Origin of the sequence: Pseudoduganella danionis (assembly GCF_009720775.1) — a bacterium.
Taxonomy (GTDB): domain Bacteria; phylum Pseudomonadota; class Gammaproteobacteria; order Burkholderiales; family Burkholderiaceae_D; genus Rugamonas; species Rugamonas danionis.
The window spans coordinates 171,218-228,624 of sequence record NZ_WNKW01000001.1 but is presented as its reverse complement, the minus strand read 5'-3'; the positions used below and the strand labels follow the sequence as shown (position 1 = coordinate 228,624).

Below are 57,407 nucleotides of genomic sequence, written 5' to 3'. Positions count from 1 at the left end.
CATCATCGCCACCGCGCTGATCGAAACCGGTTCGCGTATGGATGACGTGATCTACGAAGAATTCAAGGGTACCGGCAATATGGAGGTGCACCTCGAGCGCCGTCTGGCCGAGAAACGCGTGTATCCGGCCATCAACCTGAACAAATCGGGTACGCGCCGCGAAGAACTGCTGATCAAGCCTGACCAGTTGCAGAAGATCTGGATTCTGCGCAAGTTGCTGTACTCGATGGACGAGATCGAAGCGATGGAGTTCATCCTCGACAAGATGAAGGCCACCAAGAACAACGGTGAGTTCTTCGACATGATGCGTCGCGGCGGCTAAAGCCGCAATGCCGCCAAGGAACCTTGCCCTGCAGGGCAAGGCCGTTCCGCAGGCGCACGGCGATGCCGCGCGAAACCCCTGCTACACCGGCGCGACGGCTAACTAGCCCCTCCCATCATGCCCGTCGGCCCCTTGCCACGCAAACCGTGGCAAGGGGCCGATTTTCTTGTATAATACGCGACCGTATTATTTTTTAAATCAGGCAAGTGAGCGGCAATCGGGTCAAGAAGCAGTAGCGACCGACGAAGTGCTGTTTGGCTACCTACTCTATCGAGAGCAATTATGAAACCAGAAGGCCACCCAGAGTACCGCGAAGTTGTGTTCCACGACCTGTCGTGCGATTTCAAATTCGTTACCCGTTCGACCATCCAGACCCGTGAAACCATTGAGCACAACGGCAAAGAATACCCACTGGTAAAGATCGAGGTTTCGGCTGAATCGCACCCGTTCTACACCGGTAAGCACAAGATCGTCGACACCGCTGGTCGCGTGGAAAAATTCCGTCAGAAATTTGGTTCCGTTGGTTCCAAAACTGCCGTCGCAGCAGGCTAATCCAGCCGCTACGTCAGAAAAAGCAGCCTCTGGCTGCTTTTTTTGTTTCTAGCCTCCGGCGTTTCCTTCATACTCGCATACTATCTCACTCGACTACTGATCAATGAAGCCAGTCCGTCTTCCTGCCGCCGCCACGCTGGCCCTGCCGCGCTGGGCCCTGTTTGCCCTCGGCCTGCTCTACATTCTGCCCGGCCTGATCGGACGCGAACCGTGGAAGAACGACGACGCTGCCAGCTTCGGCATCATGTGGACCATGGCGCACGGTAGCTGGCAGGACTGGCTGTGGCCGAATATCGCCGGCCTGTCCATGCCGGAAGAAGGCCCGCTGGCCTTCTGGCTGGGTGCACTCGGTATCAAGCTGTTCGGGCCGCTGCTGGGCGACGTGCTCGCGGCACGCGTCGGCACCATCGCCATCTTCCTGCTCGGTGTACTGTCACTGTGGTACGCCACCTTCAATCTGGGCCGCCGCCAGGACGCCCAGCCGCTGCGACTGGCGTTTGGCGGCCAGCCCGAACCGAATGACTTCGGCCGCACGCTGGCCGATGCGGCCGTACTGATCTATCTTGGCTGTCTGGGCCTGCTGCTGCACAGCCATGAAACCACTGCGGAAGCACTGCAGGTATCGCTGGTCGCCCTGCTGCTGTACCGCACCGTACGCTATGCGGAAGCGCCTTCGCTGCGCAATGCCGCCCTGAGCGGGCTGGCGGTCGGCCTGCTCACGTTGACGCGCGGCTGGATCACGCCCGTGTTCCTCATGCTGGCCCTGTTTGCCTGCACCCGCTGGCTCGACCAGCCCGCCATCCGCGCCGTGCGCGATCTGGCCGTGACGCTGGCCGTGGGCGCCGCCGTGGCCGCCGTGTGGCTGCTGCCGGCACAATTGCTGCAACCGTATGACCAGCAGCCGCTGCTGGCCTGGCTGGGCTGGAATCTGCTCCAGCTAGACCTGCCAAGTGTGTTATCGGTCAAATTCTTCCTGCGCGTGGGCACCTGGTTCTACTGGCCAGCCTGGCCGTTTGCCGGCTGGGCCGTGTGGGCCTGGCGGCGCCAGCGCCGCGCCCTGCACATCGTCGTGCCGCTGGCCTTCGTCACCATGGGCATGCTGTTGACCCTGTTCCACCCGCTGCCCGAACAGAGCCAGCTGCTGGTGCTGCTGCCGCCGCTGGCCATCATGGCTGCGTTCGGCCTGCTGACCATGAAACGGGGCGCCATCAACGCGATCGACTGGTTCTCGGTAATGGCGCTGACGCTGTGCGCCGCCATCATCTGGATTTTCTGGTTTGCCAAGCTGACGGGCTGGCCGCCGAAAGCGGCCAAGAACGCGCTGAAACTGGTGCCCGGCTTTACGCCAGAACTGGGCTGGATCGCCCTGCTGGTCGCGCTGGCCGCTACCGCTGGCTGGTTCGTACTGGTGCACTGGCGCATTTCGCGCCAGCCGGCCGTGCTGTGGCGCGCCGTCGTGCTATCGTCGGGCGGCCTGATCCTGATCTGGATACTGCTGATGACGCTGTTCCTGCCGGACGTCAACTACTCGAAGAGCTACGCGACGGTGGCGCGCCAGATCGCGCAAAAAATCCCCGCTGGCGCAGGCTGCATTGCCACCAACGTGGGGCCGGCCCAGCGCGCCTCGTTTGCCTATTACGCGGCATTGCCGTTTGAAAGCGTGCGCGAACAGCGCTGCGATCTGCTGCTGTTACAGGACAGCGTACGGGTCAAGGACGAGCATGAGATTCTGCCGCAGTACCGGGGCAAGCAGTGGCAATTACTGTGGGAAGGACGGCGCGCAGCGGATCGCGAAGAGCGCTTCCGCCTGTACCGCCGGGCCGACTAGGCCGTACTCTGAAGAGAACAGGATGGCGCGCCCAGTGGACGCGCCTGCCCCTCGTGGTACTTAGCGGCGTGCCAGCACCATGGCCTTGGCGGGTGCTTCCGCCATCGGCAGCAGGCCGAAGTTAGCGACTGCCACGGTTTCATTATCGTCACGGAATTCGAACTCCGTGCCGGCATCGCTCTTGAAACGGTCTTTGGCCACAGGGAAGATTTCTACTCGCGAGCCACGGTCCACCTGCACGAAGATACGCGTCAAATTGGTGGTAAATTTCATGGTCTGTCCGTTACTCAGGGCGAAGGACTGTTCCAGGTCATACAGTTCCTGCTGGTTCAGGTGGTAGCCGGGGGTAGGTTTCACCTGCACCATCACATCGGCGGCGTGGGCGGCGCCCAGAGTAAGCGTGGCGACTAGGGCGGCAATCAGGGTTTTCATGGTGTGCTCCGTAAATAGGTAGGGAAGTTTTTCACTAGCTGGAGTCACCGCTGCTGTTGGTTTTCAGCGGTCGACGTAAGCAGAATAGCAAGGAAAACTGCCACTATCCGGTCCATGCGACGAGCCGCAGATAAACTGGCACGAACGGCAGCCTGGCGCGATAAACCGCCGCTCGCGTTCTATTTCGCAAAATTCAGGGTCAGGTCTGTCATTCGGACATACAGCGCGCACCCTTGAGAAAAATCACAACTCCAGAAAATCACAGAGACGGTTTCACACCACTTTATTGGTCTGTCTAAAAGAGCGACATCTGATGCCGGTGCTGATCTGGCGCAAAAGTGCATGAGCGATGTCCGAATGACAGACCTGACCCCGAACTTGCAGCATTGGGGCAAATCAGTGATAATGGCGCTCGCGTCGCCCGAGTGATGGAATTGGTAGACGTAGCGGACTCAAAATCCGCCGCCGCAAGGCGTGCCGGTTCAAGTCCGGCCTCGGGCACCAGAGATACAAAAAAAGCACTGATTACTCAGTGCTTTTTTTTCGTCCGATTTGCGCGCTTAGAAATAGTGCGTGTAGGAAACCGTCACCGTTGTTACTCCGCGCCGGCCATAGTGCACCGACGGCAGCGCGGCCCGCTCAGGCCCCGGCAAACTCAGGTAGCTGGCCTGCAAGGCCACCGCATCAGCATCCGCGGGCTGATAGGCAATCCCCAGCCTGCCCTGATACACGGCACCACGCCGCGAGGCATCGCCCAGACAGGCGCAGCCACTGCTGAACTGCAGCCCCGGCAAATCAACCTTGCCCCAGCCTAGGCCAAGAGCAGCAAATGCGCGCCAGTCGCGACTCAGGGCGTCATGCCGGTACAGGTTGGCCAGCACAGCCTGATATTTGCCATGAGCAGATACCGCTTCGCTGACGTCCGCCAGTTCCATGCGCTCGATACGGAAACGCCCCTGCGTCAGTTCCAGCTCGAGCCGCGCATGTTCGCTCTGCCGTCCCAGCATCAGGCCCGCATGGCTACCACGCGATAGGGCCAGATGCCCCGTGGCGCCGACGCCGCCAAAATCCACCGCAGCGGGCCAGCTGCTCAGGTGATTGACACCCAGATGCCCGGCCAGATACCAGTCCGGGTTTTCTTCTGCCAGCACGACGTTGCTCAAACCCAAGGACAACAACAGACCTACGATAGTTTTCATATGCATTCCTCTGCTCCTCAGGCGCCAAAACTGGTGCCAAATACGCTATTCACCTCTGCTGCCGTGGCGAGCCCGCCATGGGCTATCCCTACCAGCGCCACCTGCGTCAGATAATGCTGCTCCACAGCCTCAATGAATCCTGCATCGGAAGTGCTATGGTAGCCCGACGCGAGCGACTTCACCAGCGCCTGCACAGCCGTATTGTCGCGGTTTGCCACCAGATAGCCTTCGACATCGAACGTGAATGCGCTATCTGTGGTGGTGCTGAACTTCGCGCCCAGATCACGGAAGCCGTGGCTGGTCAGGCCCAGCTTCTGCGCATCCGTCGCCGATAGCAACTGGGTTTGCCCCTGAGCATTCTGATACAGGTGGATATCCACCCCGACCCCGGAACCTGCCGCCGCCGCACTGAAGCCCGCGCCCGCAGCAGACTGGTAACAGGCATAAGGCATGCTGTCACCGCTGGCGGCGTAGTACCAGTCCTTGGTATAGGGCTGGAAATACGCGTTCAGCTGGTGACCGCCCAGGGCCGTTTCAAGCGCATCAAAGCGGGCGCCTTCCAGCACATTGCCCTTGCCCAGCGCCAGCTTGGCCGCCTCTTGGGCACTGGTGGTATAGCAGCGGTCCCCATTGCCCAACAATACACTGAACACCGGCGTTGCCACTCGCACATGCTCTACCAGCATGCCGGGATCGACGATGACGCCGTTGGCTATGCCATCCTCATCGCCCCAGCCGCCATCGGTCAGCGTGACCACGATACGGTCCACCTTGCCGTCGCCATTAAAATCGATCAGCGTCGCGCCATTGTCATAGGTATCGAGCCGGCCATCATCCAGGAAGCTGTACCAGCGCTGGTTCACCTTGTCCCACTTGAGGAAGTCGTTAGCCACTACGCCACCGGGCGCCAGATCGATCACCACGCGGCTTTGCAGCCCAGGCATGGCGCTCGACAAATCGACCAGTTGCTCGCCATCCTGCGCCTTGAGCGAGAAGTTGAACATCGGCGTAGCCGCCTGCGTATTCGCAGCCAGCGGTGCCGGCGCTGCACTCACGCTCAAGTCCAGCAACTGGGCACCGTCGCTCAGCTTGACCGTGCCGGCCGGACTAGTCGCATCAGGCGTGCCTGCCAATATCGCGCCGAAGGCCGTTTGCGGTGCGTTCTTGCCCAACGCATAATCGGCCAACGAGGCCAAAGGCATTTGTGCCACGGCGTGCTGCTGCCAGTCCGGAATGCCATCGTGGTTGAAATCGCCGCCATTCGCAGCCAGTTCCACCGACGGTGCCACGCCATCGACATCCGTGACAATGGTCACGCTGACCGGTGCTTGCACCACCAGCTTGCCTTGCGGGTCCAGTACCTGCGACATAAAGGTGTACACACCATCGTCCAGCACTGTCGTCGCCAGATTCAACTGGCCAACCCCGACCGTCGCAGCAGTCAGTACCTGCGAAGCGATCACGGTGCCATCCAGTGTGGTCAGACGGGCCGTTCCGCCCTCCGCAAAATAACCGGCAGAAGACAGGGTGAACTGCGGAGCCACCACGCTGGTGACGGCATCGGTATTGCTCTTGCCATCATCTGTGCGCGGATCTAGCACTGCATGATATTCGGCGGGGACCGGCTGCGGGCTAGGCGTGGTCTCCACAACAGGCGGTGGGCTAGCTGGGGTCTCGACTACAGGCGGCGGACTAGGCGGAGTCACCACCACAGGCACCGGGCCAGGCGTGATCTCAGGCTGCACATCGTTGCTGTCGACTGAACCGGTAGCGCTGGCGCCGCCGAGCTGCAGCACCAGCGACTCAGTCGCTTCGACCAGCTTATCATCGACAGTCACAACGCCCACCACGAAACTGCCGACGCCTGCAGGTACCACTACCTTCGCCGTTGCCGGGTCACCGTTTAGCCATGCCACGCCATTGCTGAATACCAGCGTCTGATAATCACTGGCATCGGCCGTACCGCTCAGGGACAGCGCATATTCCGTCGCGACATTGCTGACCGCATTCAGCGTCACGGCGTAATTCAGGGTTTCCCCTTCCATAACCTTGGCCCCAGCCACCACACTGCTGACCACCTGCACGTCATTGTCGGTAATCGTGCCCGTGGCGGCCACGCCGCCTACCGTCAGTACCAGCGTTTCGCTCGCTTCCAGCAGCACATCGTCAATCGTAGCGATGGTGACATGGAAACTCGTCACATTCGCTGGTACGACCAGCACGCCTTTACTCGCGTCACCATTGCGCCAGGCCACGCCATCGCTGAAGCTGATATTGCCCAGGTCGGCCGCGGTCGCCGTGCCGTCCAGCGCCAGCGTGTACTCCGTGGAACTGGCCGACGCTACGCTCAGCGTCACCGTATATTGCAGGCTATTGCCTTCCACCACACTGCGATCAGCCGGGGTGGCTCCCGTATGCGCCGCATCTTCGGCCAGCACACGGCTGACCACCTGCACGTCATTGTCGGTAATCGTGCCCGTGGCGGCCACGCCGCCTACCGTCAGCACCAGCGTTTCGCTCGCTTCCAGCAGCGCATCATCGATCGTAGCGATGGTGACATGGAAACTCGTCACATTGGCTGGTACGACCAGCACGCCTTTACTCGCGTCGCCATTGCGCCAGGCTACGCCATCGCTGAAGCTGATATTGCCCAGGTCGGCCGCAGTTGCCGTGCCGTCCAGCGCCAGTGTGTACTCCGTGGTACTGGCTGACGCTGCGCTCAGCGTCACCGTATATTGCAGGCTATTGCCTTCCACCACACTGCGATCAGCCGGGGTGGCTCCCGTATGCGCCGCATCTTCGGCCAGCACACGGCTAACCACCTGCACATCATTGTCGGTAATCGTGCCCGTGGCAGCCACGCCGCCTAGCGTCAGCACCAGCGTTTCGCTCGCCTCCACCAGCGCATCATCCACCGTTGCAACGGTGATGCGGAAGCTCGTCACATTGGCAGGGACTATTACCATGCCCGTGGCCGGATCACCGCCGTACCAGGCCACACCGTCGCTAAAGCTAATACTGCTCAAGTCGGCGGAAGCAGCCGTTCCGCCCAGTGTCAATGGGTACTCGCTGGCGCTGTCCGAGGCAGCATTTAACTTCACCGAGTACAACAGGTAGTTGCCTTCCACCACACTGCGGTCTATCGGGCTAGCCCCCGTGTGGGCGGCATCTTCCGCCACCACGCTGCTCACTGCCTGGATATCGTTATCCGTGATCGTGCCGGTGGCAGCCACTCCCCCCAGAGTCAGGGTGAGCGTCTCGCGCGCTTCCACCAATGTGTCATCGATCGTACTGATCAGGACATGGAAGCTCTTTACCGTTGCAGGAACCACTACGATGCCGCTGGCCGGGTCGCCATTGCGCCACGCCACGCCATCGCTGAAACTGATGCTGCCCAAATCAGCGGCATTGGCGCTACCGCTCAGCTTCAGCGCATACTCGCTGGCGCTGGCCGAGGCAGCGCTCAGCGTCACCGAGTACTGCAGGCTCTTGCCCTCTACCACACTGCGATCAATTGGCGAGGCGCCCATATGTGCGGCATCTTCGGCCGATACGCTGCTGACCACTTGCACATCGTTATCGGTAATCGTGCCAGTCGCGGCCACCCCGCCCACGCTCAAGGTCAGCGTCTCGCTCGCCTCAACCAGCACGTCATCCAGCGTTGCGATGATGGCATGGAAGCTCGTTACACCAGCCGGCACCACGACCACGCCGGTGCTCGGGTCACCATTACGCCAGACCACACCATCGCTAAAGCTGATGCTGCCAAGGTCGGAGGCAGCGGCCGTGCCGTCCAATGTCAGCATATACTCGATAGCGACATCTGACGGCGCACTCAGCGTCACTGAGTACTGCAGGCTATTGCCCTCCACCACACTACGATCGGCCGGTGCGGCCCCCATATGTGCGGCATCTTCGGCCACCACACTGCTCACCACCTGAATATCGTTATCAGTAATCGTACCAGTTGCGGCCACCCCGCCCAAAGTCAGCGTCAGCGTTTCACTGGATTCCACCAGCACGTCATCCACGGTCGCTATGGTGACATGAAAACTCGTCACATTCGCCGGCACCACGACCACGCCCGTCGTTGCATCGCCGTTGCGCCAGGCTACACCATTGCTGAAAGTTATGCTGCCAAGGTCAGACGCAGCGGCGATGCCACTCCATGCCAGTGTGTATTCGCTGGTGCTGGCCGACGCCGCGCTCAGCGTCACGGCATACTGCAGGCTGTTGCCTTCCACCACAACGCTATCGACTGGCGTCGCGCCCGTATGCGCCGCATCTTCGGCCGCCACGCTGCTGACCACCTGCACATCGTTATCGGTAATCGTGCCCGTCGCTGCGACGCCGCCCAGCGTCACGATCAGCGTCTCGCTGGACTCCACCAGCGCATCATCCACCGTTGCGACCGTCACATGGAAACTCGTCACATTGGCCGGCACCACCACCACGCCCGTGGTCGGGTCACCATTGCGCCAGGCCACGCCATCGCTGAAGCTGATGGTGCCCAGGTCGCCAGCGGCCGCCGTGCCGCTCAGTGCCAGCGTGTATTCGGTGGCACTGGCCGAGGCCGCACTCAGTGTTACCGTGTACTGCAGGCTGTTGCCTTCCACCACAGTGCTATCGACTGGCGTCGCGCCCGTATGCGCCGCATCTTCGGCCACCACGCTGCTGACCACCTGCACATCGTTATCAGTAATCGTGCCCGTCGCAGCGACGCCGCCCAGCGTCACGATCAGCGTCTCGCTGGACTCCACCAGCGCATCATCCACCGTTGCGACCGTCACATGGAAACTCGTCACATTGGCCGGCACCACCACCACGCCCGTGGTCGGGTCGCCATTGCGCCAGGCCACGCCGTCGCTGAAGCTGATGCTGCCTCGGTCGCCAGCGGCCGCCGTGCCGCTCAGTGCCAGCGTGTATTCGGTGGCACTGGCCGAGGCCGCACTCAGTGTTACCGTGTACTGCAGGCTGTTACCTTCCACCACAGTACTATCGACTGGCGTCGCGCCCGTATGCGCCGCATCTTCGGCCACCACGCTGCTGACCACCTGCACATCGTTATCAGTAATCGTGCCCGTCGCAGCGACGCCGCCCAGCGTCACGATCAGCGTCTCGCTGGACTCCACCAGCGCATCATCCACCGTTGCGACCGTCACATGGAAACTCGTCACATTGGCCGGCACCACCACCACGCCCGTGGTCGGGTCGCCATTGCGCCAGGCCACGCCGTCGCTGAAGCTGATGCTGCCTCGGTCGCCAGCGGCCGCCGTGCCGCTCAGTGCCAGCGTGTACTCGGTGGCACTGGCCGACGCCGCACTCAGTGTTACCGTGTACTGCAGGCTGTTGCCTTCCATCACAGTGCTATCGACTGGTGTCGCGCCCGTATGCGCCACATCTTCGGCCACTACACTGCTGACCACCTGCACATCATTATCAGTAATCGTGCCCGTCGCTGCGACACCGCCCAGCGTCACGATCAGCGTCTCGCTGGACTCCACCAGTGCATCATCCACCGTTGCGACCGTCACATGGAAACTCGTCACATTGGCCGGCACCACCACCACGCCCGTCGTGGCATCGCCATTGCGCCAGTTAACGCCATTGTTAAAGCTGATTGCTGCGCGATCTGCAGCACTGGCAGTACCGCTCAGCGCCAGCGTGTATTCCTGCGCGCTACCGACTGCGCTACTCAGCGTCACTGTGTACCGCAGGCTAGTGCCTTCGACTACGGAACTATCGACCGGCACCGCGCCCGTATGCGTCGCATCTTCGGCGACAACCGTGCTCACCGTCTGGGCGGCGACCTCGTTATCCGTAATCGTCACCAGCGCGGTATTGTCGGTGATCGCGGCCAGCGAACTATTGCTCAGCAACACATTAAAATTGCGCGAGCCGTCTATCACCGCATTGTCCGTAATGCTGACCTGGAAGGTCACGCTGGTCTGACCCGGCGCAAAAGTGAGCTGGCCATTGGTGGCGACATAGTCGCTGCCCGCATGGCCGCTGCCATCACTGGTGCTGTAATCGACCGTAATCGTATCGCTGCTCGCCACGCTGAGCGCCACCGTGATGGTCGCCGTGCCCGCCGCCTCATTGACCGTCACATCGGCCACCGTAATATGCGGCTGGCTAGCCAGATAGGCATTCAGCGTCGTCAGCAAGCCTGCCGTTGCGGCATTCCCCGTCACCGAGCCGCCCCCGATCACCAGAGCGTCGCCATTGAAAGTCAGACCAATGAAGGTATGCGGATCACCATTCTGCTCCGTGAACGGATCGATCACATAGTTGCCATTGGTGGTGGCCAGCGTATGGGAGTTCCCCGTTGCATAAAACACGATGGTGGAAACGGCTCCGCTAGGCGCCCGCCAGTTGATCACACCATCAATCGCATGCTGTATGCCGGCAGCATCCGTCACCAATATGGTGCCGGTATAGTCATTGCCCTGAGTCCCGCCAAACTGGCCATTATTCGTACTCTGCATGAACTGCAGATTGGTCCAGCCTAAATTACTCAGATAGGACGAATTGACCGCCTCATTATTGCGCCAATAGTCGCCAACGAAACCGTCCGAAAACGATACAGAAATAGTTGTAGTAGTCACTGCGCCGCCAGAAAAGAGGAGTAATGAGCTGGCGGAGCAGGGCCGGCAAAAGGTGTCGGCAGCGGTAATTAGGCGGCCTTTTCTGTCGCCTCAACATGGGAGACTACAGGTATGGCCTCAATTGTAGCAAAAAATTTCCCAAAGAAACTATTTATTGCTCAAATTAAACATATAAATGCTGGATATTTGGTAAAAATAATAAATTCAACCAGGTCATGTAGTCAAAGTACAATGCCAGCCGCGCTTAATCCCGCCCAGGCACCATGCGTTCGAATACCCCATCGCGGTCGATGAAGCGGTGTTTAAGCGCGCCGGCGATATGCACACACACCAGCAGCACCAGCAGCCAGACCAGCGCACCGTGTATGTCAAAATAGGTTTCGGCCAGGTCGTGATTGGGCGCCGCCAGCCGTGGCAAGCTATAGCCGAAAAATACCAAACCTGATTTGCTATGAATGGCACCGGCGATCCCCGCCAGCGGCAGCACCAGCATGCATAGGTATAGCCCCACTTGCACCAATTGCGCGGCACGCAATTGCCACGCGGGCATTTTGGATGGCAGTTGCGGCACCGGATGGCGACTCCGCCACCACAGGCGCCACAGCACCAACGCCAGCACGATCAGCCCCACAGACTTATGCACGATGAAATACGGCTTGGCCGCGGGAGTGTGCTCAATTTCCATCATGTACCAGCCCAGCCCCGTCATCAACACCAGCAAGAGCGCGCTGATCCAGTGCAAGGCCAGTGCCATACGATCATAGTGCCAGCCTATGGTGGGCACTGCCTGGGGGCGAAAGTCGTTCATATCATCCTCGTCACTGGTAATTGCTCCACTTGAATTTTATCGCACAAACACTATATTTTTCAATATAATATAAAACCACAAAATGAAGGATGAGCCGTGCCCGATACCCTTACCCTACCGTTAGACGCCATGCATGCCGCCGCCGAACAGGCTTGTGGCCTGCTACGCGTACTCTCCAACCCTGACCGCTTGCTACTCATGTGCCAACTGTCGCAGGGCGAACATTCGGTGGGCGAACTGGAAACCCTGCTCTCGATTCACCAGCCCACTTTGTCGCAACAGCTAGGCGTGTTGCGCAGCAATGGCCTGGTGCACACGCGGCGCGAGGGCAAGAATATCTATTACTCCGTGGCTAGCACGCAGGCGCTGGCCGTGATGCAAGTGCTGTATCAGCAATTCTGTCCCCAACCGGTAAAGGTTTAAGCGATGGCAATCGACCTCACCCATTTCACCCCCGGCCTGTCGCTCGCGGGAGGCCTGATCATCGGCATCGCGGCCAGCGTGCTCATCTTGTTCAATGGCCGTATCGCCGGCATCAGCGGCATTCTGGGCGGCCTGCTTAGCTGGCCCCGTAATGACCGCCACTGGCGCCTGGCTTTTCTGGCTGGCCTGATCGGCTCGCCCTTGCTGGCCGGCCTGCTCGGCTATGCCACCGCACCGGAAATCCACGCGAGCTGGGAGCTGGTACTGCTGGCCGGCTTCATCGTCGGCCTCGGCACCCGCTATGCGGGTGGCTGCACCAGCGGCCATGGCGTATGCGGCATGTCGCGCGGCGCCGTGCGCTCCATCGTCGCCACCCTCACCTTTATGGCCGCCGGTTTCATCACCGTGTACATCCAACGTCATCTGCTGGGAGCCTGATATGCTGGTACTGACTTCTTTATTGGCCGGACTGCTGTTCGGCCTCGGCCTGATCATTTCGGGCATGGCCAATCCTGTCAAAGTACAGGGCTTCCTCGATCTGGCTGGCAACTGGGACCCCTCGCTGGCCATGGTAATGGCGGGTGCCATCGGCATAGGCGGCTTCACCTTCCTGCTGGCACGCCGGCGCCAGCTCTCCCTGCTGGGGCTGCCCATGCAGCTGCCTGCCAACAACACCATTACCGCCCGGTTGGTACTCGGCAGCGCGGCTTTCGGCATAGGTTGGGGCATGGCCGGCTTCTGCCCTGGTCCGGCGCTGGTGGCCATGGGCGCCGGCGTTCCCAAGGCGGCCGGCTTCGTGGCAGCCATGGTGGCCGGCATGGCCGTGTTCGAACTGGTCGAACGCCGGCGACAATCCGCCAGCCAAGCCGGGCCAACTGGTGGCCAGTAGCCGCTTTTATTCAGACTTTTATGCTGCAAACTAGTGGCAGAATAGTTTCCTCGAAGGAAAATATGTCATAATTCGAACTACCTTTTTGTTTTGTACAAGTTTGATTTACAGCCATGCCGCGCGACACGTCTTCTGATTCCTTAACCTACTGGGATGAACGAGTAACAGCCAGCCGCTGGCTGATCGCCAAGACCGCCGCATGGGGCGTACTGGCCGGCTTTTTCGCGGTGCTGGGCCAGGGCTGGCTGGAAGATGCCCAGCCGATATTCCCGTTTATCCAGCAAAACTTCAGCCTGTGGCAAATCATCTACCTGCTGGCTCTGGTACTGGTATTCGTGCTGTGGGCCGCCGCCATGCAGCAGAAAATCACCATACTGCACAACAGTAAAGTGGGCCGCGCGGCCCAGCAGCGCGTCGTCGATTTCAACGCGCGTCAAGCCCAGCGCAAGCAGGAAGCCCTGCAGCGGCGCGAGCAGGCGCTGCGCGAGAAGCAGGCCGAAGCTGCCAACAAAGCCCCGCAAGGGGGCCGTAGCAACAAGTTCGATTTCTAAGCGCGCCGCCTATTCGTAGCGCAGGCAATCGACCGGCAGCAACTTGGACGCGCGCCGGGCCGGATAGAAGCCGAAGAACACTCCCACCAGACTGGAAAAGCCGCAGGCCACCAGCACCGCCTGCAGCGTGATAAACACATCGAACTTGCCGGTAGCCGTAATGGCCGCAGCGGCACCGCTGGCCAGCACGATGCCGAACAGGCCGCCCACCAGACAGATCACCACGGCTTCGGTCAGGAACTGCCACAATACATCACGCGGTTTGGCGCCTATGGCCATGCGGATGCCGATCTCGCGCGTGCGCTCAGTCACCGAAACCAGCATGATGTTCATGATGCCTATGCCGCCCACGATCAGCGAGATGGCGCCGATCAGGCCCAGCAGAGCAGCCAGACCGGTGCTGATCTTCTGTGCCGTTTCCGCAAACGAAGCCAGATTATCGATGCGGAAGTCATCCGGCTGTTCGTACTTGATGTGGTGGCGGTCGCGCAGCGTCTCGTTGATATCCTGGATCGCATCCTGCAGGTTGCCGCCCGATTTACCTTGCGCCACCACATAGTGCACATTGCCGGGGAAAGGCAGGCGCACCAGATTGGCTGCGGCCGCCGTTATCGGTACCAGCACATAGTCGGCCAGATCGCCGCCATCAACCTGCTTGCCTTCGCCATACAGCACGCCCACCACCTGGAACGAGACGTTCTCGATGCGGATGTATTTGCCCAACGGGTCGGTCTTGTAGAAGAACTGGTCGGCGATCTTGTGGCCTATCACCACCATGCGCGCCGCTGCACGCACATCGGCATCGCTGAACACATTGCCCTGATCGATTTTCCAGCCGCGTATCTTGAACATGGCAGTGGAGACCCCGTGCACGGTCTTGGAAGCGCTCTCGTTACCGACCGCCAGATTGAAGCCGCCCTGCAGCACGGGCGCGGCACCGGCCAGCGATGGCAGCTCATTGAGCGCGGCCGCATCGGCCATGGTCAGTGCCGGCGCGGCACCGGTGCGCATGCGCTGCTGCTGGGCGCGGTCGCCGCCGGGCGAAATGAACAACATATTCGTCCCCAGTTGCTCCAGCTCCTTGGCGATGAAGCGCTTCATGCTGTCGCCTACGGCCAGCAACAGCACCACCGAGGTAATCCCGATGATAATGCCCAGCATGGTCAACAGCGTACGCAGCCGGTTGGCCATCATGGAGCGGAAAGCTTCCACCGCGATCTGTAAAGGATTCATAAGATTTATACCGTTATGGCTTCGTGGCTGGCGGCTAGCTGACGCAGGCCTTCCGCGGCCGGCCCGTCGTACAGCACACGGCCGTCTTTGAGGCGCATCAGGCGCTTGGCGTAGGCGGCAATGTCCGGCTCGTGCGTCACCAGCAGGATGGTAATGCCGCGCTGTTCATTCAGCTGCTGGAACGAGCGCATGATGTCTATGCTGGTCTGGGTATCGAGGTTGCCGGTCGGCTCGTCCGCCAGGATCAGCGGCGGATCGCCCACCAGCGCGCGCGCAATCGCCACGCGCTGCTGCTGGCCGCCCGATAACTGGTTGGGTGTGCGTTTGGCGTAATCCTTCAGCCCTACGCGCTCCAGTTCCAGCAACGCCTTGGCATGCGCTTTGGAGCGCGACACGCCGGCATAGATCAGCGGCAGCGCCACGTTCTCGGCCACGCTCATGCGCTTGATCAGATTAAAGCTCTGGAACACGAAACCGATGGTGCGGTTACGGATGGTGGCCAGCTCGGCACGCGACAGCGTCAGCGTATCCACGCCATCGAGGCAATAGCTGCCGCCGCTGGCCTGATCGAGGCAGCCGAAAATATTCATCAGCGTCGATTTGCCGGAACCGGACTGCCCCATCACGGCGACGAAATCGCCGCGCGGCACGGCCAGATCTATCCCGAACAGCACCTGCGTTTCAACGTTGCCCGAGTGGTAGCTCTTGGTGACCTGACGGATGTCGATCAGCAGCGGCGCTGTCACAGCTCACCCGATTTCTCGTTGATGGCGCGGGTGACCACCTTGTCGCCCTGCTTGAGTTCACCGCCCACCACTTCGGTATAGCGGAAATTGGACAGGCCGATACGGATATCTTTCGCCACCGGCTGGTTCTTGTCGTCCAGCGTATAAATCTTGAAGGTGCGCGAGAGTTCGCCCTTGCTGCGGAAGGCGGCATCATCTTCCTGCGCTGCCACGCTCTCGCCAGCCTTGCCGGCCGCCGCAGAAGCCGAAGCTGCAGCGCTGGCCGAAGCACTCGCGCTGGCCTGCGCCTTGGCTTTCTGCTTCTGCTTTTCGATTTCCTCGTCGCTCAGGCGGAAGCGCAGCGCGGCCGTCGGTATGCGCAGCACCTGCTGGCGGTTGCCCACCAGCAGCCGCACCTGCGCCGTCATGCCGGGCTTGAGCAGCTCTTCATTATTGTCCACGTCCAGCACCACGTTGTAGGTCACCACGTTCTGCACCACATTGGCGGCCAGACGGAACTGGCGCATGCGCGCGTCGAACTCCTTGTCCGGATAGGCGTCCACCACGAAGCGGGCCTGCTGGCCCTCCTTCAGCGCGCCCACATCGGCTTCGGAGACGCTGGTGTCGATCTGCATCTTGGTCAGATCGCGCGCGATCTGGAACAACGTCGGCGTGGTGAACGATGCTGCCACAGTCTGGCCCAGATCGACGGTACGCTTGATGATTACGCCGTCGATCGGTGAGCGGATCACCGAGTTATTCAGATCGGCCTGCGCCCTTGCCAGTTGGGCCTGCGCTAGCTGCACATTGGCCTGCGCCACATCCACTTCGCGGCGCGACTGGTCCAGCGTCAGCGAGGACATAAAGCTTTGCGCTACCAGCGTCTGGTTACGCTGGAAGGTAGCCTGCGCCAGCCGCAGATTGGCCCGTGCCGATGCCAGTTGCGCTTCGCTCTGGGCGATCACGGCGTTGAAAATGGTCGGGTCCAGTTTCAGCAGCACCTGACCTTTTTTCACGTGGTCGTTGAAATCCGCCTTCAGTTCACTCACCGTGCCCGATACCTGCGAGCCGATATTAATCAGCGCCACCGGATTGATGGTGCCGGTGGCTGTCACAGTCTGGGTGATGGTGCCACGGTCGACAGGCGCGGTGCGGAAGCGCGGCGCCTCGACGACAGCAGGTTTGGAGCGGGCATACCAGGCCGACGTTGCGCCGGCCACGATCAGCAGGCCGACGGCCAGCACGATCTTTTTCTTGGTCAGAAAAGCCATCGTTGCATTTATCCCTGAGCGAGATCCGTCGATATGCGGATCAACAGCCAGAGTATTCATGAATTTTGCCATAAATGCAATCCACCAGAATGGCCGTCATGCGGCCGCACCGGCAGGCATTAGCAGACCAACTTCGGCGGGCGAACGTCGCAGCTGTGCCTCAGCGCGCCGCCAGCGCCACCGTCGCCAGCGGCAGCAGGATGCGCGCCACCAGCCCCGGCGCGCCATCTTCCAGCTGCAGCTCGCCGCCATGCGACAGCGCCGTGGCTGAAACGATGGCCAGCCCCAGACCATTGCCGGGCAGGTGGCGGCTGGCGTCCACGCGGTAGAAGCGCTGCGTTACCTTGCCCAGTTCTGCAGCCGGAATGCCGGGCCCTGTATCGGCCACCACGATGGCAGCGCGGCCCTGATACAGTTGCACGCCGAGGCGTACTTCGGCTCCGGCACCGGCATATTTGATGGCGTTATCGAGCAGGCTGGCCACGGCACTGGCCAGCAGATTGCGGTCGCCATCGACCTGCACGTTATCGTCGAGTTCCAGCGTCAGCGTCACGCCACGGTCCTCGGCACTGGCTTCGTACATCTCGCCCATGTCGCGCGCAATCTGCGCCAGCGCCAGCCGCTCGAACAAACGGGTACGCACGCCCGACTCCGCTTCTGCAATCTGCAGCAGACGTTCGAACAGCCGGATCAGGTCATCAATATGCTCGATCGCATCATGTGCAGCCCCTGTCAGGCGCGGCACGCTCGGTTCATGACGCAGCGCTTCATCGAGCTTGCTGCGGATACGCCCCAGCGGCGTGCGCAGGTCGTGAGCAATCGCGTTGGAGACATGGCGGATACCATCCATCAGCCGTTCGATGCGGTCCAGCATGCGGTTGATATCGCTGCCCAGCAGGGCAAATTCATCGTCGCCGGCCACCGGGATGCGCGAACTCAGGTCGCCCGCTTCGATCTGCGCGGCCGTGCGGCGGATCGCCCCCAGCCGCCGCTCCGTCATGCTGCGGAATAACAGCGCACCACCCACCGTCAGCAGCAGCGAAACGGCGGCACCGGCCAACACGGCATGCCAGATCACCGTGCGCACGGCTTCCTGTTCGGCCAGATCGCGCCCCACGATCAGCATGCCGCCCTGCTTGAGCGGGCGCATCACCAGCCGCGCGCGGGTCGGCAAGCCTGCGCGTATCACCACCGAGGTGACGATCTGCTGGTTGTCGTCTTCGCGTTCCGGCGAGAGCGCCGGCCAACTGGTCAGATTACCCACTTCGCCATGGCCGTCGGCCGCCACCAGTTCGAAAATTTCGCGGTCACTGTCGATGCCGTCGTCCAGTTGGCGCCGCACTTCGGCCAGCAGCACCTTGTGCGGCCTTCCCGTGGCACGTGCCATCACGCGGTCCGACTGGGCGATCAGCCGGCTATCGTTCTCGCGCTCCAGCACGCCCACCGTGCCGCGATAGAACACGCCCGACACCAGTGCGATCGACGCTGTACCCAGCAAGCCATAACCGAGCACCAGCTTGATGGCTATCGAGGTGCGCAGCCTACTCAAGGGGGCTACCTGCTTCCGGCCCGTCGCCCATGCGGTAGCCCACCCCGCGCAAGGTATGGATCAGCATCACAGGGAAGTCCTTGTCCACTTTGGCACGCAGACGGCTGATCTGTACATCGATCACATTGGTCTGCGGATCGAAGTGATAGTCCCACACGGATTCCAGCAGCATGGTACGGGTCACCACCTGCCCCACGTTGCGCATCAGGTATTCGAGCAGACGGTATTCACGCGGCTGCAGGGCGATCACCTTGTTGCCGCGCGTGACACGCAGGGTACGCAGATCGAGTTTGAGATCGGCCACCTGCAACTGTGCGCTATCGGCACCGGGCGCGCTGCGCCGCTGCAGCGCTTCCACCCGCGCCAGCAGTTCGGAAAAGGCAAACGGCTTGGAGAGATAGTCGTCGGCACCGCCGCGCAGGCCACCCACGCGCGCCTCGATGGAGTTGAGCGCACTGACGACGATGACAGGGGTGGTCTTGCCTTGCGCGCGCATCTGCTCGACGATGGACAGACCATCGCGCACGCCGGGCAGCATGCGGTCGAGGATGACGATGTCCCATTCGCTGCCCAGCGCCAGCGCCTTGGCTTCGGCACCGCTGGCGCAGGCGCTGGCGCTATGGCCCGCATCGCGCAGGCCTTTGCAGATGTAATTCGAGGTGTCGATCTCGTCTTCGATGACTAGGCAGCGCACGCGACTCTCCGGCTATTCTGGGGTGCGGCTATTTTACCGCGCCAGACGCGTGCCGGCGACCCGCGCTCAGGCAGCCGGCTGGTCAGCCAGTTCGCGGTACAGCGCGGCGTAGTTGCGCGCCATGGTCTCGGCCGTGAACAGCTCCCAGTAGCGCGCTTCGGCACGCCGGCCCATTTCGGCCGCGCGCTCAGGGTGCTCCCACAGCGTGCGCATGGCGGCCCCCAGCGCCTGCGCATCGTCGGGCGGCACTACCAGCCCGGTCTCGTTATCGATGTTGATATAGGTGGTGCCCGTACCGATCTCGCTGGAGATCATCGGCTTGCCGTACATGGCGCCTTCCAGCAGCGAGATACCGAATGCCTCCGAACGCAGGTGCGATGGGAACACCATGGCGTAGCTCAGTTCCAGCAGCGCCACCTTGTCTTCCTCTTCCAGCGCGCCGACAAACAGCACATGAGTCAGGCCCAGTCGCTCGGCATGCTGCTTGAGTTCCTGTTCGATCGGACCGGCACCCACGATTACCACCGGATAATCCAGATTGACCATTGCATCGAGCAGGATGTGCAGGCCCTTGTAGTAACGCAGCACACCGACGAACAGGAAGAAACGCTCGCCGCAGCGCGCGCGCCACTGCTGCTTGACGCTCTCCGACGGGCGCGGATAGATGCTCTTATCCAGCCCGTAGGTGATGGTGCGGGTTTTGTGCTGGAAGCGCTTCAGCACGGGTGAAGAAGCCATGTAATTAGGCGAGGTGGCAACGATGACATCGACATCGCGCAGGAACTGGCGTTTCAGCGGGCCATACACGCGCAGCAGATTTTTCTGCCGTACGATGTCCGAATGGTAGGTCACCAGACTGGGCTTCTTGATGCGCGCCATGAAGTGGGCCAGATCCATGAAAGGCCACGGAAAGTGGTAGTGGATCACATCCGCTTCACGCGCCAGCCGCGCTAGCTGACGGATCGCCGCAAACGAAAAGCCGGTCGAGGCAATTTCAAAAGCCAGCGGCATGCGGTGCACCATATGGCCTTCGATTTCCATCTGGCGCGGGCCGCTATCGCGGGTCAGCGTCAGCACTTCGTTGTCGATGCCAAGCCGGCCCGTGCCTACGCAGAGCTGGCGGATCACCTGCTCGATGCCACCCCAGGTGTCGGGGTAGTAGGTCTTGTAAAAATGCAGTACGCGCATGGCAGATTATCGGTTAAGTACTTGCTGATACACGGCGACCGTGCGGCGTGCTGCCACATCCCAGGTCAGCTCCAGCGCACGCCGCCGGCCCGCAGCGATGCAGCGATTGCGGGTGGCATCATCGCGCACCAGCGTGGTCATCGCATTGCTGATTTCGCCCACGGAAAGCGGATCGAATTCGAGTGCGGCCCCCTGCGCCACTTCCGGCAGCGAGGTGGTGCCAGAGCAGGCCACCGGCACGCCGCTGGCAAAGGCTTCCAGCAAGGGCAGGCCGAAGCCTTCGTGCAGGGTCGGAAAAATAAACGCACCCGCGCTCGCGTAAAGCTGCTGCAACTGGGCGTCGTCGGTCAACTGATCGAGCCAGACGACGTTCTCCCCCCGCTGCTGCGCCGCCTTGATCTGCGCCACCAGTTCTTCGCTGCGCCAGCCCGGCGCACCGACGATGACCAACTGGCGCGCCGAACGCAACACAGGCGGCAGGGCCAGATAAGCTTCCAGCAGCCGGCCCACGTTCTTGCGCGGCTGCAGCGTACCCACCGTCAGGAAGTAACCGGCACGCAGGCCATACTGCTGCAGCGTGGCGGCGCAAGCCTCGGCAGCAGGCGCATCAAACCATTCCGCGCGTACGCCATGCGGCACCACGCTGATGCGCTGTTCATCCACGCCGAAGCATTCCACCAGCTCGCGGATAGAGAACTGCGAACCGGTAATCACATGTTGCGCCTTGCGCGCCGCCTTGATCTGCAGCCAGTTTTTCAACTTGCGCTGCTTGGCACTGCACCACTCGGGATGGGAAATCGGCAGCGCATCATGCAGCGTTGCCACCACCGGGCAATCCATGCGCACGATGCGGTAATCGGTAGCGTGGAAAATATCCAGCGGCGCGGCGCCACGCCCGAGTGCCGCCAGTGTGCTCAGATGCACGGAAGCCGGCAGCAGCAGGTCGCCGAGCGTGGCCAGCGGGAAGGACAGCGGCAAGGCGCGGCCTACCTTCAGGCGCGGCTTATCGCCCGGTGGCGCAAACGAAAAAGGCAGCACTTCCACGCCGGCTGCCGGCAAATGCTGCAACAGGGCGCGGCTATACACACCCAGCCCGTCCAGACGGCCACCCGTCAGTGCTGGTTCTACCGTCGTGGTGGACAGCCCGACACGCAGGCCAGACGCTTTGAGTTGCTCATTCACGCCGTGTACATCCAGCGCAGGGTATCGGCCAGCGGCACCGGCTCCAGCGCGCCGATGGCCGCGCTCAGGCGGGCATTATCGCCCACCAGCCGCACCACTTCATTGGCACGCACGAAAGCGGGATTGACCCGCACATTGATTTTATAACCGGCGATCTCGCCCATCATGTCCAGCACTTCGCCCAGCGACCAGCCCTGCCCCGAACAGACATTGAAAGTCTGGCCCACTGGCGCTGCGGCCAGCAGGCGGCGATAGCTACGCGCCACCATGCGCACATCGGAAAAGTCGCGCCACACGTGCAGGTTGCCCAGTTCGATTTCGCGCGCCTGACGGCGGAAGTGTCCGACGATTTTCGGCAGCAGGAAGTTTTCCTGCTGGCCTACGCCGGTATAGTTAAACGGACGCACGAAAATCAGCGGCAGCTTGTCCTGCCACAGCCGCGCCATGTATTCCATCGACAGCTTGCTGACGGCGTAGTCATTGGCCGGTGCGGCAGGCACGGATTCATCGATCACGCCCACATCGGTATTACCGTAGATATTCGCGCTAGAAGCCAGCAGCACTGCCGACGGCTGGTGCGGCTGGGCCGCCAGTGCTTCCAGCAGATTGCGCGTCCCCATGACGTTGACGCGATAGATCTGCTCGACATCGCCATGCGCGACGAAAGCAATCGCTGCCAGATGCACTACCACGTCGGGCTGCACCTGCTGCACCACCTGCGCCAGCGCGGCGCGGTCATTCAGATCGACAGAAAACTCGCCCTCTGCGGCGGTACGTCCCGGCGTGACCGTGCCGTAGACCTGATAGCCGGCGGCCCGCAATTCCTCGGCGACGTAGTGCCCGGTGAAGCCGGACAGCCCGGTAATCAGGGCGCGCTTGCCGGCGCCTTCCATCGTCATGGTGCGGTCCTTAGAACGAGAAACCGGCGCGGTTGCGGCGCAGGTCGGCCTCGACCATCATCTGGCACAATTGTTCCAGTGTGGTTTCCGGTTTCCAGCCCAGTTCCTTGTGAGCCTTGGCCGGATCGCCGATCAGCAGCTCCACTTCGGCCGGACGGTAGAATTTCGGGTTGACGCGTACCAGTACCTTGCCGGTCTTTTTGCAAGTACCGATTTCTTGATCCGCCGCACCGCTCCACTCCAGCGCCACATCGATGGCCTTGAACGCCATGCTGACGAAATCGCGCACGGTTTCCGTGCGGTTGGTCGCCAGTACATAGGTATCTGGATGGTCGGCTTGCAGGATGCGCCACATGCCTTCCACGTATTCCTTGGCATAGCCCCAGTCACGCTTGGCGTCGAGGTTGCCCAGTTCCAGCACGTCGAGCTGGCCCAGATGGATTTTGGCCACCGAGTCAGTGATTTTGCGGGTGACGAATTCGCGCCCACGCAGCGGCGATTCGTGGTTGAACAATATGCCCGAGCTGCCGAAAATACCGTAGGACTCGCGGTAGTTCACCGTCATCCAGTGAGCATACAGCTTGGCCACACCGTATGGGCTGCGCGGGTAGAACGGGGTATCTTCCTTCTGCGGCACGGCCTGCACCTTGCCGAACATTTCCGAAGTCGAAGCTTGGTAGAAGCGGATTTTCGGATTGACGATGCGGATCGCTTCGAGCAGATTGACCGGGCCTACGCCCGTGATTTCTGCCGTGGTGACGGGCTGCTCGAACGACACGCCGACAAAACTCTGGGCCGCCAGATTGTAGATTTCATCGGGCGCCGTGTTCTGCAGCAAACGGATGGAGGAGCCGAGGTCGGTCAGATCATATTCGACCAGCGACAGATGCGGATGCGACTGGATACCCAGTTCTTCGATCCGCCAGAAATTGACGGAACTGGTGCGGCGATAGGTCCCGTAGACCTGATAACCTTTTTCCAGCAACAATTGCGCGAGATAAGCACCGTCCTGGCCGGTAATGCCCGTAATCAGGGCTGTTTTTCTTTTATCCATGGTGAATCGAAATCCAAATCATCTGAGGCTGTATAGCCGACTATTGTAACAGACCACTTAGGGCACACTTCTCACCAAATATGTCATTACATTACTTACAACTTGTTACCTAAGGCATATCAAACAAGTAACAAAAACAAAAAGGCCGGCTCGTCACCGAACCGGCCTGATTATTTACCTCGGCACAACAATCGCTAGCGTTCAGGCCTTGCGCTGGGCGACCGCATCCACCACGCACAGTGCCGTCATGTTGACGATACGGCGCACCGTGGCCGACGGCGTCAGGATGTGCACCGGCTTGGCGCAGCCGAGCAGGATAGGGCCGATGGCGATACCGTTGCCGGCTGCCGTTTTCACCAGGTTGTAGGCGATATTGGCCGCATCGATGTTAGGCATCACCAGCAGATTGGCGTCACCCTTGAGTTCCGAGTGCGGCATGATGGCATTGCGCAGCTTGGAATCGAGTGCCGTATCGCCGTGCATTTCGCCATCCACTTCCAGCGCCGGATCGAGTTCCTTGACCAGTTGCAGGGCCGCGCGCATCTTCTGTGCCGACTCGCTATTGGACGAACCGAAGTTGGAGTGCGACAGCAGGGCCGCGCGTGGCGACAGGCCGAAGCGGCGCATTTCGTCCGCTGCCATCACGGTAATCGCGGCCAGTTCCTTGGCGTTCGGATTCTCGTTGACGTGGGTGTCCACCATGGCCAACTGGCGCTCGGGCATGATCAGCACATTCATGGCCGCATACACGCAAGCGCCTTCGCGCTTGCCGAGCACCTGATCGATGTAGTGCAGATGCAACTGGGTGGTGCCAAAGGTGCCGCAGATCATGCCATCGGCATCGCCCTTCTTGATCATCATGGACCCGATCAGGGTATGACGGCGGCGCATTTCCAGCTTGGCGTATTCCTGCGTCACGCCCTTGCGTGCCGTCAGTTCGTAATACGACTGCCAGTAATCGCGATAGCGCTCGTCGTGGTCGGGGTTGATCACATCGTAATCGATACCCTGCTTGAGGCGCAGGCCGAACTTGGCAATGCGCGTTTCCAGCACGGCCGGACGACCGACCAGAATCGGACGGGCCAGTTTTTCATCGACCACCACCTGTACCGCGCGCAGCACGCGCTCTTCTTCGCCCTCGGCGTAGACGATGCGTTTCAGATCGCTCGGCGTCTTCTTGGCCAGCTGGAACAGCGGCTTCATGAAAGTACCGCTGCGGTAGACGAACTGCTGCAGGCTGTCAGCATAGGCTTGCAGGTCCTTGATAGGACGGGTAGCCACGCCCGAATCTTCTGCTGCCTTGGCCACGGCCGGCGCGATCTTGATCAGCAGACGCGGATCGAACGGCATAGGAATCAGGTATTCCGGACCGAACGACAGATTGCTCACGCCATAGGTGGTGGCAACGATGTCGGACTGCTCGGCGTGCGCCAGTTCGGCAATCGCGTGCACCACGGCGATTTCCATTTCGCGCGTGATGGTGGTGGCGCCGCAATCGAGCGCACCACGGAAGATGTAAGGGAAGCACAGCACGTTGTTGACCTGGTTCGGATAGTCCGAACGGCCCGTGCAGATCACGGCGTCGTCGCGCACGGCGCGCACGTCTTCCGGCAGGATTTCCGGATTCGGGTTGGCCAGCGCCAGAATCAGCGGCTTGGCGGCCATGGCACGAACCATATCCTGTTTCAGCACGCCGCCGGCGGACAGACCGAGGAAGATGTCGGCATCGTGGATTACTTCGCCGAGGCTGCGCGCCGAAGTTTCGCGCGCGAAGCGTTCCTTGTCAGGGTCCATCAGCTCGGTACGGCCTTTGTAGACCACGCCGGCCAGATCGGTGACGAAGATGTTTTCCAGCGGGAAGCCCAGATCAACGATCAGGTCCAGACAGGCCAGCGCTGCCGCACCCGCACCGGACACCACCAGTTTGCAGTTCTTGATATCTTTGCCGACGTACTGGATGCCGTTCATGATGGCCGCACCGACGATAATTGCCGTACCGTGCTGGTCATCATGGAAGACCGGGATCTTCATGCGCTCGCGCAACTGGCGTTCGATGTAGAAGCACTCGGGCGCCTTGATATCTTCCAGATTCACACCGCCGAAGGTCGGTTCCAGCGAAGCGATGATGTCCACCAGTTTATCCGGATCGGATTCGCTGATTTCGATGTCGAACACGTCGATGCCGGCGAACTTCTTGAACAGCACGCCCTTGCCTTCCATCACAGGCTTGGCGGCCAGCGGGCCGATATTGCCGAGCCCCAGCACGGCCGTACCATTGGTGATCACGGCCACCAGATTGCCGCGTGCCGTGTATTTATAGGAATTGGCCGGATCGACCACGATTTCTTCGCAAGGTGCCGCCACGCCAGGCGAATAGGCCAGCGCGAGATCGCGCTGGTTAGTCAGTTGCTTGGTGGGCGTAACGCTGATCTTACCCGGCGTTGGAATCTCGTGATACTCGAGCGCGGCCAGACGCAATTGCTGACGGAGCTCTTCTTTTTTCTCGGAGGACGAATCCATGCTGTGCTGCCTTCCTGTTTGTACTGTCGGAAAGCCATTGATTCTAACAGACCAATTCTTTCAATTAAGTAGGTATTTTCACCAACAGCTATGACGGTTATCAGCATTATTGATATGTGGAACACAGCAAAACCGAATTTTTGACGCTTTTAGCGGCATTAATCCTTAGTTCGCCTCAACATGTGCACTTTTCGGCAATGATCATAATTTCATATCAAGCGATGAAATTTAATAGAAATATGCAATACGCCCGCCAGGTTAGCGCTACCTAGTGTAGAGCGCGGGCAGCGCGGGCGTACAATATGCCATGCTCTCCGAATTCGACCTCATCCAGCAATACTTCCAGCGTCCCCGCCACCCCCAGCGTGCCACCCTAGGCATAGGCGATGATTGCGCCCTGCTCACCCCCAGCCCTGCCATGCAGACGGCGATCTCGTCCGACATGCTGGTGGAAGGCCGCCACTTCTTTGCTGGCGAAGATCCTTACCGGCTGGGCCACAAGAGTCTGGCCGTGAATCTGTCCGATCTGGCGGCGATGGGCGCGCGCCCCGTGGGCTTCACGCTCGCGCTTGCGCTGCCGGCCGCAGAGCGTGACTGGCTGGACGGTTTTTCGCGCGGCCTGTTCGCGCTGGCCGATGCCTTCAACATCGAACTGATAGGCGGCGACACCACCAAAGGTCCGCTCAACATCTGCATCACCGTGTTCGGCGAAGTGGCGCCGGGGCAGGCACTGCGCCGCAGCGCAGCACAGGCCGGCGACGATATCTGGATCTCCGGCACGCTGGGCGATGCCCGTCTGGCGCTGGCCGGCTATCGCCATGAAGTGGCACTGGACCCGGCCAGCCTGCAGGCGGCGGCTGTGCGCATGCATCTGCCCGTGCCCCGGGTGGAACTGGGCATGCTGCTGGCTCAGCAAGGCATCGCCCATGCCGCCATCGATATTTCCGATGGGCTGGTGGGCGATCTGGGCCACATTCTCAAACAGTCGGGCGTGGGTGCCACGCTGAATGTCGATGCGCTGCCGGCCGGTGCCATCCTCGCTACGCGCGAGCCAGCCTTGCGCCGCGCCTACACGGCCGCCGGTGGCGATGATTACGAGCTGTGCTTTACGGCGCCCGTCAGTGCGCGCAGCGCGATACTGGCGGCCGCGGCCAGCGTGGCTACCCCAGTCACACACGTGGGCAGCATCGATGCGGCCAGCGGCCTGCGCCTGACCGATGCCAGCGGCGCGGCGCTAGCGCTGCAGTTGCAAGGCTTCGATCACTTCACGTCGTAAGCGGCTGCTGCGAACCATCCGGTTCGGCGGCCCGCTCGTGCGCCGCGATGGCTGCCGCCAGCCCGCGCCCCGAGCTGACCAGCGTGGCCATATCGGCCGCCGCTAAAGGCTGGCTGAACAGGAAGCCCTGAATCTCGTCGCAATCGCTGTGACGCAGATAAGCAAGCTGGTCGTCCGTTTCCACCCCTTCCGCTATCACGCGCAGCTTGAGGCTGTGCGCCATATTGATGATGGCGCGCGCAATGGCCGCATCGTTGGGATTGGTAGTGATGTCGCGCACGAAAGCGATGTCGATTTTCAGCTTGTCGATCGGGAAGCGCTGCAGATAGGCCAGCGAGGAATAACCGGTACCAAAATCGTCGATCGCCACTTTCAGGCCCATGGCCTTGAGCTGGGCCAGCACGCCTATGGTGCGCTCGGAATTCGACATCAGCGCCGTTTCCGTCAGTTCCAGTTCCAGCAGTTCAGGCGGCACGCCATGGCGCTGCAGCGCCGTCTGCACGATCTGCGCCAGATCGCACTCGACAAACTGGCGGCTGGCCACATTCACGGCCACCCGCACCGCACCCACGCCATTGCGCAACCACAGGCCGATCTGGCGGCAGGCGGCATCGATGATCCATGCGCCCACGCGCACGATCAGCCCCGTGTCTTCCAGCACGGAGACAAACTCGGCCGGATAGACCAGTCCATAGTCGGGGCGCTGCCAGCGCAGCAGCGCTTCCGCGCCCGCCAGTTCGCCCGTATCGAGCCGCACCTTGGGCTGGTAGTAGAGCAACAACTGCTCCTGTTCCAGCGCGCGCCGCAGCGCCAGTTCCAGATCGAGCCGCGCCGCCACTTGTGCATTCATGCCGGCCGTGTAGAAGCGGAAGCCGTCGCGGCCAGACTGGCGCGCGCGCTCCATGGCGATGTCGGCAAACTGCACCAGCGCCTGCGCTTCGGTGGCATCGTCGGGATACATGGCGATGCCGATGCTGGCACTCAGTTCGGCGCGGTGGCCTTCGAGTTCGAACGGACGGCGCAGCGCCGCGCGTACATCGTGCACCGTCTGCACCGGGTCGAGCTGCTCGCGCGGCGCGCTCAGGATCAGCGCGAATTCATCGCCGCCCATGCGCCCCACCGTATCGCGCAAGCGCACGCACTGCATCAGGCGGTTGGCAAACTGGCGCAGCAGTTCATCGCCGTGCAGCGAACCCAGCGTGTCATTGACGCTCTTGAAGCGGTCCAGCGCAATGAACATCACGACGATGCACTGGTCCTGTTCGGGCGCCAGCGCCACGGCGTTTTCAAGTGTGCGGAAAAATAGCGTGCGGTTGGGCAGGCCCGTCAGGCTGTCGTAGTGGGCCATGCGATCGAGTTGCTCGGCCGCGAGCCGCCGTTCGCTGACATCGCGCGCCACCCCCAGCAGCACGTCGGGCTGCTCAGGCCGCTGCATCAGTTGCCAGCCCAGCTCCACCGGCACGGCCACCAGATCGCTGCGCATCAGTTCCAGTTCCTGCCGCATGGATGGCGCGCCGTCTATGGCCAACTGCCCCGTCAATGCGCGCAACGCGACGGGCGAGCCCAGCCCCAGCCGGCTCGCAGACTGGCCCAGCAGTTCATCGCGCCGGTAAGCCAGCATGCGGCAAGCCCCTTCGTTCACATCGACCAGTTCGGCGCTGGCCGCATCGAGCAGGAAGATGGCGTCGGCGGTGGCATCCATGGCACTGCGGAAGCGCTGCAATTCCGCCGTGCGCTCGCGCACCGTCTGCTCGAGCCCGGCGTTATAGCGCTTCACTTCGCGGTGCAGCAGCCGCACTTCCAGCAGGTTGCGGATGCGGGTCAGTACTTCCAGCGGATCGAAAGGCTTGCTGAGAAAATCGCGCGCGCCCATTTCCAGCGCACGGATCTTGTGGTCGGGCTGGGCTGTTACCACCAGCACGGGCAGCCAGGCATCAGCTTCCAGCGGCTTTAAGGCCGCCATCACATCGAAGCCGCTCATGTCCGGCATCTGCAGGTCGAGGATGATCAGATCGTAGCGCTGGGCCGCATGCCAGCCCGCCACCACACGCGGATCCGTGGTGGCACTGACGGCCTGATAACCGCTAGACTGCAGCAGATATTGCAGCAATTCCACGTTCACCGGCTGATCGTCGACGATCAGGATGCGGGCGTGATAGATGTCGTTCTGGCTGATCATGGCACCTCCTTTGGGGCGTACCGGTCCACCGCTGCGTCGTTACGAAGTTAATTGGCAATATTATCATCTTGCTCAATTTGTGGCGCACGCCAGTCGCGGATCTTGAAAATAAATGTTGCGATTCAGGCAAAGCAGAACGGCGTCGCTGGCATGGCGCGCGAAGGCCATGTTACAGTGACCCTAAACACCCCGGATCGCCGATCACGAAGGAGACAGCCATGCACTCGAATCAATGCGAACTTATCCTCGACCTCGCCACCCAGGTGGGGCAGGCCCTGCAGGCGCGCGGCCTGCTGCTGGCAACGGCAGAATCCTGTACCGGCGGCGGTGTGGCGCAAGCCATCACGGAAATCGCCGGCTCCACCGCCTGGTTCGACTGCGGTTTCATCACGTACTCGAACGCGTCGAAGACGGAAATGCTGGACGTTTCGGCAGCCCTGATCGCCCAGCTGGGCAGCGTGTCGGAAGAAGTGGCGGCCGCCATGGCCACGGGCGCACTGGGCAATAGCAATGCCCATGTGGCCCTGTCCACCACCGGCATTGCCGGCCCCACCGGCGCGGTGCCGGGCAAACCGGTCGGCACCATCTGCTTCGGCTGGGCGCGCGGCGACCAGATCCATACGGAGCGGCTGGTCTTCACGGGTGACCGCCAGTCCGTGCGCACCCAGACCGTGATCCACGCGCTACAGGGTTTGCTGCGCTTCATTGCCTAAACAACAAAGGCAGAGCATAGGACGCGCTCTGGCGGTTGCCAGCGCGCGCCAAAACCACTACTCTCGTTGCATTCGGGCGCGTCGGTGCGCGGGTTTCCAAATGAATCAGGAGTAATTTCGATGCAAAACACGGTACATTTCATCCTTCAGGGCAAAGGCGGTATCGGCAAGACGCTGGTCTCCACCATCCTCGCGCAATGGGTTGCCAGCAAAGATGAAACGCCTTTACGCTGCTATGACACGGACCAGGAAAACGCCACCTTCTCGCGCTACAAAGCGATGAACGTCAAGCATGTGCCGGTGATGACGGACAGCCGCACCATCGATCCGAAACGCTTCGATGCGCTGATGATCGACATCCTCGAAGAAGAAGGCAACTGCGTGATCGACAACGGCGCCAACACCTTCTCGCCGCTGATGGGCTACCTGATCGAAAACGACTGCTTCTCGCTGCTGGAAGAATCGGGCCGCAAAGTCTATATCCACACCATCGTGGGCGGCGGCGACACCCTGCACGATACCGCCATGGGTTTTGTCTCCACCGCCAAGTCGACCAAGGTGCCGCTGGTGCTGTGGGAGAACGAACACTTCGGCCTGTTGCAGTCGGCGGCCGGCAAGCAGTTCACCGAATCGCAGACCTATGCCGACAATTCCTCGCGCGTCAAAGGCCGGGTGGTACTGTCGGCGCGCAATGCCGATACCTTCGGTGCCGACATCAAGAAAATGAATACGGCGCGCCTGACGGCAGCCGAAGTCAAAGAGAGCGACAAGTTCAACCTGATGGAAAAGCAGCGCATCAAAGTGGTGTTCCGCGACCTGTTCGAACAACTCGACAAAGTGGAGTGGTAAGCCACCATGGATCAGCACAAGCTGCGTACTCTGGTGTTCGAAAAGACCGGCGTCAAGATCGATATCGATGATCCTGTGTTCGCCGTAGTCGCCCTCAACGAAGCCGTACTGGAAGAGGCCGTGCAGCGCCATGTGGCGCTGATGGATAGCACGTCGCGCGAACTGGTGCGGCATGCGCGTGCAGCAGGTGGTCTGGCTGCCGAGTCGCCCGCAGCGCGGCGCCAGGGCACGGTGCTCGATGCCACCAACGAAGCACCGGAAGCGGAAACGGCGGCCCATGGCGCCGCTGCCCCCACCGGCCAGCCGGCTAGTGGCAGCGGTGCAGCAGGCGGCACTACCAGTGTCACCACCGAGCCTGCCAGCGCCAGCCTGGATGGGCGCGAAAAGCGCCTGCTGATGGCCGCCACGGGACTGGCCCTGCTCAGCGCTGTGCTGGCACTGGCCGGACAGGCACTGTTCTTCAAACCGGCGGCCCTGCCCGCCCCCATCGTGCAGCAGGCCAAAGACCTGACACCCGCCCAGATTCTGGCGCTGGACCGTGCCGAGAAACTGGAAAAAGCCATCCTCAAGCTCGATCCGAAAACCCGCGCCCAGCTGCAGGCCGAACTGCCGAAGTAGTCCGGCCTGAGCGCCAGCGCCGCTAGCACGCACTCGCCGCGTGCTAGCAGCGACATCAAATTCCCTTCTCCGTCCGCGTCACCACGCTAGTCCGCCAGCGCCAGCCGCTTGCTCTGGGCAGTCATTCTTGTGTTGCACCAGGACAACAATCTACCCCACTGAATTGCAGCAAGTAAGTCTGCCGTAGGAAAACTCACCTAAGTTGTAGACAGAACGGCTCAGCGTGCACGATCTGCGCGTGGTGCCGGCTCTTCAACCGATACAGGGAGATTAATATGATAAAAAAAGCATCCTACCACCCGCGTCGCATCACCACCTTGCTGGCTGTGCTCACGACCGGCATGGGATTAATCAGCGCACCACAGGCACGCGCCGACGAGAACGAATCGAATCTGAAAATCAGTGGCTTCATGTCGCTGGTCGCTGGCCGCACCAGCAGCACCACCCTGCCGGCCGACTATGCGGGCCCGACCAGCATCGATGGCCATGCCTGCCCATGCTACACCGCTGACTGGGGCAACGCCGGCGTGTACACGGACAGCCTGTCGCTGCGGCCAGAATCGCGCGCCGGCATCCAGCTCAAATATGTACTCACACCGCAGTTCAATCTGGTCGGTCAGGTAGTGGTGCGGGGCAGCGACACCAGCCCCAATCTGCAATGGGCCTATGCCAGCTATATGCCGTCCAAGAACTGGGAATTCCAGCTGGGCCGCAAGCGCATCCCACTGTACTTCTATTCCGATTTCCAGGACATCGGCATGTCCTATCCCTGGGTAGGCGTGCCACCCGAGCTGTATGGCTGGGAAGCCACCAACTACAACGGTGCCAGCGTACGCTACCGCACGATGGTAGGCGACACCAATCTGGCTATCGGTCTGTTCGGCGGCAAGGAAACCGTCAAAGATGCGCTGTACGACCGCCTGTTCTACAACAGCAAAACCCGGGTGGAATGGAATAATCTGGTAGGCGCCGACCTGGAAGCCAGTCAGGGCGGCGTGACGGCCCGCGCCGTCTACATGCAGACCGACGTGCGCAGCACCAATGCGCTGGTCGGCCTGAACGACAAGGCCAAGCTGCGCGCCTATGGTCTGGCCACCAACGTCGATCTGGACAACTGGTTCGTGCTGACGGAAGTCACCCAGCTCACGCGCGACTTCGATAGCGGCTACAAGATCACGGCCCCGGCCTACACCGTCGGCGCCGGCTACCACTACGGCGACTGGACGCCCTTCCTCAACTACGCCAGCTACAAGGAAAAGACCAGCAACAGCCAGATGTATGCACCGCAGAGCTACCAGCGTTGGTCGCTCACGCTGCGCTATGACCTCGGCATCCGCAGCGCGCTCAAAGCACAGGTCGACCGCAACAAGGACGTCACACGCAACTTTGGCGGCAACGTCACCGTCATGCGCCTTTCTTACGACCAGTTGTTCTGACCCCACGCCTAGGAGCTCATCATGAAAAAGCTGTACACCCTGCTGGCCCTGTGTGGTGCCATCTCGCTGGCCGTGCCGGCCAGTGCCGAAATCGTCGTTATCACCAGCACGGCCAATCAGGCCTCGCGCATGTTTTCCGAACAGGCAGCCCAGTTCTTCCTGGGCCAGTCCAACCAGTTCACGCCTATCGAACAGGGCAAGGAATCGCCTATCCGCAAGGAGTTCTACCAGAAGCTGTCCAACAAATCCGTCTCGCAAGTGGAGGCCATGTGGGCCAAGATCGAATTCGCCGGCAAGGGCACGGCGCCCAAGGCCTACGCTTCCGATGCGGCTGTGAAAAAAGCCGTGGTGGCCGACCCTAGCGCCATCGGCTATATCAACAAAGCCTCGGTGGATGACACGGTCAAAGTTCTGCTAACCCTGCCGTAAAACGATGCAGCCCTCGCGGCTGCATCTTTTTTCTGCTAACATGTGAACATCTATTCATTTGTTAGTTTTATGAACTGCCAACACGACCATGCCAGCTGCGATCCCGCCATCGCCCAACTGGCCGACCTTTTCCATTTACTCGGTGATCCGACCCGCCTGCGCATCGTGCTGGCCTGCCTGGACGCGCCCATCGCCGTCAGCGGTATCGCCAGTTCGCTAGAGCTGAGCAGTTCGCTGGTCAGCCACCATTTGCGCCTGCTGCGCGCTGCCCGCATCGTCAAATCCGAGCGCCAGGGCAAGCAGGTGTTCTATTCTGCCGCCGATGCCCACATCAGCGGCGTCCTCAACGATATGCTGGAACATATCGCCGAACCAGCGAACGGGAGCGAGGCATGAGCCACCACCACGAGCACGAGCACGAGCATGATCACGCCCATGAGCACGCCCATGAGCACGGGCAGCAGCACGGCAACGCGCCGGCAGCTCAGGGCGGCAAAACGCCCCACACGCACGGCGGCAGCGGCTGCAGCCACGGCCATAGCCACGGACACGGTCATGATCATGGCCACCACCATCATCACGGCGATCCCAACACCATGGGCCGGGCGTTTGCCATCGCCATCGTGCTCAACTCGGTATTTGTCGCCATCGAATTCGGCTACGGTTTTCTGGCCAACTCCACGGCGCTGATGGCCGATGCCGGCCACAATCTGTCCGATGTGCTGGGCCTGATGCTGGCATGGGGTGCCGCCATATTGGCCAAACGCCTGCCTAACGGCCGCTATACCTACGGCCTGCGCAGCAGTTCCATGCTGGCCGCCCTGTTCAACGCCATGCTGTTGATGGCCGCTTGCGGCGGCATTGCCTGGGAAGCCGTGCAGCAGCTAATCCACCCCGATCCGGTGGGCGGCCTGACTGTTTCAGTCGTGGCCGGTGTGGGCATATTGATCAATGGTTTCTCGGCCTGGCTGTTCATGGCCGGCAGCAAGGACGATGTGAATATCCGCGGCGCCTATCTGCACATGGCGGCCGATGCCGCCATTTCGCTGGGCGTGCTGGTGGCTGGCGTGATCGTCATGTACACAGGCTGGAACTGGCTGGACCCGCTGGTCAGTATGCTGATCGTGGGCTTCATCGTGTACAGCACCTGGGCGCTGCTGAAACAGTCGCTGCGCATGGTCATGGCTGCCGTACCGGACCATATCGAAGGGGAAGAGATCGCCGCCTTCCTTGGCGCCCAGCCGGGCGTGAGCGCCGTGCAGGATCTGCACATCTGGGCCATGAGCACGACGGAAACGGCGCTGACGGTACAACTGGTGACGCCGCAAGGTCACCCCGGCGACGCGGCCCTCGATGCCATCAGCCGCCAGTTGCGTGAAGAGTATTCCATCCACCACGCCACGCTGCAGGTGCGGCTGGGCGATAGCAGCGCCAGCTGCAGCCTGCAGACGGGCAAGCACGCCGTCTAGTCGGCCAGACCGGCGTACAGCGGCGTGCTCAGATAGCGCTCACCGAACGACGGAATCACGGTGACGATGATCTTGTCCGCATTCTCGGGACGGCGCGCCACCTGCACGGCCGCCCACAGCGCGGCACCGGCCGATATCCCCACCAGCAAGCCTTCCTGACGGGCGGCCTGCTGGGCCGTCTCGAAGGCATCTTCGTTACGTACCGTCACCACTTCGTCATACACTTCCGTGTTCAGCACGGCCGGCACAAAGCCTGCGCCTATGCCCTGTATCGGATGCGGGCCCTTGGTGCCCTGCGACAGCATGGGCGACGCAGCCGGTTCCACCGCCACGCAGCGGAAGCCGGGCTTGCGCTGTTTCAGCACTTCGCCCACGCCGGTAATGGTGCCGCCCGTGCCCACGCCCGCTACCAGAATGTCGACGCGGCCATCGGTATCGGCCCAGATTTCTTCCGCCGTGGTACGGCGGTGCACGTCGGGATTGGCGGGATTGTTGAACTGCTGCGGGATCAGGTAGCGGCTATCGCCAGCGGCCAGTTGTTCGGCCTTGGCGATGGCACCGAGCATGCCTTCGCTGCCGGGCGTGAGCACCAGTTCGGCGCCATAGGCACGCAGCAGCATGCGGCGTTCGCGGCTCATGGTTTCCGGCATCACCAGCGTGCAGCGGTAGCCGCGCGCGGCGCACACCATGGCCAGCGCGATCCCCGTGTTGCCGCTGGTGGGCTCGAGGATGATGGTATCGGGACGGATCAGTCCTGCCGCTTCGGCCGCTTCTATCATGGCCAGACCGATGCGGTCTTTAACGCTGTGGGCAGGATTGAAGAATTCCAGCTTGGCCAGTATCTGGGCGGTGCTACCGACGTTGAGGCGGTTCAGGCGTACCAGCGGGGTACGGCCTATGAGTTCGGTAACGTTATTGGCAATTTTCATGGACAGCTCCGGTGTGAGGGGATGTCAGCCAGTCTACACCGACTATCCCCGCTCCGGTAGCGTCCAGATTATTTGACGTCGACCAGTTCGACGTCGAAGATCAGCGCCGAATTCGGCGGAATATTGCCACCCGGTGCAGCACGCGAGCCATAGGCCAGATCCGATGGAATGATCAGCGTACGCTTGCCGCCTACGCGCATGCCCTGGATGCCCTGATCCCAGCCCTTGATCACGCGGCCCGCGCCGAGTGTGAAATCAAGCGGTTCGCGGCCCACGGAAGAATCGAACAGTTTGCCGTGCATATTCTTGGCCAGCGGACGGTACAGCCAGCCCGAGTAGTGCATATACACGGTGCTGCCGGTGGTCGCTTCGCGACCCGTGCCGATTTTGGTATCGGTTACGATCAGCTGTTCGGCTGCCGGGCCCGGGGTGGCCGAACCGACCACCATCGCTGGCGGTGCCGGCACTTCGGCCGGCGTGACAGGCGTACTAGGTGCTTGCGCCTGGGCGACGCTGGTGGCCAGTGCGCACAGCACGGCCGCAAAAATGGAACTACGCTGCATGGTTTCGTCTCTCTCTCAAATCAAGTGTTAGCAGGTCTCCCCCTGCCAGCGCGCACATGATAGCAAAACTGCCAGCCCGGGCACACTTTTCAGGCAGACAGTGCGCTGCTTGCGGTCTCGGCTTCGCTGCACTGTACCTGCTGCGCCAGGTGGCGCAAGGCGTGGCTGGCCGCTACCATGCCGAAGGTGGCCGTGACCACCATGGCCGAGCCAAAGCCGGCGCAGTTCAAGCCCGTCACGCCGCCGCTGGTGCCGTCGTCGATGGCGCATTCGGCCTGCTCGGGCATACTGATGCGTTCCATGGAAAACACTGCATCGACATGGAATTTATGCTTCTCGCCGCGCGGGTAGCCATATTTGTTGCGCAAGGTCTTGCGCACCATTTTCAGCAACGGCTCCTGCTCCGTGCGCGCCAGATCGCGGATGGCGATCTCGGTCGGGTCAGTCTTGCCGCCGGCGCTGCCGATGATCACCATGGGGATCTGCTGCTGGCGGCACCAGGCTATCATGGCAGCCTTGTCCTTGACGCTGTCGGTGGCATCGATGACGTAATCGTAACGGCCCTGCCCCAGCATCTCGGGCACATTTTCCACCGTGACGAATTCTTCGATCTGGTGCACCACGCAGTAGGGATTGATCTCGGCGATGCGCTCGGCCAGCGCCGTGACCTTGGCTTTGCCCACCGTGCTGCTGAGCGCCTGGATCTGGCGATTGATGTTAGATTCGGCAACATTATCCAGATCAATTAGCGTCAGCTGGCCGATGGCGCTGCGCGCCAGCGCTTCCACCGCCCACGAGCCCACGCCGCCCGTGCCGACCACGCAGACATGGGCGCTACGGAAGCGGGCCAGTGCCGCCGCGCCATAGAGACGGGCGATGCCGCCGAAGCGGCGTTCGAAATCTATTTCCTCGAAAGAGGTAGGGTTATCAGCATTCATCCCGCCATTTTAACGGACGCCGCCTTAAAAAATATTCTAGAATGATTTTCTCACCTAGTCCGAGCCGCCAGCCATGAGCCACCACCTGTTCGATACCGCCCCCGATTTCAACCAGCCTATCGCCGTGCTCAAGCACTGCCACGACCGCATCCGCAAGCAGCTGGAAACCCTGCAGAAGCTACAGGACCACCTGCCCAAGCATGGTGCCGATGCCGATGCGCGCAAGGCTGCGCAAGCCGTGCAGAAGTATTTCAACCACGCTGCCGCCCTGCACCACGAAGATGAAGAAGAGAACCTGATGCCCATGCTGCAGGCCACGGCGCGCGACGCCGACGCCGTGCAGCTGGAGCAGATCATCCCCGGCATACTGGCCGACCACCAGCAGATGGAACTGGAATGGCAGCAGATGAATGGCCAGCTCGAGCAGATCGCCCAGGGCCTGTCGTCCAGCCTCGATGGGGCTGCCGTGCAGCGCTTCATCGACCGCTACACCAGCCACATGGCAGTGGAAGAAACCAATATCGCGCCCATGGCCAAGCGGCTGTTCAGCCACGAGCAGATGGAGCAGCTGGGCAGCGCCATGCAGGCGCGGCGCGGCATCAAGCCGGCGCTGCCGCAAAGCCAGGTGCCGGAACAGCATCAGGTACCGGTCAGTAACACGGTAGCGAATGGCGTGGTGCTGGCCGATATCCGCCTCGATTATGGCCGCGCCAGCCTGACGGAAGACGATGTGCTGGCCGATCCGATTGCCCAGTTCGGCAAATGGTTCGAGGAAGCCATGCACGCCAAGGTCAATGAACCGAATGCCATGAGTCTGGCCACGGTGGATACGGAAGGCCGGCCCAGCTCGCGCATCGTGCTGATCAAGCAGTACGACCAGCGCGGCTTTACCTGGTACACCAACTACGACAGCCAGAAGGGCCAGCAACTGCGCGACACCCCGCACGCTGCGCTGCTATTCTTCTGGAGCGAACTGGAACGGCAAGTCCGTATCGAAGGCACGGTGACGAAAACGTCGCGCGAAGAAAGCGACAAGTATTTCTACAGCCGTCCCGTGAAAAGCCAGATCGGTGCCATCGCGTCCAAACAGAGCGAGCCGATCGCCAATCGCGCACAGCTGGAAGCGAATTACGATGCCGTCGCAGCAGCCAGCGGCGAACAGCCCGTGCGGCCGGAACACTGGGGCGGCTACCGCCTCGACCCGGTCCGCATCGAGTTCTGGCAGGGCCGCCGTTCGCGCTTCCACGACCGTATCGTGTACTGCAAGCAGGCTGATGGCAGCTGGACCCGGGAACGTCTGCAGCCCTGAGCGCAGCGCCCCGCCCCGGCCAAGACCATCGATTGCGGTGGTCTTTTTTTTTGCACGGAGGTACTGCATGGGGAAGCGTCACACGCCATATCTGGGCCTGCATTTCAGTCTGGGTGCCCGCCTCGCGGCCCGCCTGGGCGCATGGAGCAACGCGATCCGCCAGCAACTGGCACTACCGCTGCGCATCGAACTCTGGGATGGCCAGCGCATCGATTTTTCGGCTCAGCCGCCGCGCGTGACCATCCGCGTGCCCAGCATGGCAGCAGCCAGCTATCTGCTGCGCCCTTCGCTGGCCAGCCTGGGCAGCGCCTACGTCGAGGGCCGCATCGAAGTACAAGGCGCGGCGCGCGACATGATAGACATCGTCACGGCGCTCGCGCGCAATACCCTCAAGGCCGAAGGCCGCTATGCGCGCGTGGTGCGCAACTGGCGCCACAGCAAACGCGGCGATGCGGACGCAATCCACTACCACTACGATGTGTCGAACGAGTTCTATGCCGCATTCCTCGATCCGCAGCTGGTGTATTCCTGCGCCTATTTCGAACAGGGCCATGAGGATCTGGCCACGGCCCAGCAGCAGAAGATAGACCACATCCTGCGCAAGATCGCCCTGCAGCCGCATCAGCGTCTGCTCGATATCGGTTGCGGCTGGGGCGCGCTGGTGATCCGTGCGGCCCAGCGTTTTCAGGCGCGCTGCGTGGGCGTGACGCTGTCGGAACAGCAGTATGCACTGGCGCGCCAGCGCGTGCGCGCGGCCGGGCTCGAGCATCTGGTGGAGATCCGGCTGCAGGACTACCGCGACGTGCAGGGCCAGTTCGATCGCATCACCAACGTGGGCATGTTCGAACACGTGGGCGTGCGCCATCTGCCGGAGTATTTTGCCACGGTGGCGCGGCTGCTGGCCGAGGACGGCATCGTCATGAACCACGGCATCACCAGCAGCGATCCGGCCAATGGCCAGTCGCCGTATGGCGGTGGCGATTTCATCGAACAGTATGTCTTCCCTCAGGGCGAACTGGCCCATATCGGCCATGTGCTGAAATGCATGCAGCAAGGCCAGCTAGAAGTGTTCGATGTGGAAAATCTGCGCCGCCATTACGCGCGTACCTGCGCCCACTGGAGCGATAACTTCGAAGCGGCGGCCGGCCGGCTCAAAGCGCTGGCAGGGGAAAAACGCTTCCGTATCTGGCAAGTGTATCTGGCCGGTTCCAGCTATGCTTTCGAGCAGGACTGGATCAGCCTGTACCAGATCGTGGCACGCAAGGCCGGCCAGCCGGCCAGCACGCTGCCGTGGTCGCGCCGCTATATGTACACGGCGGCCGCGTCCGGTCTGGCCTGAGGCCTGCCCTTACTTGAGGCGTGCCGCGTACAGGCTGCGCAGCTTGGCCACTTTGGGCGCCACCACGAAAGCGCAGTAGCTCTGCAGCGGGTGCTGCTCGAAATAGTGTTGGTGGTAGTCCTCGGCGCGGAAATACGGCTGCGGTGCCGCCAGTTCCGTGACGATGGGCGCATCCCACACGCCGGCCATCTGGGCGATCACTTCACGCGCCGTGGCTTCCTGTTCAGGCGTCTGGTAATAGATCACCGAGCGGTACTGGGTACCCACGTCATTGCCTTGCCGGTTCAGCGTGGTGGGGTCATGCAGGGTGAAGAAGATTTCCAGCAGATCGCGGAAGCTGATCACGGCCGGGTCGAAACGCAGGCGTACCACTTCCGCATGGCCCGTCTCGCCCGTGCAGACCTGCTCGTAGCTGGGGTTGGGTAACGGCCCGCCCGTGTAGCCCGATTCCACTTCAGCCACCCCGCGCAGACGTTCGAATACGGCTTCCAGACACCAGAAGCAACCGCCGCCGAGAACGGCGGTTTCCATTTCACTATGCTGTTGATTTTCCACGACTTTTCTCCTTATACACGCCGGTGCGCAGAACCTTCCGGCGTCTATCAGGGAAATATAGCAGAAATCACCGCACAGCCTACTGCCGCTAGGCCGGCATCCCGCTCGCTGCTGACGCGGGCTGATGGTGGGCGAACACTTCTTTGGCCGCGAACAGGCCGTTCAAGGCCGCGGGGAAGCCGGCATAGACCGACATCTGCATGAGAATCTCGACGATCTCGGCGCGCTGCAAGCCCACATTCAGACCGGCTTCGATATGCACTTTCAGTTGCGGCGTCGCATTGCCCATGGCCGTCAGGGCAGCGATGGTGGCAATTTCGCGCGCACGCAGATCGAGGCCGGGGCGCGAGTAAATATCGCCAAACGGGAATTCGAACAGGTAGTCGGCAAAGTCGGGCGCGATACCGGCCAGTGCATCGATCACCTTCTGGCCGGCAGCGCCATCGATTTCAGCCAGCTTTTGCTGGCCTCTTAGGCGGCGGTCGTTGCTGGCGGAGAGGCAGGGCTTGGTCATAGAGTGGCATCCTTTGCTTAGAGTTGGTGTAGCCGAGAATTTTCTGGTCCAGCATCTGCAAACAGTCCTGCAACTGGGCCAGTCTGGCCTGTACCTGAAGGCGGTGCTCGCTCAGCAACTGCAGCCGCTGGGCTTCCGTGGCCGGCCCCGCTTCACGCAGGGCGGCATACTGCAAAATCGTCTGCAGCGGCATACCCGACGCTTTGAGCCGGCCGATAAACCCCAGCCACAGCAGCACGCTATCGTCGTAGCGGCGCTGGCCGCCCGCATCGCGGCTGGCATAGGACAGCAGGCCTATCTTTTCGTAATAGCGCAACGTATGGGCCGTGAGACCGCTGCGCTGCGCCAGTTCGCCTATCTTCATTCCGCCTCCATACAGGATGAACACCATACTGCGCCTTAGAGTGCACTCTAAGTCAAGCGTGCGCAAGCAGCCGTTTTCCAGCGGCCAGAAAATCGCCACTTCCAGTGGACTGCCTTAATTTTTGGCATAATGTGGGAAAAATACAGGCTTTCCATGAATACAGTTTCCCCACGTTCCCCCGCGCCCAGCTTCGATACGCGCCATTTCCGTCAGGCGCTGGGCCAGTTTGCCACCGGCGTGACCGTGATTACCACGCGTCTGGCTGATGGCACTTTCCGCGGGCTCACGGCCAGTTCCTTCAATTCCGTTTCGCTGGAACCGCCGCTGGTGCTGTGGAGTCTGGCCAATACTGCCAACAGCATGCCCATCTTCACGGGCAATTCGCACTACGTCATTAATGTGCTGGCGGCCGATCAGGCCCATCTGGCCACCCGTTTTGCTACCCGCGGCATCAACCCGTGGGACGGAGTGGAATATGAACTGTCGCGCACGGGACACCCGATATTGAAAGGCGCGTCCGCCTGGTTCGAGTGCCATAACCGCAGCCGCTATCCGGAAGGCGACCACGTGATTTTCGTAGGCGAAGTGGAACTCTGCGAGTTCTCGCCCAGCCCGCCGCTGATCTTCCATGGCGGCCAGTTCGGCAATCTGGGGTAAAAACGGAAATTGGTGTCGCCATTTGGAAAGCCGGCACGTCATGGGCGGCATAGAATGCTTGTAGCATTCACCATAATGAGAGACCACACATGAGCCAAGCCCGTGCCCAGTTCCACTGGGATGATCCCCTGCTGCTGGACCAGCAACTGACCGAAGAAGAACGCATGGTGCGCGATGCTGCCGCTGCCTACTGTCAGGACAAGCTGGCGCCACGCATCCTCGAAGCATTCCGCCACGAACAGATGGACACTTCCATCTTCCGCGAAATGGGCGAACTGGGCCTGCTCGGCCCCACCATTCCGGAACAGTACGGCGGCCCCGGCCTCAACTACGTGGCCTATGGCCTGATCGCGCGTGAAGTCGAGCGCGTCGATTCCGGCTACCGCTCGATGATGAGCGTGCAATCCTCGCTGGTGATGGTGCCTATCTACGAGTTCGGCACGGAAGCCCAAAAACAGAAATACCTGCCCAAGCTGGCCACGGGCGAATGGATAGGCTGCTTCGGCCTGACCGAACCCAACCACGGTTCCGATCCCGGCTCCATGGTCACGCGCGCACGCAAAGTGCCGGGCGGCTATGCGCTGACGGGCGCAAAAATGTGGATCACCAACTCGCCGGTGGCCGACGTGTTCGTGGTCTGGGCCAAGGACGATGAAGGCGCGATCCGCGGCTTCGTGCTGGAAAAAGGCATGGACGGCCTGAGCGCGCCTGCCATTCACGGCAAGTTCGGCCTGCGCGCTTCCATCACGGGTGAAATCGTGATGGACAATGTGTTCGTGCCGGAAGAAAACGCTTTCCCTGATGTGCGCGGCCTGAAAGGTCCGTTCACCTGCCTCAACTCGGCCCGCTATGGCATCGCCTGGGGCGCACTGGGTGCGGCCGAAAGCTGCTGGCATACGGCACGCCAGTACGTGCTGGACCGCCACCAGTTCGGCCGTCCGCTGGCAGCCAACCAGCTGATCCAGAAGAAGCTGGCCGATATGCAGACGGAAATCACGCTGGGCCTGCAAGGCTGCTTGCAATTGGGCCGCATGAAAGATGCGGGCACGGCGGCGGTGGAAATCACCTCGATGATGAAGCGTAACTCGTGCGGTAAATCGCTGGATATCGCCCGCGTAGCGCGCGATATGCTGGGCGGTAACGGCATTTCCGACGAGTTCGGCATCATCCGTCACATGGTGAATCTGGAAGTGGTGAATACCTACGAAGGGACGCATGACATCCACGCCCTGATACTGGGCCGCGCCCAGACCGGCATCCAGGCCTTCCAGTAATACTGGCTACAATGAAAAAGCGGAGCTGATTTCAGCTCCGCTTTTTTTATGCCTGCTTGAGATCTGTCAAACGTCCATGCCGGATGTCCGAATGACAGACCTGACCCCGATTTAGAAGCCTTTGAAGTTATAGCCTACGCTGACACTGACGGCCAGCGGATCGAGCCGGACATCCTGGGTCTGGCCGGTCGAGAAGCTGACCTTGGTTTTGAGCTTGGTCTTGATCACGGTGGCGTCGATGAACCATTTGTCATTGATGCGTACCGTGCCGCCGATCTGATAGCTCAGCGCCAGTTTGTCGTCGAGCTTGTAGGTGGTGCCAGCACCGCCCGTGTTGAGCAGCGCCGTCATCTGGGCCGAGCCGGTTTCCTTCTGGAACACGGCATAGGTCAGGCCCAGACCCACGTAAGGACGGAACACGGCATTTGCTGGCAGGAAGCGGTATTGCACAAAAGCGGTAGGCGGCAGCACTTGTGCCGTGCCCAGCTTGCCCGTGCCTTCGATCGCGCCCGCGCCCAGCAGGTCGTGCTTGTACGGCAGACCCAGATCGACCTCGGCCGATACGTTATCCGTCAGCATGTAGGCGATGGCAAAGCGCGGTTTGCTGTCCGTGCCCACATCGGCCTTGGTGCCCGGCAGCGCCGGGGCCGACACATCGCCCGAATCGACTTTCGGGGTGATCTTGTTGATGCCCAGCGTACCCAGCCAGGTACCGGCAGTCTGTTGTGCCGAGGCAGCCGTCGCCAGCGACATCGCGGCGGCCAGCGCCAGCAGTTTCAAGGTGTTCTTCATATCGTCTCCAGAATTTTTTGTGATGTAAGTCGGGCCGCTACCTGTCCCGGGCAGCGGCCGGCGACGACTGAATTACAGCCAGCCCTTAACAACCATTTTCTCGGCCACGTAGCGGGCCAGCAGCAGGTTGTTGAACGGGGTCGGGTGCACGTCATCGGCGAACGAGTAGTGGCTCACATCGCCCGTTTTCAGGTTGCCGCCGTTGCAGGTCAGTGCCGTACCCAGCGGGTTCTTGGCTGCGCTCAGATCGCAGGCGGTTTCGTTCACCACCGTCAGGCCGTAAGGGCCGGGATTGGTAGCCTGGTCATGGCTGACAGCAAACACGTCAACGATCAGCACTTTAGATTCCGAGGCCAGACCGGCGTTCAGCGCACCATTAAAGGCCGCCACCATGGCGTTGATGAGGGCACGGGTGGATGCATCTTTGGACAGGCCGGCTGGCGTAGTGGCCACGTCAGGCAGATTGTTCACGGTAACGTAGTTGGCACCGTTGGCGATCAACTGGTTCTTCACCAGTGCCACCAGCTCGTTGCCGGCCTGCGCCATTGCAGCGACCAGGTCCTGGCCATGCGCAGCCGCGTAGTCAGCACCGGCTTTGGCTCCGGCAGCGGTGGCGTCGGCCGTGGCCTTGGTCACCATCGGGCCATACACGGCTGGCGATGCAACGGCCGAATTGCCGGGCTGCACAGCAGCAGCGCCGATGGCCACTTGGGTGATACTGGTCTGGGTGCTGCCGCTGCGGGCAGCTTCCGTCTGGGCGGCCAGACCAATGGCGGCAGCGGCCGTCTGCGGGCTGGTGGCGCCGGCAGCGAGCTGGCCTACCAGGCTGGTCACATAAGCCGTGCCACCCGCGGCCGTACCAGCGGCCGTCGCGGCGGCGCTCAGTGCCGACAGATTGAACAGTACGTCATTACCACCGGCCATGACGAACACCATTTCGTCACCCTTGAACTTGCCGCCCGAGATTTTCAGGTGGTTGGCAATCTGCGTCGCCACGGGTATCGTCAGCGCACCGAGTGCGCTGCCAGCCAGCTTGTTGCCGGGACCAACCGGGTTGGTCACACGCGAACCGCCGGTGGCGTAACCCAGGCAGCCAGCGTGGGCCACTTGCGGTACGGAGAAACCTTTGCTGGCATCGCCATCGAGACCCGTCACGGCCGGGCATGGTGCTGGCAGGCCCAATTGGGCAGCCATCAGCTCGGTCCAGTTTTTACCGGTCAGCGCAGGATTGACGGCAGTGTTGTCGCCATTGATGGTGAACTTACCGCCTTTCAATGCCGCGACGGTGCCTACTGCGTAGGAGCCAACGTCGGACAGGCTGTCACCAAACGAAACTTGTGCGCTGTACTGCTTCTTCAGAACTTGCGCGCCGGGCGTAGGGTCGGTGCCGCCGCAACCTGCCAGTATGGCCAGGGCTGCTGCCGCCAATGCTAATTTGGTATGACGCATGTTGTCTCCTAGAAAAATTCTTTTATGGTGTGATACGAACGGTTGTGCTATTCGCAACTTGAATAATATGCCAGCCTTATCAGCCATTGTATAGAGATGCACTGTAAAAACGCGCCGTTTGTGCCCAAAAAAGAACGCTTGCTCGCCGCTTTTTTTGCAGCGAGCATATGCTGCTAAGCACCATTCACCGTGCTGGTGCAGCGTCGAAGAATTTGCGTGCTTCGCGCAGACAGAACGGTGCTACCAGACCCGCGTGATAGCTGTCCTGCACTGCCTGATTGGCTTGCGCATTGCTACCACCTTTTTCCGTTACCGACAGCTTCAGCAACTGCTTGGCCAGCGCGAATTCCGTACGCACGGCGCGGTTATCGGCCAGCAGCGAAGAATCATCGAGGTCGAGCACGCTGAGCAGGCCCGCGCCGATATTATTCGCACGGAAATACGCGGCTGCCGCATCCGTGTTAGCGAATGGCACTACCGGATCCTGATTGCCGCCGCACAGGAACAGCGCTACGGTCGGCGTGTAGGTGCGCAGATCATTCCACAGCAGCCACTTGCGCAAAGCATGCGTGGGTGCACAGTTCAGCGGTGCATTATTGCTGGCGTTACACGGCTGAGCTTTGAGATCGCTCAAGTAGCTGTCGCGGAATGTCGTGCGCAGCAGATGATCGGCGCCAAAGAAACGGCCGTAGCCATTTGCCTGCGGCAGCGAACTCGCATCGAACAGCACGTCGTTGGGCAGCTTGCCGGCCGTGACCAGCGCGCCCAGACTCAGGCTGCCCGGCAGCAGCGTATCGATGCCGCCGGCATATTTGGCTTCGTAGATCTCCGTCAGGCTGCTATACAGCCCCGCCCCGGCACGCTGGCCTGCCGTCAGCAACATGGGCATGAAACCGCTAGAACCCACGCTGGGCGCGCCGTTGAAGATGGTGTCACCGAACTGCAGCAGCGCATACGGGCCCGACAACGGCGCCGCTGCCGTGACCTTGAATTCGCCCGCGTAATCGCGCTGCATGGCGCGCTGGGTGGCCATGGCCACGAAGCCGCCCTGCGAGTAACCGCTCACCATTAGGCGGCTCGATGGCGTCGCGCCTATGCTGGCAAACACGTTGCGTGCAGCGCGCAGCGCATCGATCATGTCGGCGGACTGCTGATTAGCGTCGAGGTAGGGATGGTAGTCCAGCGTGGAGCCGGCGTAACCGGCATAGTTGGGCGCCACCACGATATAGCCCTGGGCCGCAAACATGGCGGCCACGGTACGGGTTTCGGTCGCCGTCAGGTCGGCCATGTCGCTGCTCTTGAGAACGGACGTGCCGTGCGCATACAGCAGCACGGGACGGCCGCCCTGGCAGGCCGCATCGGTACCGGATGGCACCATGATGGCCGTGCTGGCCTGCGTATCGGCGGCCTTGCCATCGAGCGTGTGGTAGCGCAGCGTGTAGGTGGTGACGGCGCAGGTGGGCGTGCCCGTGACGGCAGCACCATAGCTGACGCTGGATTCGACCAGCGCCTTCATCTGGGCCGGCTGCACCGTGTTGACGGTAAAACCGCCCACGGCCGCCGGTACCAAGGTAGCGCCGCCTATGGGCTGGCCGCGCATCTGGGTCGCAGGCGGCGGCACCACCACGGGGCCGCCTGCCTGGTTGGCCGTGCCGCCGCCGCAGCCGCTCAGCGCGGCCGCCAGTGTGGCGCACAGTGTCAGCGCACCGCTGCGGCGCAGGCCAGACCGGCGGCCCGCCGTCGTCAAGGAGAAGGAAATACTGCGTTGGGTATCCATAGGCTAGTCCTCGCAAGATGCAGGGCCTAGCCCTGCCAATATGTCGGATGGCCGGGCAGACTCTGTGACCGGCGGCAACTCGATCTTAGCAGGAAAGCAAGCCCAGCGGACCATCGAGCCGCTGGTCCCAGGAGAGGAAATTAAGCCAGCAAACGCGCGATCACGCCGGCCGAGCCATGCACGGCGCGGCGCAGGCGGTCGTTCACGCCCAGCCACTGATCGTCCTGCGGCGGGGTTTCCACCAGTATCAGGTCGCATGCAGTCTGGTCCATGTCGCGCAGCGCAGCATATAGGCCATAGGCATAGGCTGCCGCCGTGGCCGGCATGTGGCGCTGGGCATGGCCGCAGGCGGGCAGCGTGTGGCTGATCACGGCCACCTGCACGCCACGCGCTTGCAACTGTGCCAGCGTGCTGGTCAGCGCGGCGCTATCCAGCATGGTGACGGGCGTGCGTGGCGCATAGTGCGATTCCAGCGTGCCCGATGCGCGCGGCGCGGCCTGATCGGGCGCGGCCGGCAGCATGCCGATCACGTCGGCTATCTGCTGGGCCGTGATATGGCCGGGACGCAGCAGCACGGGGCCGTGCGTGGCCAGGCGCGACAGATCGACGATGGTCGATTCGATGCCAACCGCACTCGAGCCGCCTTCCAACACCACGCTGAGCAGCGCGCCGTCACAGCTTTCGCCATCAGTGGTACCGCCCATCGGGCCTTCATCATGGGCATCCAGCCCGAACTCGTCGCGCACATGCTGGGCCGTGGTGGGGCTGACGCTGCCGAACTTGTTGGCCGACGGTGCGGCCACGCCACCCTTACCGCCCTTGAAGGCGCTCAACAGCGCAATCGCGACGGGATGGGACGGGCAGCGTATGCCCACCGTATCCTGACCGCCGGACACGGCATCGGGAATATGGGCGGCACGCTTCATGATCAGCGTCAGTGGGCCGGGCCAGAAAGCCTGTACCAACTGGCGTGCTGCGTCGGGAATGTCGCTGCACCAGTAATCGAGCTCGGCGCCGGGCGCCACGTGCACGATCACAGGATGGTCGTTAGGCCGGCCTTTGGCCTGATAGATGCGCGCAACGGCGGCCGGGTTTTCCGCATCGGCACCGAGGCCGTACACGGTCTCGGTAGGGAAAGCCACCAGCCCACCCTGCTCCAGCACGGCGGCTGCGGTGGCGATGGCTGCGGCGTCGGCGGCAGCAGATTGCGCTGCCGCCTGTGTCAGACCAGACTTCACGCCGCAATACCCAGAATCGCGCAGGCGGCCAGCAACTGCTGCTGCGCCTGAGCCAAAGTAGGCGCGATGAAAGTCAGATGGCCCATCTTGCGGGCACGACGCGGATCGTCCTTGCCGTACAGGTGCAGACAGGCGCCGGGCAGCGCCAGCACCTGATCCCAGGCCGGCTCGCGCGCGCTCTGGCTATCGCCTTCAAACCACACATCGCCGAGGATGTTGAGCATCACGGCCGGCGAGTGCTGGCGCACATCGCCAAGCGGCAGACCAGCCATGGCGCGCACCTGCTGGGCGAACTGGCTGGTGACGCAGGCGTCGATCGTATAGTGGCCGCTGTTGTGCGGACGCGGCGCCATTTCATTGACCACCAGCGTGCCATCCGTCAGCACGAAGAATTCGATGCACAGCACGCCCACGTAACCGAGTTCGGCCACGATGGCCTGCGCTGCACGCTGGGCTTTCAGCGCGCTTTCGGCCGACACATTGGGACCGGGTACGGTGGTGGTGAACAGGATGCCGTCGCGATGGACGTTTTCAGCGATCGGATACACCACCGATTCGCCGTCGGCGCCACGTGCCGTCAGCACCGACACTTCATAGGCCAGCGGCAGCATTTTCTCGAGCAGACAGGTGACGCCGTTCATGCTGGCGAAGGCCGCACGCACGTCTTCGCGCGAACGCACCCGCACCTGCCCTTTGCCGTCGTACCCCATGCGCACGGTTTTCAGGATGCCGGGCAGCAAATCGTCGCTGATGGCATCGATATCGGCCTCGCTGGCGATGGTCTTGTGCGGCGCCGGCAGCACACCAGACTTTTCGGCGCATTCAACGAAAAAGCGTTTTTCGGCAATGCGGTCCTGCGCCACCGATACGCCATGCGCATTCGGTGCCACAAACACTTGCTGCGCCAGCCGCGACAGGCTGTCGGCCGGCACATTTTCAAACTCGGTGGTGACGGCAGCGCACTGCGCTGCTAGCGCATCCAGCCCGGCCACATCGCTGTAGCCGGCCTCGATCAGTCGTTGCGCTACCTGCCCCGCCGGACAGGCTGCCGCCGGTTCCAGCACGGCCACCTGATAGCCCATGCTCTGGGCAGCCTGAGCGAACATGCGACCCAGCTGGCCGCCGCCCATCACGCCCAGCCATGCAGGCGGGTTAGCGGCAGGCAGCACCGGAGTGCGGGATTGTTGCGGGGAAGACGTCGAATTACTCATACCGTTTATATCGTTATTGCGTTGACCAGCGCTTGCTGGCGCTGAATTACAGGGGCAAAGTCATGGCCTCGGCCGCTGCCGTCTGGCTGGCGCGGAAGGCCAGCAGTTGCTGCGCCAGTGCCTCGTCCGTCGCGGCCAGCAGCGCCACCGCCGTCAGTGCAGCATTGGCGGCACCGGCTTCGCCGATGGCGAAAGTCGATACCGGCACGCCTTTCGGCATCTGCACGATGGACAGCAGCGAATCTTCGCCACGCAGGTATTTGGACGGCACGGGCACGCCCAGTACCGGCACGATGGTCTTGGCCGCTACCATGCCCGGCAGGTGGGCCGCACCGCCGGCACCGGCGATGATGGCGCGCAGGCCGCGGCTACGGGCGTTTTCCGCGTAGGTGAACATCTGATCCGGCATACGGTGGGCCGAGATCACCTGCGCTTCGAACGGCACGCCGAACTGTTTCAGAATGGCGACCGCGTGCTGCATTACGTCCCAGTCCGAGTTCGAACCCATGATCACGCCGACCAGCGGCGTGCTGTTTTCAATGGCGCTCATCTCAGACCTTCAGCTTCTCGCCCGTCAGGCGTTCGATGGCTTCGAAATACTTGGCCTGGGTTTTCTCGATCACTTCTGCTGGCAGCGCTGGCGCCGGAGCGGTCTTGCCCCAGTCGGTCAGGGTTTCCAGATAGTCGCGCACGAACTGCTTGTCGAACGATGGTGGCGACATGTCCGGTGCGTAGGAATCGGCAGGCCAGAAGCGCGACGAGTCGGCCGTCAGCACTTCGTCCATCAGGTGCATCACGCCGTTTTCATCGAGGCCGAATTCGAACTTGGTGTCAGCGATGATGATGCCGCGCGTGGCTGCGTAGTCGGCAGCCTCCTTGTACAGGGCGATACTCACGTCGCGCATCTTGGCAGCCAGTTCGGCACCGATGCGGCTTTCCATTTCGGCAAAGCTGATGTTCTCGTCATGCTCGCCCAGATCGGCTTTGGCCGCAGGGGTGAACAGTGGCTCTGGCAGTTTCTCGGCCTGACGCAGACCGGCTGGCAGCTGGATGCCGCAGATGCTGCCGGTGGCCTGATAGTCTTTCCAGCCCGAGCCGATGATGTAGCCACGTACGACCGCTTCCACCATGATCGGTTTCAGACGCTTGGCCACTACCGCGCGGCCTTTGACCTGCGCCACTTCGTCGGCAGCCACCACGGATTCCGGTGCTACGCCGGTCAGGTGGTTAGGCACGATGTGGCCGAGTTTTTCGAACCAGAAATCGCTCATCTGGTTCAGCACCATGCCCTTGCCGGGAATAGGCTCGTTCATGACGACGTCGAAAGCCGACAGGCGGTCAGTGGTAACGATGAGGATTTTGTCATCGCCGACAGCGTAGTTGTCGCGGACTTTGCCGTGGCCGAGCAGGGGCAGGGACTTGATGGAGGTCTGATAGAGGCTGTTCATAGCGGAGGGTGAATAGACTAGCGGTATAGAAAAGCGAAAACCGGCGGGGTGAAAACGAGGCCGCCGGTCCAGTGTCGGGTTCATTCCTGGCGGAATAAACCCGTTCCAAACAGAATTTTACTTCACAATCTGGGCCAGCTCGCCGGCCGTGTAGCGTTGTGCCATTTTTTCCAGTGGAATCGGCTTGATTTTGCCGGCCTGACCTTCGCAGCCGAAGGCCTGGAAACGGGCACGCACGATTTGCTCAGCGGCAGCACGGGCTGGCTTGAGGAAGTCGCGCGGGTCGAATTTCGACGGGTTCTGGAACAGGAACTGGCGGATCGCCGCAGTCATGGCCAGACGGATGTCGGTATCGATGTTGATCTTGCGGACGCCGTGACGGATGCCTTCCTGGATTTCTTCTACAGGCACGCCATAGGTTTCCTTCATGTCACCGCCGAATTCGCGGATGATGGCCAGCAGTTCCTGCGGCACCGACGAGGAGCCGTGCATGACCAGGTGGGTGTTAGGAATGCGCGCGTGGATTTCCTTGATGCGGTCGATGGCCAGAATGTCACCGGTCGGCTTGCGGGTGAATTTGTAGGCGCCGTGCGAAGTACCGATAGCGATGGCCAGCGCGTCGCACTGGGTACGCTGGACGAAGTCGGCAGCTTGTGCCACGTCGGTCAGCAGTTGTTCGCGCGTCATGGTGCCGTCGGCGCCGTGGCCGTCTTCCTTGTCGCCCTTCATGGTTTCCAGCGAACCCAATACGCCCAGTTCCGCTTCCACCGTCACGCCGATAGCGTGCGAGAACTTCACGACTTCTTTCGATACTTCCACGTTGTATTCGTAGGAAGCCACCGATTTGCCGTCGGCTTCCAGCGAGCCGTCCATCATCACCGAAGTGAAGCCGGAGCGGATCGCGGCCTGGCACACGGCTGGCGACTGGCCGTGATCCTGGTGCATCACCACAGGGATGTGCGGATAGGCTTCGACAGCGGCGTCGATCAGATGGCGCAGGAAAGCTTCGCCAGCATATTTACGGGCGCCAGCGGACGCCTGCATGATGACCGGCGCGTTCAGCGCATCGGCCGCAGCCATGATGGCCTGCACTTGTTCCAGATTGTTGACGTTGAAAGCAGGGATGCCATAGCCGTTTTCAGCAGCATGGTCCAGCAGTTGACGCATGGATACGAGGGACATGGTAATACTCCAAACAATAAAAAAACCTGGTTGCCGGAGCCTACCCGCCCTCGTTCCGCGAGAGCGCTGCTACCGGACTTACTTAGTGAAACTCGCCGACCTTAACGATCTTCATGGCGTTGGTGCCGCCCACTTGGCCCATCGGCTCGCCCCAGGTGACCACGATCATGTCGCCTTTCTTGACGATGCCGCGTTCGACCAGCAGGTCTTCCGCTTGCTTCAGCACCACGGCGCTTTCCGCCGTCTGCACCAGATTGTAGGCCTTGACGTTGCGGTACAGCGCAATCTTGCGCAGCGTACCCACACTCGGCGTCAACGCGTAAATCGGCGTATCAATATTGTGACGGCTCATCCACAGTGCCGTCGAACCGGATTCCGTCAGCGCCACGATCGCTTTCACCGCCAGATGGTGCGAGGTGAACAGCGCTGCATAGGCGATCGACTGGTCGATCCGGGTGAAGGTCGCGTTGAGGAAGTCGGCGTCGAGCTTGTTGTACTCGGACTGCTCGGCCTCTACGCAAATCGCGGCCATCATTTCTACAGTTTCAACAGGGTAACGACCGGAAGCGGTTTCCGCCGAGGTCATTACGGCATCCGTGCCATCGAGCACGGCATTGGCCACGTCCGATACTTCGGCACGGGTCGGCACGGCATTGAAGATCATCGACTCCATCATCTGGGTCGCCGTGATCGCCAGCTTGTTCGACTCGCGCGCCATACGGATCATGCGCTTCTGCAATGCCGGTACTGCGGCATTGCCTACTTCTACTGCCAGGTCACCGCGCGCCACCATGATGCCGTCGGAGGCGTCGAGAATTTCCTGCAGCACCGGTATGGCTTCGGCGCGCTCGATCTTGGCGATCATCTGCGGCTTGTGGCCAAACGGTTCGCCGGCGATATTCGCCAGCTGGCGCGCCATTTCCATATCGGTGGCGCTTTTCGGGAACGAGATCGCCAGATAGTCGCACTGGAAACTCATGGCCGTCTTGATATCTTCCATGTCCTTGGCGGTCAGGGCCGGGGCCGTCAGGCCGCCACCCTGGCGATTGATGCCCTTGTTATTGGACAGCTCGCCGCCGATTTTCACGGTAGTAAAAATTTCATGCGCAACAACTTTGTCGACCGTCAGTACGATCAGACCATCGTTGAGCAACAGCTTGTCGCCTGCACGCAAATCCTGCGGCAGTGCCTTGTAATCAAGACCCACGCGCTCCTGATTGCCGAGCTCGCCGTTTTCGCCCCACTTGGCGTCGAGGATGAATTTATCGCCGTTCGCGAGGTCAATCTTACCATTTTCAAACTTGCCAACGCGGATTTTCGGTCCCTGCATGTCGGCCATGATGGCCACTTCGCGGCCTACTTCGGCCGCCGCTTCGCGTACCAGACGGGCGCGGTCGATGTGATCCTGCGCCTTACCGTGCGAGAAGTTCAGACGAACCACATCCACCCCGGCCCGTATCATCTGTACCAGGACGTTGAAATCAGTGGAGGCTGGGCCTATCGTTGCGACAATTTTAGTACTACGGGACATAGTCATCCTTGGGCGTTAGGGCTGGCAAACGCTCCCGAAAGCGGGGAGCGGAACGGTGGTGTGTCGGACCAAAAAATGTAGCAAAGCTACGAAATTCCAGTCATTCTCAAGCATAAATTGAATTTTACTGTCAATTTGCTACATCGCACGACCGTGCTTTTTGCTCCCCTCGCCTAGTTGGCTGATTTATACCTGCAAACTACGGTTACTGCGCTGCGGCACGCTGGGTCAGAATCTCTACGGCCGGCAAGGTTTTACCTTCGAGGAATTCGAGGAAGGCGCCGCCGCCCGTCGAGATGTAACCGACTTGCGCGCTAATATCGTACTTGGCAATCGCGGCCAGCGTATCGCCGCCACCGGCGATCGAGAAGGCCGGCGACTGGGCAATTGCCAGTGCCAACGTCTTGGTGCCTTCGCCGAACTGGTCGAACTCGAACACGCCGACCGGGCCGTTCCAGACCACGGTACCGGCTTTGGCGATCTGCGCGGCCAGCGTGGCCGCCGTTTGCGGGCCAATATCGAGAATCATGTCGTCGTCAGCCACGTCGGCCACGGCTTTCACGGTGGCGACAGCGGTCGGCGAAAATTCCTTGGCGCACACGACGTCGACGGGAATCGGCACTTGCGCGCCGCGCTTGGCCATCAGATCGATGATGGCGCGGGCTTCGTCCACCAGATCGTTCTCGACCAGCGATTTACCGATGTTCAGACCGGAAGCCTTCATGAAGGTGTTGGCGATACCGCCACCGACGATCAGATTGTCTACCTTGTCGGCCAGCGCCTTCAGAATCGACAGCTTGGACGACACTTTGGAACCAGCCACGATGGCCAGCAGCGGACGGGCCGGGGCGCCCAGCGCCTTGCCCAGCGCATCGAGTTCGGCGGCCAGCAGCGGGCCGGCGCAAGCGATAGGGGCAAATTTGGCGATACCGTGCGTGGAAGCTTCGGCGCGGTGCGCGGTACCGAAAGCGTCATTGACGTAGATGTCGCACAATGCAGCCATTTTCTGTGCCAGTTCGTCGCTGTTTTTCTTTTCGCCGCGGTTCACGCGGACGTTTTCCAGCAGCACTACCTGACCGGCCTGCAGGCCTTCCAGACCGGCGCCATCGACCCAGTTCTGTTTCAGTTCGACAGGCTGGCCCAGCAGCTCGGCCAGACGGGCCGCCACCGGGGCCAGACTGTCTTCAGCTTTGAACTCGCCTTCGGTCGGACGGCCCAGATGGGAGGTCACCATGACTTTGGCACCAGCGGCAGCAGCGGCGCGGATGGCCGGCACGGAAGCGCGGATGCGGGTGTCTTCAGTAATGTTGCCGGCGTCATCTTGCGGCACGTTCAGGTCGGCGCGGATGAAAACGCGCTTGCCTTGCAGCGCATTCTGGGCGATGAGATCTTGCAGACGGATGAAGTTCAAAACAGCGGACATGGTTACCCAAAGGTCGAGTTGAAAAAGGTACGCTATTTTACCGCAAGCAGAGGCTTAAATTCCTGTTATTAAAATACATGCATGAGGCGCAGCAGCGTGTAAAACCCCATGCCGAATAGGATAGTTTGCAACATGTTGCGCCGCAGCAAATAAAAGATGGTGGCGACGATACCGGCCAGCAGTTTGATGTTGCTCAAGTCCAACACCGGTGCCCCGTTCACCAGCATCAGGTCGGGCGCCACGATGGCGGCCAGCGCGCAGGCCGGTGCATAGCGCAGCATTTCCTGCACGCGTTTGGGAATATTGATGTGGTGCCCCACCAGCCAGAACGAGCTGCGTGTGGCGGCCGTAGCGATGGCCAGCACGCCTATGGTGAGCCAGATTTCCCAGTCGCTCATGGCCGGCCTCCGAAGCTCTGGCGCCACTTCTCGGCGCCCTCTTCCACGGCCATCGCCGTCAGCATGCCCAGCAGCACCGCCAGCAGCAGGCCCAGCTTGTACGGCAGACCGACCGCCAGCACGGCCACGGCACCCGCCACCAGCACGCCGCACAGGGCGGGACGGCCCACGATCAGCGGCACCATCACGCAGATGATGGCCAGCGTACCGGCAAAGCCCAGCCCCCATTCAGCCGGCACGGCACTGCCGGCGAATATCCCGGCGATGGAGCCAATCTGCCACGCGGCCCAGTTGGGATAGGTCAGCCCCTTGAGATAGGACAGTTTGCCCGGCTGCGGCGCCGGATCAGGGAATTTATGCAGGAACAGCGCCACCGTCATATCACCGGCCACATAGCCGAGCGCTGCGCGTTTGCGCCACGGTAGCTGGGCAAAATGGGGCGCCAGCAGGGCCGAAAAGATCACGAAGCGCAGATTCACCGTCAGCGCCGACAGGAAGATTACCCATACGGGCGCATGGCTGGCGATCAGCGGCAAGGCAGCAAGCTGGGCCGAACCGGCGAACACCAGCAAGGTCATACCCAGAGCCTGCACCACCGTCAGGCCGCTTTTTACCATGGCGATACCCACCACGAGTCCCCACGCGCCGATGCCGAACAGGGTGGGCGTGCCGACCTTCAGGCCTTCGCGCCACGCGGCTTCGTGGTGGGCGGAGACGATGCAGACAGGGGTATCGGGCGGGTGGGCGCTGCTAGTTTCGGTCATGGCTAGATCATGTGGCATTCCTGCCACAGCGCGCGGCGCAGCGGGACGGTAGAGGCGCTATTTTACCGATGATTTTTGCTCTATGCGCGAATCCGTTAAAATCGTGGTTTTCCTTAGTCCTCGGAGCATACGAAATGAGCACTGCCACCACCACCAACGCCGTCGAACTCGAAGGCAAGGACTTGCCAGCCCACTGCCCTAATCCGGCCATGCCGCTGTGGTCGTCCCATCCACGCGTTTTCCTCGACTTCCAGCATGGCGAAGCCAAGTGCCCATACTGCGGCACGGCCTACCGCCTGAAGCCGGGCACCGTCGTCGGCCACCACTAAATCCACCGTAACGCCGCGCGGAGCGAGCATGCCCACCAAACGTGTCAAGCAACTCAATGGTAGTGCCGCCGAAACCGAGGTGGCGTTTTACGATGCCCTCAACCGCGCCGACCTCGACGCGTTGATGGCACTCTGGGCCGAAGACGATGAAATCGTCTGCATCCACCCGGGCGGCCCGCGCCTGATCGGCCATGCCGCCATCCGCGCGTCGTGGGCAGCCATCCTCGAGCATGGCGGCCTGCACATCGTGCCCATCCAGTTGCATGAAACCCACAATCTGATGAGCTCCGTGCACACGGTGGTGGAAATCAGCAGCGTGTCCCAGCAGGACGATATCCATTTGCTGGCCAGCAATGTGTATGTCAAAACTCCGCGTGGCTGGCGCATCGTGCTGCACCACGTCTCCATCGCGCCCGGCCCCGTGCCAACCGAAGCGCGCAGCCAGGTGCTGCACTGACAGGACTGTGCCGTGAAGTATCCCGCGCCCGCATGGCTACCTAGCGGCCACCTGCAAACCATTTATCCGG

The 57,407-nt window shown here is 61.5% G+C and carries 55 protein-coding genes and 1 tRNA gene (2 of these 56 running past the window's edge); 23 read left to right on the top strand and 33 right to left on the bottom strand.

The window, feature by feature from the left end:
• The 3 genes from rho to GM655_RS01060 form a co-directional block, all read left to right on the top strand.
• Positions 1-322, top strand: partial view of a transcription termination factor Rho gene (gene rho / locus GM655_RS01070; protein ID WP_155432799.1) — the 3' end only. 941 nt of this gene lie to the left of the window's left edge; only the last 322 of its 1,263 coding nucleotides appear in the window; its start codon lies beyond the left edge, outside the window; the stop codon is at positions 320-322.
• A gap of 282 nt (positions 323-604) precedes the next feature.
• Positions 605-874, top strand: a complete 270-nt coding sequence (locus tag GM655_RS01065) for a type B 50S ribosomal protein L31 (protein WP_155432798.1) — start codon at positions 605-607, stop codon at positions 872-874.
• A gap of 103 nt (positions 875-977) precedes the next feature.
• Complete coding sequence (locus tag GM655_RS01060; RefSeq protein WP_155432797.1) at positions 978-2,702, top strand: ArnT family glycosyltransferase; 1,725 nt, start codon at positions 978-980, stop codon at positions 2,700-2,702.
• Between the two features lie 60 nt (positions 2,703-2,762).
• On the opposite strand, the gene GM655_RS01055 is transcribed toward GM655_RS01060, so the two are convergent.
• Positions 2,763-3,134, bottom strand: coding sequence for a gel scht (locus GM655_RS01055; RefSeq protein ID WP_155432796.1), 372 nt, complete (start codon positions 3,132-3,134; stop codon positions 2,763-2,765).
• A gap of 419 nt (positions 3,135-3,553) precedes the next feature.
• Between GM655_RS01055 and GM655_RS01050 the strand changes: the two genes are divergently transcribed.
• A tRNA-Leu gene (locus GM655_RS01050) sits at positions 3,554-3,638 on the top strand.
• A gap of 56 nt (positions 3,639-3,694) precedes the next feature.
• Here GM655_RS01050 and GM655_RS01045 read toward each other — a convergent pair.
• From GM655_RS01045 to GM655_RS01035, 3 genes are all read right to left on the bottom strand, one after another.
• Positions 3,695-4,333 (bottom strand): hypothetical protein, encoded by a 639-nt coding sequence (locus tag GM655_RS01045; RefSeq protein ID WP_155432795.1) that lies wholly within the window; start codon positions 4,331-4,333, stop codon positions 3,695-3,697.
• Positions 4,334-4,350: 17 nt separating this feature from the next.
• Complete coding sequence (locus tag GM655_RS01040; RefSeq protein ID WP_155432794.1) at positions 4,351-10,941, bottom strand: beta strand repeat-containing protein; 6,591 nt, start codon at positions 10,939-10,941, stop codon at positions 4,351-4,353.
• A gap of 244 nt (positions 10,942-11,185) precedes the next feature.
• Entirely contained in the window at positions 11,186-11,695 is a 510-nt protein-coding gene (locus tag GM655_RS01035) for a cytochrome b (protein ID WP_229632324.1), read from the bottom strand.
• Between the two features lie 183 nt (positions 11,696-11,878).
• On the opposite strand from GM655_RS01035, the gene GM655_RS01030 reads away from it, so the two are divergent.
• From GM655_RS01030 to GM655_RS01015, 4 genes are all read left to right on the top strand, one after another.
• Positions 11,879-12,172, top strand: coding sequence for an ArsR/SmtB family transcription factor (locus GM655_RS01030; protein WP_155434051.1), 294 nt, complete (start codon positions 11,879-11,881; stop codon positions 12,170-12,172).
• 3 nt (positions 12,173-12,175) lie between these two features.
• Positions 12,176-12,610 carry a YeeE/YedE family protein gene (locus GM655_RS01025; protein WP_155432792.1) on the top strand — a complete coding sequence of 145 codons (435 nt, stop codon included), beginning with the start codon at positions 12,176-12,178 and terminating at the stop codon, positions 12,608-12,610.
• 1 nt (position 12,611) lies between these two features.
• Entirely contained in the window at positions 12,612-13,061 is a 450-nt protein-coding gene (locus tag GM655_RS01020) for a DUF6691 family protein (RefSeq protein ID WP_155432791.1), read from the top strand.
• A gap of 113 nt (positions 13,062-13,174) precedes the next feature.
• Positions 13,175-13,612, top strand: a complete 438-nt coding sequence (locus GM655_RS01015) for a hypothetical protein (protein WP_155432790.1) — start codon at positions 13,175-13,177, stop codon at positions 13,610-13,612.
• A 9-nt stretch (positions 13,613-13,621) separates the two neighbouring features.
• Here the strand turns inward: GM655_RS01015 and GM655_RS01010 are convergent, their stop codons facing one another.
• The 10 genes from GM655_RS01010 to GM655_RS00965 all read right to left on the bottom strand — a co-directional run bounded on the left by GM655_RS01010 (position 13,622) and on the right by GM655_RS00965 (position 25,927).
• Positions 13,622-14,845 carry an ABC transporter permease gene (locus tag GM655_RS01010; protein ID WP_229632323.1) on the bottom strand — a complete coding sequence of 408 codons (1,224 nt, stop codon included), beginning with the start codon at positions 14,843-14,845 and terminating at the stop codon, positions 13,622-13,624.
• A 5-nt stretch (positions 14,846-14,850) separates the two neighbouring features.
• Positions 14,851-15,591, bottom strand: coding sequence for an ABC transporter ATP-binding protein (locus GM655_RS01005; RefSeq protein WP_161033550.1), 741 nt, complete (start codon positions 15,589-15,591; stop codon positions 14,851-14,853).
• The gene (locus GM655_RS01000) at positions 15,588-16,841 is read right to left on the bottom strand and encodes an efflux RND transporter periplasmic adaptor subunit (protein ID WP_155432789.1); all 1,254 of its coding nucleotides are present in this window, start codon (positions 16,839-16,841) and stop codon (positions 15,588-15,590) included. The genes GM655_RS01005 and GM655_RS01000 overlap by 4 nt, the downstream gene beginning before the upstream one ends.
• A gap of 160 nt (positions 16,842-17,001) precedes the next feature.
• Complete coding sequence (locus GM655_RS00995; RefSeq protein ID WP_155432788.1) at positions 17,002-18,390, bottom strand: sensor histidine kinase; 1,389 nt, start codon at positions 18,388-18,390, stop codon at positions 17,002-17,004.
• The gene (locus GM655_RS00990) at positions 18,383-19,084 is read right to left on the bottom strand and encodes a winged helix-turn-helix domain-containing protein (RefSeq protein WP_371866672.1); all 702 of its coding nucleotides are present in this window, start codon (positions 19,082-19,084) and stop codon (positions 18,383-18,385) included. The genes GM655_RS00995 and GM655_RS00990 overlap by 8 nt, the downstream gene beginning before the upstream one ends.
• A 66-nt stretch (positions 19,085-19,150) precedes the next feature.
• On the bottom strand, positions 19,151-20,272 hold the full coding sequence (locus GM655_RS00985; RefSeq protein ID WP_155432787.1) for a glycosyltransferase family 4 protein: 1,122 nt from the start codon (positions 20,270-20,272) through the stop codon (positions 19,151-19,153).
• A 6-nt stretch (positions 20,273-20,278) separates the two neighbouring features.
• Positions 20,279-21,454 (bottom strand): glycosyltransferase family 4 protein, encoded by a 1,176-nt coding sequence (locus GM655_RS00980; RefSeq protein ID WP_371866671.1) that lies wholly within the window; start codon positions 21,452-21,454, stop codon positions 20,279-20,281.
• On the bottom strand, positions 21,451-22,353 hold the full coding sequence (locus GM655_RS00975; RefSeq protein WP_155432786.1) for a GDP-mannose 4,6-dehydratase: 903 nt from the start codon (positions 22,351-22,353) through the stop codon (positions 21,451-21,453). Before GM655_RS00975 ends, GM655_RS00980 begins: the two co-directional genes overlap by 4 nt.
• A 10-nt stretch (positions 22,354-22,363) precedes the next feature.
• Positions 22,364-23,407, bottom strand: a complete 1,044-nt coding sequence (gene gmd / locus GM655_RS00970; protein ID WP_155432785.1) for a GDP-mannose 4,6-dehydratase — start codon at positions 23,405-23,407, stop codon at positions 22,364-22,366.
• Between the two features lie 201 nt (positions 23,408-23,608).
• Complete coding sequence (locus GM655_RS00965) at positions 23,609-25,927, bottom strand: NADP-dependent malic enzyme (RefSeq protein ID WP_155432784.1); 2,319 nt, start codon at positions 25,925-25,927, stop codon at positions 23,609-23,611.
• 307 nt (positions 25,928-26,234) lie between these two features.
• On the opposite strand from GM655_RS00965, the gene thiL reads away from it, so the two are divergent.
• Positions 26,235-27,203 carry a thiamine-phosphate kinase gene (thiL, locus tag GM655_RS00960; protein WP_155432783.1) on the top strand — a complete coding sequence of 323 codons (969 nt, stop codon included), beginning with the start codon at positions 26,235-26,237 and terminating at the stop codon, positions 27,201-27,203.
• Here the strand turns inward: thiL and GM655_RS00955 are convergent.
• Positions 27,193-29,382: a putative bifunctional diguanylate cyclase/phosphodiesterase gene (locus GM655_RS00955; RefSeq protein ID WP_155432782.1), complete on the bottom strand. Its 2,190-nt coding sequence runs from the start codon at positions 29,380-29,382 to the stop codon at positions 27,193-27,195. The genes thiL and GM655_RS00955 overlap by 11 nt on opposite strands.
• A 218-nt stretch (positions 29,383-29,600) precedes the next feature.
• On the opposite strand from GM655_RS00955, the gene GM655_RS00950 reads away from it, so the two are divergent.
• The 7 genes from GM655_RS00950 (at position 29,601) to GM655_RS00920 (ending at position 34,896) form a co-directional block, all read left to right on the top strand.
• Complete coding sequence (locus GM655_RS00950; RefSeq protein WP_155432781.1) at positions 29,601-30,095, top strand: CinA family protein; 495 nt, start codon at positions 29,601-29,603, stop codon at positions 30,093-30,095.
• A gap of 120 nt (positions 30,096-30,215) precedes the next feature.
• Positions 30,216-30,944: a P-loop NTPase family protein gene (locus GM655_RS00945; RefSeq protein WP_155432780.1), complete on the top strand. Its 729-nt coding sequence runs from the start codon at positions 30,216-30,218 to the stop codon at positions 30,942-30,944.
• Between the two features lie 6 nt (positions 30,945-30,950).
• Positions 30,951-31,562 (top strand): hypothetical protein, encoded by a 612-nt coding sequence (locus GM655_RS00940; RefSeq protein WP_155432779.1) that lies wholly within the window; start codon positions 30,951-30,953, stop codon positions 31,560-31,562.
• Positions 31,563-31,837: 275 nt separating this feature from the next.
• On the top strand, positions 31,838-32,998 hold the full coding sequence (locus GM655_RS00935) for a porin family protein (protein WP_155432778.1): 1,161 nt from the start codon (positions 31,838-31,840) through the stop codon (positions 32,996-32,998).
• Positions 32,999-33,019: 21 nt separating this feature from the next.
• Positions 33,020-33,427 (top strand): hypothetical protein, encoded by a 408-nt coding sequence (locus tag GM655_RS00930; RefSeq protein ID WP_155432777.1) that lies wholly within the window; start codon positions 33,020-33,022, stop codon positions 33,425-33,427.
• 69 nt (positions 33,428-33,496) lie between these two features.
• Positions 33,497-33,823, top strand: a complete 327-nt coding sequence (locus tag GM655_RS00925) for an ArsR/SmtB family transcription factor (RefSeq protein WP_155432776.1) — start codon at positions 33,497-33,499, stop codon at positions 33,821-33,823.
• The gene (locus GM655_RS00920) at positions 33,820-34,896 is read left to right on the top strand and encodes a cation diffusion facilitator family transporter (protein WP_155432775.1); all 1,077 of its coding nucleotides are present in this window, start codon (positions 33,820-33,822) and stop codon (positions 34,894-34,896) included. Before GM655_RS00925 ends, GM655_RS00920 begins: the two co-directional genes overlap by 4 nt.
• On the opposite strand, the gene cysK is transcribed toward GM655_RS00920, so the two are convergent.
• From cysK to GM655_RS00905, 3 genes are all read right to left on the bottom strand, one after another.
• Entirely contained in the window at positions 34,893-35,825 is a 933-nt protein-coding gene (gene cysK, locus GM655_RS00915; protein WP_155432774.1) for a cysteine synthase A, read from the bottom strand. The two genes, GM655_RS00920 and cysK, sit on opposite strands and share 4 nt — an antisense overlap.
• A gap of 68 nt (positions 35,826-35,893) precedes the next feature.
• Positions 35,894-36,388: an FKBP-type peptidyl-prolyl cis-trans isomerase gene (locus GM655_RS00910; RefSeq protein ID WP_155432773.1), complete on the bottom strand. Its 495-nt coding sequence runs from the start codon at positions 36,386-36,388 to the stop codon at positions 35,894-35,896.
• A gap of 89 nt (positions 36,389-36,477) precedes the next feature.
• Positions 36,478-37,326: a tRNA threonylcarbamoyladenosine dehydratase gene (locus GM655_RS00905; protein WP_155432772.1), complete on the bottom strand. Its 849-nt coding sequence runs from the start codon at positions 37,324-37,326 to the stop codon at positions 36,478-36,480.
• Positions 37,327-37,399: 73 nt separating this feature from the next.
• Here GM655_RS00905 and pdxH point away from each other — a divergent pair, with 73 nt between their 5' ends.
• Both pdxH and GM655_RS00895 read left to right on the top strand, forming a co-directional pair.
• A complete protein-coding gene (gene pdxH, locus GM655_RS00900; RefSeq protein WP_155432771.1) occupies positions 37,400-38,635 on the top strand; it encodes a pyridoxamine 5'-phosphate oxidase in 1,236 nt (411 codons plus the stop codon).
• 67 nt (positions 38,636-38,702) lie between these two features.
• Positions 38,703-39,974, top strand: a complete 1,272-nt coding sequence (locus GM655_RS00895) for a class I SAM-dependent methyltransferase (protein ID WP_155432770.1) — start codon at positions 38,703-38,705, stop codon at positions 39,972-39,974.
• A gap of 9 nt (positions 39,975-39,983) precedes the next feature.
• On the opposite strand, the gene msrA is transcribed toward GM655_RS00895, so the two are convergent.
• The 3 genes from msrA to GM655_RS00880 all read right to left on the bottom strand — a co-directional run bounded on the left by msrA (position 39,984) and on the right by GM655_RS00880 (position 41,407).
• Positions 39,984-40,505 carry a peptide-methionine (S)-S-oxide reductase MsrA gene (msrA, locus tag GM655_RS00890; protein ID WP_155432769.1) on the bottom strand — a complete coding sequence of 174 codons (522 nt, stop codon included), beginning with the start codon at positions 40,503-40,505 and terminating at the stop codon, positions 39,984-39,986.
• A 112-nt stretch (positions 40,506-40,617) separates the two neighbouring features.
• On the bottom strand, positions 40,618-41,043 hold the full coding sequence (locus GM655_RS00885; protein ID WP_155432768.1) for a carboxymuconolactone decarboxylase family protein: 426 nt from the start codon (positions 41,041-41,043) through the stop codon (positions 40,618-40,620).
• Positions 40,979-41,407, bottom strand: coding sequence for a MerR family transcriptional regulator (locus tag GM655_RS00880; RefSeq protein ID WP_155432767.1), 429 nt, complete (start codon positions 41,405-41,407; stop codon positions 40,979-40,981). The genes GM655_RS00885 and GM655_RS00880 overlap by 65 nt, the downstream gene beginning before the upstream one ends.
• Before the next feature lie 153 nt (positions 41,408-41,560).
• Between GM655_RS00880 and GM655_RS00875 the strand changes: the two genes are divergently transcribed.
• Both GM655_RS00875 and GM655_RS00870 read left to right on the top strand, forming a co-directional pair.
• A complete protein-coding gene (locus GM655_RS00875) occupies positions 41,561-42,064 on the top strand; it encodes a flavin reductase family protein (RefSeq protein ID WP_155432766.1) in 504 nt (167 codons plus the stop codon).
• A gap of 89 nt (positions 42,065-42,153) precedes the next feature.
• The gene (locus GM655_RS00870; RefSeq protein WP_155432765.1) at positions 42,154-43,338 is read left to right on the top strand and encodes an acyl-CoA dehydrogenase; all 1,185 of its coding nucleotides are present in this window, start codon (positions 42,154-42,156) and stop codon (positions 43,336-43,338) included.
• Between the two features lie 111 nt (positions 43,339-43,449).
• Here the strand turns inward: GM655_RS00870 and GM655_RS00865 are convergent, their stop codons facing one another.
• The 12 genes from GM655_RS00865 to GM655_RS00810 all read right to left on the bottom strand — a co-directional run bounded on the left by GM655_RS00865 (position 43,450) and on the right by GM655_RS00810 (position 56,551).
• Entirely contained in the window at positions 43,450-44,130 is a 681-nt protein-coding gene (locus tag GM655_RS00865) for an OmpW/AlkL family protein (protein WP_155432764.1), read from the bottom strand.
• Between the two features lie 72 nt (positions 44,131-44,202).
• A complete protein-coding gene (locus tag GM655_RS00860; protein WP_155432763.1) occupies positions 44,203-45,579 on the bottom strand; it encodes an SGNH/GDSL hydrolase family protein in 1,377 nt (458 codons plus the stop codon).
• Between the two features lie 184 nt (positions 45,580-45,763).
• The gene (locus tag GM655_RS00855) at positions 45,764-47,356 is read right to left on the bottom strand and encodes a lipase family protein (RefSeq protein ID WP_155432762.1); all 1,593 of its coding nucleotides are present in this window, start codon (positions 47,354-47,356) and stop codon (positions 45,764-45,766) included.
• A 140-nt stretch (positions 47,357-47,496) separates the two neighbouring features.
• A complete protein-coding gene (locus GM655_RS00850) occupies positions 47,497-48,594 on the bottom strand; it encodes an L-threonylcarbamoyladenylate synthase (protein ID WP_371866670.1) in 1,098 nt (365 codons plus the stop codon).
• On the bottom strand, positions 48,591-49,805 hold the full coding sequence (locus tag GM655_RS00845; RefSeq protein WP_155432761.1) for a 5-(carboxyamino)imidazole ribonucleotide synthase: 1,215 nt from the start codon (positions 49,803-49,805) through the stop codon (positions 48,591-48,593). The genes GM655_RS00850 and GM655_RS00845 overlap by 4 nt, the downstream gene beginning before the upstream one ends.
• Positions 49,806-49,851: 46 nt before the next feature.
• Positions 49,852-50,355 carry a 5-(carboxyamino)imidazole ribonucleotide mutase gene (purE, locus tag GM655_RS00840; RefSeq protein ID WP_155432760.1) on the bottom strand — a complete coding sequence of 168 codons (504 nt, stop codon included), beginning with the start codon at positions 50,353-50,355 and terminating at the stop codon, positions 49,852-49,854.
• Position 50,356: 1 nt separating this feature from the next.
• Complete coding sequence (locus GM655_RS00835; RefSeq protein ID WP_155432759.1) at positions 50,357-51,253, bottom strand: phosphoribosylaminoimidazolesuccinocarboxamide synthase; 897 nt, start codon at positions 51,251-51,253, stop codon at positions 50,357-50,359.
• Between the two features lie 117 nt (positions 51,254-51,370).
• The gene (gene fba / locus GM655_RS00830; protein WP_155432758.1) at positions 51,371-52,435 is read right to left on the bottom strand and encodes a class II fructose-bisphosphate aldolase; all 1,065 of its coding nucleotides are present in this window, start codon (positions 52,433-52,435) and stop codon (positions 51,371-51,373) included.
• A gap of 82 nt (positions 52,436-52,517) precedes the next feature.
• Positions 52,518-53,966, bottom strand: a complete 1,449-nt coding sequence (gene pyk / locus GM655_RS00825; RefSeq protein WP_155432757.1) for a pyruvate kinase — start codon at positions 53,964-53,966, stop codon at positions 52,518-52,520.
• A 205-nt stretch (positions 53,967-54,171) separates the two neighbouring features.
• Entirely contained in the window at positions 54,172-55,389 is a 1,218-nt protein-coding gene (locus tag GM655_RS00820; RefSeq protein ID WP_155432756.1) for a phosphoglycerate kinase, read from the bottom strand.
• A 68-nt stretch (positions 55,390-55,457) separates the two neighbouring features.
• Entirely contained in the window at positions 55,458-55,787 is a 330-nt protein-coding gene (locus tag GM655_RS00815) for an AzlD domain-containing protein (RefSeq protein ID WP_155432755.1), read from the bottom strand.
• Positions 55,784-56,551: an AzlC family ABC transporter permease gene (locus GM655_RS00810; RefSeq protein WP_155432754.1), complete on the bottom strand. Its 768-nt coding sequence runs from the start codon at positions 56,549-56,551 to the stop codon at positions 55,784-55,786. The genes GM655_RS00815 and GM655_RS00810 overlap by 4 nt, the downstream gene beginning before the upstream one ends.
• A gap of 134 nt (positions 56,552-56,685) precedes the next feature.
• Between GM655_RS00810 and GM655_RS00805 the strand changes: the two genes are divergently transcribed.
• The 3 genes in view from GM655_RS00805 to GM655_RS00795 are tightly spaced (at most 28 nt apart) and all read left to right on the top strand, a layout consistent with a single transcriptional unit that may run on beyond the window.
• Positions 56,686-56,880, top strand: a complete 195-nt coding sequence (locus GM655_RS00805; protein ID WP_155432753.1) for a zinc-finger domain-containing protein — start codon at positions 56,686-56,688, stop codon at positions 56,878-56,880.
• Positions 56,881-56,908: 28 nt separating this feature from the next.
• Positions 56,909-57,337, top strand: a complete 429-nt coding sequence (locus GM655_RS00800; RefSeq protein ID WP_155432752.1) for a YybH family protein — start codon at positions 56,909-56,911, stop codon at positions 57,335-57,337.
• A 12-nt stretch (positions 57,338-57,349) separates the two neighbouring features.
• A protein-coding gene (locus GM655_RS00795; protein WP_371866669.1) for a YheT family hydrolase crosses the window boundary here: on the top strand, positions 57,350-57,407 show its 5' portion. It continues 971 nt past the right edge of the window; 58 of the gene's 1,029 nt are visible here — the first part of the coding sequence; it begins with the start codon at positions 57,350-57,352; the stop codon falls past the right edge of the window.

Coding starts and splice junctions, on each gene's coding strand:
- GM655_RS01065 (WP_155432798.1), top strand. CDS start 605: ATGAAACCAGAAGGCCACCCAGAGTACCGCGAAGTTGTGTTCCACGAC.
- GM655_RS01060 (WP_155432797.1), top strand. CDS start 978: ATGAAGCCAGTCCGTCTTCCTGCCGCCGCCACGCTGGCCCTGCCGCGC.
- GM655_RS01055 (WP_155432796.1), bottom strand. CDS start 3,134: ATGAAAACCCTGATTGCCGCCCTAGTCGCCACGCTTACTCTGGGCGCC.
- GM655_RS01045 (WP_155432795.1), bottom strand. CDS start 4,333: ATGAAAACTATCGTAGGTCTGTTGTTGTCCTTGGGTTTGAGCAACGTC.
- GM655_RS01035 (WP_229632324.1), bottom strand. CDS start 11,695: ATGGCACTGGCCTTGCACTGGATCAGCGCGCTCTTGCTGGTGTTGATG.
- GM655_RS01030 (WP_155434051.1), top strand. CDS start 11,879: ATGCATGCCGCCGCCGAACAGGCTTGTGGCCTGCTACGCGTACTCTCC.
- GM655_RS01025 (WP_155432792.1), top strand. CDS start 12,176: ATGGCAATCGACCTCACCCATTTCACCCCCGGCCTGTCGCTCGCGGGA.
- GM655_RS01020 (WP_155432791.1), top strand. CDS start 12,612: ATGCTGGTACTGACTTCTTTATTGGCCGGACTGCTGTTCGGCCTCGGC.
- GM655_RS01015 (WP_155432790.1), top strand. CDS start 13,175: ATGCCGCGCGACACGTCTTCTGATTCCTTAACCTACTGGGATGAACGA.
- GM655_RS01010 (WP_229632323.1), bottom strand. CDS start 14,845: ATGAATCCTTTACAGATCGCGGTGGAAGCTTTCCGCTCCATGATGGCC.
- GM655_RS01000 (WP_155432789.1), bottom strand. CDS start 16,841: ATGGCTTTTCTGACCAAGAAAAAGATCGTGCTGGCCGTCGGCCTGCTG.
- GM655_RS00985 (WP_155432787.1), bottom strand. CDS start 20,272: ATGCGCGTACTGCATTTTTACAAGACCTACTACCCCGACACCTGGGGT.
- GM655_RS00975 (WP_155432786.1), bottom strand. CDS start 22,353: ATGACGATGGAAGGCGCCGGCAAGCGCGCCCTGATTACCGGGCTGTCC.
- gmd (WP_155432785.1), bottom strand. CDS start 23,407: ATGGATAAAAGAAAAACAGCCCTGATTACGGGCATTACCGGCCAGGAC.
- GM655_RS00965 (WP_155432784.1), bottom strand. CDS start 25,927: ATGGATTCGTCCTCCGAGAAAAAAGAAGAGCTCCGTCAGCAATTGCGT.
- thiL (WP_155432783.1), top strand. CDS start 26,235: ATGCTCTCCGAATTCGACCTCATCCAGCAATACTTCCAGCGTCCCCGC.
- GM655_RS00955 (WP_155432782.1), bottom strand. CDS start 29,382: ATGATCAGCCAGAACGACATCTATCACGCCCGCATCCTGATCGTCGAC.
- GM655_RS00950 (WP_155432781.1), top strand. CDS start 29,601: ATGCACTCGAATCAATGCGAACTTATCCTCGACCTCGCCACCCAGGTG.
- GM655_RS00945 (WP_155432780.1), top strand. CDS start 30,216: ATGCAAAACACGGTACATTTCATCCTTCAGGGCAAAGGCGGTATCGGC.
- GM655_RS00940 (WP_155432779.1), top strand. CDS start 30,951: ATGGATCAGCACAAGCTGCGTACTCTGGTGTTCGAAAAGACCGGCGTC.
- GM655_RS00935 (WP_155432778.1), top strand. CDS start 31,838: ATGATAAAAAAAGCATCCTACCACCCGCGTCGCATCACCACCTTGCTG.
- GM655_RS00930 (WP_155432777.1), top strand. CDS start 33,020: ATGAAAAAGCTGTACACCCTGCTGGCCCTGTGTGGTGCCATCTCGCTG.
- GM655_RS00925 (WP_155432776.1), top strand. CDS start 33,497: ATGAACTGCCAACACGACCATGCCAGCTGCGATCCCGCCATCGCCCAA.
- GM655_RS00920 (WP_155432775.1), top strand. CDS start 33,820: ATGAGCCACCACCACGAGCACGAGCACGAGCATGATCACGCCCATGAG.
- cysK (WP_155432774.1), bottom strand. CDS start 35,825: ATGAAAATTGCCAATAACGTTACCGAACTCATAGGCCGTACCCCGCTG.
- GM655_RS00910 (WP_155432773.1), bottom strand. CDS start 36,388: ATGCAGCGTAGTTCCATTTTTGCGGCCGTGCTGTGCGCACTGGCCACC.
- GM655_RS00905 (WP_155432772.1), bottom strand. CDS start 37,326: ATGAATGCTGATAACCCTACCTCTTTCGAGGAAATAGATTTCGAACGC.
- pdxH (WP_155432771.1), top strand. CDS start 37,400: ATGAGCCACCACCTGTTCGATACCGCCCCCGATTTCAACCAGCCTATC.
- GM655_RS00895 (WP_155432770.1), top strand. CDS start 38,703: ATGGGGAAGCGTCACACGCCATATCTGGGCCTGCATTTCAGTCTGGGT.
- msrA (WP_155432769.1), bottom strand. CDS start 40,505: ATGGAAACCGCCGTTCTCGGCGGCGGTTGCTTCTGGTGTCTGGAAGCC.
- GM655_RS00885 (WP_155432768.1), bottom strand. CDS start 41,043: ATGACCAAGCCCTGCCTCTCCGCCAGCAACGACCGCCGCCTAAGAGGC.
- GM655_RS00880 (WP_155432767.1), bottom strand. CDS start 41,407: ATGAAGATAGGCGAACTGGCGCAGCGCAGCGGTCTCACGGCCCATACG.
- GM655_RS00875 (WP_155432766.1), top strand. CDS start 41,561: ATGAATACAGTTTCCCCACGTTCCCCCGCGCCCAGCTTCGATACGCGC.
- GM655_RS00870 (WP_155432765.1), top strand. CDS start 42,154: ATGAGCCAAGCCCGTGCCCAGTTCCACTGGGATGATCCCCTGCTGCTG.
- GM655_RS00865 (WP_155432764.1), bottom strand. CDS start 44,130: ATGAAGAACACCTTGAAACTGCTGGCGCTGGCCGCCGCGATGTCGCTG.
- GM655_RS00860 (WP_155432763.1), bottom strand. CDS start 45,579: ATGCGTCATACCAAATTAGCATTGGCGGCAGCAGCCCTGGCCATACTG.
- GM655_RS00855 (WP_155432762.1), bottom strand. CDS start 47,356: ATGGATACCCAACGCAGTATTTCCTTCTCCTTGACGACGGCGGGCCGC.
- GM655_RS00845 (WP_155432761.1), bottom strand. CDS start 49,805: ATGAGTAATTCGACGTCTTCCCCGCAACAATCCCGCACTCCGGTGCTG.
- purE (WP_155432760.1), bottom strand. CDS start 50,355: ATGAGCGCCATTGAAAACAGCACGCCGCTGGTCGGCGTGATCATGGGT.
- GM655_RS00835 (WP_155432759.1), bottom strand. CDS start 51,253: ATGAACAGCCTCTATCAGACCTCCATCAAGTCCCTGCCCCTGCTCGGC.
- fba (WP_155432758.1), bottom strand. CDS start 52,435: ATGTCCCTCGTATCCATGCGTCAACTGCTGGACCATGCTGCTGAAAAC.
- pyk (WP_155432757.1), bottom strand. CDS start 53,966: ATGTCCCGTAGTACTAAAATTGTCGCAACGATAGGCCCAGCCTCCACT.
- GM655_RS00820 (WP_155432756.1), bottom strand. CDS start 55,389: ATGTCCGCTGTTTTGAACTTCATCCGTCTGCAAGATCTCATCGCCCAG.
- GM655_RS00815 (WP_155432755.1), bottom strand. CDS start 55,787: ATGAGCGACTGGGAAATCTGGCTCACCATAGGCGTGCTGGCCATCGCT.
- GM655_RS00810 (WP_155432754.1), bottom strand. CDS start 56,551: ATGACCGAAACTAGCAGCGCCCACCCGCCCGATACCCCTGTCTGCATC.
- GM655_RS00805 (WP_155432753.1), top strand. CDS start 56,686: ATGAGCACTGCCACCACCACCAACGCCGTCGAACTCGAAGGCAAGGAC.
- GM655_RS00800 (WP_155432752.1), top strand. CDS start 56,909: ATGCCCACCAAACGTGTCAAGCAACTCAATGGTAGTGCCGCCGAAACC.